Source organism: Pseudomonas sp. 05N432, from assembly GCF_056396945.1.
This window is the reverse complement of sequence record NZ_JBFTMM010000009.1, coordinates 166340-224010: the sequence shown is the minus strand read 5'-3', so window position 1 is coordinate 224010 and position 57671 is coordinate 166340. Positions and strand designations below refer to the sequence as shown.

The window sequence follows — 57671 nt, the reverse complement described above, 5'->3', positions numbered from 1 at the left end:
CCATGACACCGAACAGTCCCAGCGACCTGATTGCCTCCAGTTCCCCCTGCGTTTCTACCTGCTCGGCAATCAACGGTAAATCGATGCTGTTGGTCGCGCGGAAAATGGCTTCGATGAACAGGCGTTTGTCGCTTTGCTGGTCGATGGCGCGAATGTAGCTGCCGTCGATTTTCAGGTAGGCCAAACCGAGTTGGGTGAGGTTGCCGATCTGGCTGAAGCTGCCACCGAAGTGCTGCAGGCCGATCCCGTAGCCGGTGTTGTGCAGGCTCAGGCACAGTTGACGCAACTCTTCGGGGGGCGGCAGTTGGCGTTCGTCGAGTTCAAGGGTCAGCAAGGGGGCAAGACTGGGCAGGCCGTCGAGCATATCGAGGATCAGGCGCCGTTGCGTGGCATCGTGCAGGGTGCTGCCGGACACGCTCAGGGCCAGCGGCCAAGGGTGTTCGGCAAGGTAGTCGAGGGTGTGTTCGAGCATTGCCAGGTCGAACCGTGCCGACCAGCCCAGCCGTTCTATCCAGGGGAGAAAGTGCCCGGCGCAAATGGCTTTGCCCTGCGGATCGAGCAGACGCGCCAGCACCTTGTGGTGCAGCACCTGGCTGGTGTCGGCGCATTGCACCACGGGTTGGAAGTACAGCTGCATTTTGCCGTGAGTCAGGGCGTCATCGATCCAGGTGCGCCAGTCGTGCTGCGTCTGGTTCGGTGGGTTATCGGACTGCTGCAGATGCACCCACGGCCGTTCGGGATGCTGCTGGGCCTGAGTCAGTGCCTGATCGAGGCGCAGCAGAATGTCGGTGGAGGCTTCACCGGGTGTGTAGGCGACGACTCCCAGATGCGCCACCGGCATGCAGTCGCTGGCGCCGGTCAGGCGCAGATTTTCCAGGGTGGCGCTGATCTCTGCGGCCAGGCGCGCGGCGTCCTTGCTGTCCAGGCCAGGGGTCAGCAGGCTGAACTCACCGCCCCGATTGCGTGCGGCCAGCCAGGTATGGCGATCCGGCTGTTCAATCAGGCGTTTGAGTAACTGACCCACGGCGCTAATCAGCGCGTCGGTACGCTGGCCCCCCAGTCGCTGGTTGAGCCCGGTCAGGTCATTGATCCGCAGCATCAGCAGGTGTCCGGCGCTGCTCTGCTCGGTCACCAGCAACTGATCGGTGAGTTGTTCGTTGAGCAAACGGCGGTTGGCCAGCCCCGTAAGACTGTCCTGAAACGACTCGGCGCGCAGTTGTTCGCTTCGTGCGGCTTCTTCGGCAAACAGCCCTTTGAGCTTTTCGACCATTTGGTTCATCGCCAGCACCACGCGTTTGAGTTCCGGGGTTCTGGGCACCTTCGGCAGGCTGAGAAACTCGCGTTTGTTGATGGCTTCGGCCTGTTTGACCATGGCGTCGAGCGGGCGCAGTTGCCGACGCAGCAACCAGCCGCCGAACATTGCGCTGAGCAACCCGCACAGCAGTAACCAGACCAGGCTGCCGAGGGTACTGTCCCACAGTTTGCTCAGGACGAACTGTGGGTTGCTCACCACTTCAACGCGCGCGGCTTGCTCCCAACCACGCATCACCAACGCATCCCCGCCTTGCGGATGCAGGTTCACCAGATCGACGAACCAACCCGGTACGCGTTCGGTGGTGGCGACCGCGTTGCGCTCGACCAGGACGCGTTCGTCCTCGATATTGATGACCCGAATACTGGAAAAGTAGCCACTGTCGAAGACCGAGCTGACCATCAATTCAATCATCGCCAGGTCGTCGATCTGTGTGGTCAACGACAGCCCCAGTGCGGTGGCGGTGTCCTGGGCATGGGAGCGCAATTGGCTGAGTATCTGTGCACGCGAGCTTTCCAGGCCGACAAAGAAACTGCCGCTGAAGGCGACCAGCAAGAACAGGCAGATGGCCAAAAACAACTGTTTGAGTAGCGACATGAGACGCTCCGGAGCGTTGACCTTCCTGGACGACGGGATATGTCTGGCCGCAGACGTGCAGATGCCTGGAGTTTAGGCGCTGTTTTGCAGGAGGCAGGGCAGATTGTCGGGGGGGCGGGGGGATAGATGAGCTTATGTGGCGAGGCGTATTCAGGGTTTGATCAGGGTTTTCTGCCGCAGGATATACACCGTCACCAGCACTGCGCTGGTCAGCATGAAGCCACGTGCCCAGGGCAGTGGGACGAGGATGCAGGACAGGCCGATGCTCAGCCACATCAGGCCAATGGCGTAGACCTTGCCCTTGAGCGGAATGCCGTTGCCGTCCAGATAGTCGCGAATCCAGGGGCCGAGTTGTGGATGCTCGACCAGCCATTGATAAAAGCGCGGTGAACTGCGGGCGAAACAGGCGGCTGCCAACAGCAGGAAAGGGGTGGTGGGCAGTACAGGCAGGAAGATCCCGATCACCCCCAACGCTACGCTCAGCCAGCCGATGGCCAGCAGCACGTAGCGCAGGATCAGGGGGCGTTTGCCTATGGGTTCAGCCACAGGCAACGACTTAGTGGTGACGAGGCTTGAGAATCGCCGGTTTTTCGTCTGGCGCGTTGCACAGCAGGTACAGCGCGGTCAGGGCTTCCGGGATCTGCACGATCATGTCGTCCATCAGGTTGGCGTCGGCCGCGATGTCGGAGAACTCCGGCTGTTCGTCGAACAGGCCGGAACCGACCATGATCGGCAGCAGCATTTCGCTGACTTCGTCTTCGGCGGTCTCGAACCAGGCTTCTTCACGCAGGAATACGCCTTCCATGAAGCCGATGCACCAGCCGCGCAGGTCGGAATCATCCGGCTCTTCGCCCAGGTCCAGGTCGCATGGCAGCTCGAACTCTTCATCGGAGGCCAGTTGGCGAGCGATATGAGCCTTGAGGGCAATCAGGGTCGATTCGATTTCTGCACGCTCGGCGTCGTCGCGATAATGCGGCTCTTCGGCGAACAGCGCGTCGATCCACTCACGATCAGGCACCGTCTCGGAACAGATCGACAGGGCTGTCAGATAGCCGTGGGCGGCCACATAGTCCAGCGCCTCGTCATGCAGCTCGTCGGCGTCGAGGAAGGCTTGCAGGCGGGTTAGTTGCTCAGCGAAGGACATTGAAGGACTACCTTGGGAATATACGATGCCCAATTCTAGGCGTTCTTGAGCGGTCCGGCCAGCCGCACGGCAGATTTGCCCGCATTCCAGACCAGTCTAGTCCCGATCCGTAGCAGCTGCCGAGCCCGCGAGGCAGCTGCTACAAGGGGGATTTGTTGATCTGGGCGGGGAGGCTATTCGTCAGTGACGCCCTTTGCCCGGTATCGCTCGGGTATACTCGCGCGTTTTGCAAAGCCCTGCAGGTGTCGCGACGGTCCAGGACAAATCCGCTTACGGATCTGTCCGTGAACAATGCGGTTTTTTGATCCAGCCTGCACACAGGGATATTCAGCACCATTTGGAGTTTTTCATGCTCGAACAGGCTCAGCGCGTCCTCAAGGACATCTTCGGCTACGACAGTTTTCGTGGCCGCCAGGGTGCCATCATTGAGCGCGTGGCCAGCGGCGGTGACGCTCTGGTGCTGATGCCGACCGGTGGCGGCAAGTCGCTGTGCTTCCAGGTCCCGGCACTGTTGCGTGATGGCCTGGCGGTGGTGGTTTCACCGCTGATTGCCTTGATGGACGATCAGGTCGCGACCCTCGAAGAACTCGGCGTGGCCGCGGCGGCGCTCAATTCGACCTTGAGTGCCGAGCAACAGCGCGATCTGGCGGCGCGGATCAAGCGCGGTGAAGTGAAGATGCTGTATCTGGCGCCTGAGCGCCTGGTTCAGCCACGGATGCTGGCGTTCCTGCAAAGTCTTGAAATCGCTCTGTTTGCCATCGACGAAGCTCACTGCGTATCGCAATGGGGGCACGATTTCCGCCGGGAATACCTGCAATTGGGCCAATTGGCGGAGCTGTTCCCCAACGTCCCGCGCATCGCCCTGACTGCCACGGCCGACAAGCGCACCCGGGAAGAAATCGTCGAGCGCCTGCACCTGCAGAACGCCGAGCGCTTTCTGTCGAGTTTCGATCGGCCGAACATTTTCTACCGCATCGTGCCCAAGGAGCAGCCGCGCAAGCAGTTGCTGGCGTTTTTGGCTGAACGGCGCAGTGATGCCGGCATCGTCTATTGCCTGTCGCGCAAGAAGGTCGACGAAGTAGCGGTGTTCCTCAGCGAGCAAGGTTTCCCGGCGTTGCCGTACCACGCTGGCCTGCCCAACGATACGCGGGCCCACCACCAGAAGCGCTTTCTCAACGAGGAAGGCCTGATCATGGTCGCCACCGTGGCGTTCGGCATGGGCATCGACAAACCCAACGTGCGCTTTGTCGCGCATCTGGACTTGCCGAAATCCCTTGAGGCCTATTACCAGGAAACCGGTCGGGGTGGCCGTGACGGTCTACCGGCAGATGCCTGGATGGCTTACGGCCTGCAAGACGTGGTGATGCTCAAGCAGATGCTGCAAAACTCCGAAGGCGATGAGCGCCACAAGCGTCTGGAGCAGCACAAGCTCGACGCCATGCTCTCGCTCTGCGAAGAAACCCGCTGCCGCCGTCAGACGCTTCTGGCCTACTTCGACGAAGACATGCCGCAGCCCTGTGGGCATTGCGACAACTGTGTCGACGGTGTGCAGACCTGGGACGCCACCGAACCGGCCCGTCAGGCACTGTCGGCAATCTACCGTACTGGCCAGCGCTACGGCGTCGGACATCTGGTGGATGTGTTGCTGGGCAAGGACAACGAAAAGGTCCGTAGCTTCGGCCATCAGCATCTGTCGGTGTACGGTGTCGGCAAGGCGCGGGCTGAAGGCGAATGGCGTTCATTGTTCCGACAGCTGGTAGCGCGCGGTCTGGCGGACATCGATCTGGAAGGTTACGGCGGCCTGCGTTTAAGCGACAGCTGCCGACCGCTGCTCAAAGGTGAAGTGACCCTGGAGCTGCGCCGCGACCTCAAACCGCAAACCACCGCGAAAAGCAGCAGCACCAGCCAGGCCAGCCAGTTGGTGCGAGGCGAAGAACGCGAGCAGTGGGAAGCCTTGCGCGCCCTGCGCCGCAAGCTCGCCGGAGAGCATGGCGTGCCGCCGTACGTCATCTTCCCCGATTCGACCTTGCTCGAAATGCTCCGCAGCCAGCCAAGCTCCCTGCCGGAAATGGCCAAGGTCAGTGGCGTCGGTGCGCGCAAGCTGGAGCGCTATGGCGAGGCCTTCCTCGAAGTGCTGGGCGGCCAGGCCGAGGCCCCGAAAGTGGTTGCCGACCTGCGTCACGAGTTGATCACACTGGCGCGCGCCGGCATGACGCCGATGCAGATTGCCGGTCAGTTGCAGTGTTCGGAAAAGAACGTGTACACGATGCTCGCCGAGGCCATCGGCAAGCAGCAACTGTCGCTGGAGCAGGCACTGGACCTTCCGGAAGACCTGATGGGTGAAGTCCAGGACGCATTCCTGGACGGCGAGGGCGAGCTGCCGCCGGTGTCGGAGATTTCCGCGTTGTTTGCCGGTCGTGTTCCCGAGGGCGTTTTGTACTGTGTAAGAGCGGCATTGCAGTCGGAGTTTGAAATTTAAGTGTCGAAGATCAAGATGTAACGATTCAGTACAGACCGAGCCTTGCCTAGAGTCGAGGGCCATGCTTAGCTGACTAATAATTAGTTTCAGCCTATTTCAGTCTAACCATGAGTTTTTTATGCCGTTAACCGATCAACACCGTTTTGGCATGCAGTTGGCGCAGATGTCTCGCGGCTGGCGCGCCGAACTGGATCGCCGTCTTGCCGGCCTTGGCCTGTCCCAGGCCCGCTGGCTGGTGCTGTTGCACCTGGCGCGTTTCGAAGAAGCCCCCACTCAGCGTGAGTTGGCACAAAGCGTCGGTGTTGAAGGACCGACACTGGCGCGCCTGCTCGATAGCCTGGAAACCCAAGGCCTGGTGCAGCGTCAGGCGGTGGCGGAAGACCGCCGGGCGAAAAAGATCGTGCTGTGCGCGCCCGCCCGTCCCTTGATCGAACAAATTGAAACCATTGCCGCCGAGTTGCGCCATGAGCTGTTTGAGGGTGTCAACGAGGAAGATATGCGGGTGTGTATGCGGGTCCATGGGCACATTCTGGCCAATCTGGAAAAATCTTGAGGCATAACCACACCGCAGACTTTTGAGAACTGGCACAGAGCAGACTATAAGAACTACCAGGCAATAACGTGTTCGTACTGGACGTGCGAATGCGCACAGGTTGATTCTGGTTAGCTAAGGAATGCTCATGCTCAAGAGTTTGCAGTCTGTGTTACGGCGCTCCGTCAGCCTGTTGGCGGTCGCCGGTGCCTTGAGTTACTCCGCATTGGCACCCGCGTTGGGGTTGGGCGACATCACGTTGCACTCAGCCTTGAACCAGCCGTTGAATGCCGAAATCGCCTTGATCGATCCCGGTGCCCTGAGCGACGGTGAACTCTCGGTCAGCCTGGCGACGGCAGACGAGTTCGCCCGCGCCGGTGTCGAGCGAGTGTTTTTTCTCAATGACCTGCGTTTTACCGCCGTTCTGCGTGGCAATCGCAGCGTGATCCGGGTGGTGTCCAGCAAACCGGTCAATGAACCGTTCCTGAATTTTCTGGTGCAGGCGAACCAGCCCAATGGGCATTTGTTGCGCGAATACACGGTGCTGATCGATCCACCGGGTTCACCGGGGATCGTACCGGCGAGTGATGTCGAGCCGGCCCCGACGATCAGCCAGCAACCCACTGCCACCGCACCCGTCAAAACGCCTGCTGCCCCCCCGGTGAGCACGGCGCCTGCGGCTACCGACCCGACTTCCGAGCTGCTGGCAGCCAGCGTCCTGGAAAACCAGCAACTGAAACAAACGGTCGATCAGTTGAACACCCGGCTACAAGCCCAGGATGAGCAGATCGCCAGCCAGCGCAAGCAAGTCAGCGATCTGCAAACCGAGTTGGCCGAAGCCAAAAAAACCTTGCCCGCCCCCGTCATTCCTGTCGCGCCAGTTCCGGTGCCCGCAGCCGCCGTGGATGAGACGAGCAGTGGTTGGGCGTTGTGGCTGATCGGCGGTCTGTTGGTGCTTGGCGTGCTGTTGCTGCTGGGCTTGTTTGCGCTCCGTCAGCGGCGGGTACAGGCTGTATCGGAACCCGCGCCGCGACATGAGCCGGTGGTCAGTCGGGGAGCGCCCGATAGTGCGCAGAAACCATCGATTGAGCTTTCTACGACACAGGTCACCCCTGTGAACCGTGAAGCGGCTCAGGGGGCAGAAGTGCTTGAGGGCGTCGGTATCTACCTGACCTATGACCGCTTCGCCGAGGCAGTCAGTCTGTTGCGCGAAGCCTTGCTCAAAGAGCCGCAGCGCAGCGATTTGAACCTGAAGTTGTTGGAGGTGCTGGGGCTGCAGGGCGACAGCGCAGCGTATTCGGACCACGAAAACAGCTTGCTTGAAGCGGGTTACAGCGCCGAGGTGCTGGAGCAGATTCGCGCACGTTCGCCGAAACTGRCCAGTGCACAATCGTCGGCGACACTTGAGTCGACGGCTGAACCTGCGGCCTCGCTACGGGATGAGTTCCAGCTGAATCTGGATGACCTGTCGATGGACTCGAGCTGGGACCTGGCCAGTCCGTCCGACACAACAGCGGCAATGGCTAACCCCATGGATCAGCTGGAACCGCTGGAACCGCTGGACGATGGCTTTCCAGATCATTTCGCCGATGCATCACCGCCCCTGGAGCTCGAGCCGTTGTCGGGCGAATTCGCGGTACCGGCGCACGACGAGAATCACCCCGGCAAACTGGAAGAAGCGCAGAACTGCATCGACGACGGTGATCTGGACAGCGCCATTGCGCTATTGAACGAGCTACTCAAGGACAGTGATGAATCCTTGAAGCAAACTGCCCGCAACCTGTTGGCCAGTATTCGCTGAGCTCCTGTGGGAGCATGGCTTGCCAGCGATGGCGTCCGTGAGATCGCTATCGCCAGCGAGCTGGGCTCCTACAGGTCTTGCGCAGCCATCAATTTGCGCCATACCTGCGATCAGAACGTCTGCCCAAGGTTCAGGTAAATCGCTCTCTGATCGTCGTCATTGAAGCCATAGCTGAAGTTCAGCGGCCCCAAAGGCGTGTCGAAACCGAGGAATACACTGGCAGCGTTGATGTAGCCGCTGTCGAATTCGTTGTCGTTGTTCCAGGCGCGGCCACGTTCCAGCGACGCTCCGATGTACAGCGGGAAGTCCAGCGGCAGATAAGCCCGCGGCGTCAGGCGACGGTAATACACCGCGCGGGCCAGGCTGATGTTCTGGCCGGAAATCGAGTCCTGCCGGAAGCCCGACAGTTGTCGCGCCCCTCCGAGCACGAAGCTCGAGGTCACCACGTCGGTCTGATCCAGGGTGCGCCCGTAGCGACCGCCAAGGATGAAGGTGTCCGGGCCGCTGCTCAGTGCCTTGTCCAGTTTGAATTCCCATTGACGGTAGCGTTTGTCTGAACCCAGCGTCGGTTCGAATTCGCGGAATGCCAGGCCAATGTCTTCGCCCGTATGAGGGAAGTACACATTGTCCAGCGAGTCGAACGAATACTTGAGCTGGTAAAACCCCTCGCTGAAGCTTTCGCTGGGCAGGCTTTGGTCACCAATCCGCACGTTTGCCTTGCCCCACGCCTCACCGATACCGAAACGGATTTCGCCGCTGTTGCCGATTTGTCGCCCGACATTCAAACCGAAGCCATAACGCTCAAGGCGATATTCGGCCACCGGGTCGTTGTCCAGGATGGCCTCGACGTTCCGCGATTCGAACGCCGCATACGGTGCGACAAAGTAGCGAGAGCCGACGTCCAGTGGCTGGTAGAACTCGGTGTAGAGTTCCTGCCGATCACCAATCTGCGCTCGTGTCAGCCATTCCGCACCGAGGCGGTTGATGGCGTTCATTCGGTAACTGGCGCCAATGTTGAAGGCGCTGTCACCGCGCATATCGTCAGACAGGTTCAACCCAAGGCGCAGGTAGTCGGTACCGCTGCGTTTGCCGCGAGCACTGATCACCAGCGTGTGGTTCTGGCCTTTGTGGACCACGCGGTACTGCACCTGTTCGAAGTAGTCCAGGCCGTACAGGGTGCCCATGTCGGTCTGCAAACGCTCCAGGTCCAGCGGTTCGCCGATGATCTGGCGAATGTAGTAGCGGATCACGTCGTCGCCGATCTTCGAGTCATTTTCGACCTTGATCGCAGTGATGATCGGCGTGCGCTGACCGGGAGCGCGAGCGGCGGTCAGTTCACCGTCCACCGGCTCGGCGGGACGCAGGCGTGCCAGCCGGGCATCGAGGATACGGGTGGCGCGATAACCGGCATCGATCATTTCCTGGGCCTTGCCGAAATCGGTGGCACCGAAACTGGCCAGTGGCGGCTGGATCAGCACATCGTCCTTGCGCAGCTCCGCGAGCTGCTCCTGGGAATTGCGGCGAGTCATGAGGGTGATTGACTGGTTCAGCACGTCGACCACGGTTGTCAGTTGTTTACGGCTGCGTAACGGGGTGCCGATATCGACCACGATGGCGACGTCGACGCCCATCTCGCGGGCCACGTCCAACGGAATGTTGTCGGTCATGCCGCCGTCCACCAGCAGCCGGCCATTGAGTTCGACCGGGGCGAACACGGCGGGGATCGACATGCTGGCGCGGATCACCTGGGGCAGGTGGCCTTTGCTGAAGACCACTTTTTCGCCGCTGGCAATGTCGGTTGCGACGGCGCGGAAAGGGATCGGCAGTTTGTCGAAATCCCGGGTGTCACTGGCGTGAGCGAGCAGGCTTTCGAGCAACAACGCCAGGTTCTGCCCCTGAATGACTCCCAGCGGCAGGCCGAGGCTGCCGTCGTCGCGAAAGCTCAGTTTCTGCTTGACCAGGAAGTCGCGGTCGTCTTGTTTGCGTCGGAACGGCACGTCAGCACGTTGCGGCGCATCGGACAGGGCCTGTTGCCAGTCGATGCCCAACGCGAGCTTTTCCAGTTCGTCGATCTTGTAGCCCGAGGCGTACAACCCGCCAATGACCGCACCCATGCTGGTGCCGGCAATCGCATCAATCTTGATGCCTTGCTCTTCCAGCGCCTTGAGCACACCAATATGCGCCAGCCCACGCGCCGCGCCCCCCGACAGCACCAGTCCGACTTTCGGTCGGGGTGTTTCAGCGGCATACGCGAACAATGGGAGCACACACAGCAACAGGCAGGACAGCAGACGGCGCATCGGGAGTCTCGGGCGAGCGGCAAAGGCGGCTATTATAGCGGCGCCATCGAGCTCAGGAGTCCAGCACGCCATGACCACACACAAACCGGAAGTCGTCATCACTTACTGCACGCAATGCCAGTGGCTGTTGCGCGCCGCCTGGCTGGCCCAGGAGCTGCTCAGTACCTTCGGTGACGACCTGGGTAAAGTTTCTCTGGTGCCGGGAACCGGCGGGGTGTTTTTCATTACCTGCGACGGCGTGCAGATATGGGAGCGCAAGGCCGAGGGTGGCTTCCCGGAAGCCAAGGTGCTCAAGCAGCGGGTTCGCGATCAGATCGACCCGGATCGCGATTTGGGCCACAACGACAGAACTCAGTGAGACGCTGCTTCGGCCGCCACGTTTTTCTTGCTTGAGCTGCCAGACAGGCTGCTGGACACCACGATCGCGATGATGATCAGCGCACCGCCAATCAACATCCGCAGTGTCGGATTCTCATCGAACAGCAGCCAGGCGACGGTGATGCCATAAACCGGCTCCAGTGCAAACACCACCGCGGCGGTACGGGCCTTGATCACCGCCAGGCTGGCAACGAACAGGCTGTGGGCGACGCCGGTGCAGAACACCCCGAGCAGACCGATCCATAGCCAGTCGATGGCGCGCACCTCACTCAAGCCTGGTGCCGCCACCGGCAGCAGACAGAGTGCGACCACTACGTTCTGACACAGCGCTGCCTGCACGGCGGGTATCCGCCCGGAGCTGGCACGGTTGGTCAGCGACAGCAAGGCGAACAGTAGGCCCGAGCCCACGGCCCAGAGCAGGCCGCTGGTGGCTTCACTGGCGAKGTCGAAATCCGGGGTAACCAACACCAGGCCGACGCTCACCAGCGTCACTAGGAGTATTTCATTGGCACGGATTCGCTCGCGGAAGATCAGGCCTTCGAGGATCACTGTGAACGCCGGGAAACTGGCAAAGCCCAGGGTCGCAATCGCCACGCCGGCGACTTTCACTGCAATGAAAAAGCTTACCCAATGCCCGGCCAGCAACAGACCGCTGAGCAACAGGCGACGCCAGTCCACCGCTTCGAGTTTCTGCCAGCCGGTGTTGCTGGCGAAACGGGCAAAGAATGCCAGCGCGATCACTGCGAATGCCGCACGGCCAAAGACAATGATGGCAGGGGAGGCCGCGGCGAGTTTGCCGAACACACCCGTCAGGCCAAACATCAATGCGCCGATATGCAGGGCGCCAAGGGCGGTACGCGGAGTCATTTCAATCCTTAATCCATAGAAACAATGACGACATTGAACCGCGTGACGGCCTGATCTGTCTGTCGTCAGACTCGCGTTTTTTATCGCCAGCCTAGCGCTTGTTCGCTGTACGACGCAGCGTGCCCGGCGAGGCGCCGAACTCGCGCATTACCGCTGCGGCGAATGCGCTCTGTGAGCCATAGCCGACACGGCAGGCCACTTCGCCGATGGGCAGCGCGGATTCACGCAGCAACTTCACCGCGATGTGCAGGCGGCGACTGCGGATGTAATCCATCGGCGTCTGTCCGCATTCAGCGACAAAGCGTGCGTGCAGACGTGCGCTGGACAGCCCGGCGACGCGCGCCAGATCGGCGACTTGCAGCGGATAGGCGGCGTATTGGTCGATGTGCGCATTGAGCGCGGCGTAAGGCAGGCGGCGCCCGGCGATGCTGCTCGGCGCGGCGTTGTTGAGGCTGGCGAGCAACAACACGGCGCCTTGCTGGGCGATCAGCGGGTCTGCGACCGGGCTGCTCGCCAGCCAGCTCACCAGCTGGCTTTGCCCGGCATCCAGCGGCAAGCGTCCGGGGTTGTCGAGCAAGCGCCGACTGGCCTCGGCATGCTCGCCCAATGATTGCGAAACCCATTGATCGCTCGGCACATCGAGCACCAGGCAGCGGCTGCCATTCGGGCTGCCGCAAGCGTGATGAGCGCCTGACGGTACGACTACAAAACTCTGCTGCACCACCTGGCTGCCATGACCGCCGACCTCGAAGTCGAGCGCACCCGATAGACCGAACACCAGTTGCGCGTGGTCATGGCTGTGGACGATCAGGTCGTGGGTGTACTGGCGTAGCGTGAGGATCGGTCTCATCGCAGTCTCCTGGGCAGACTCGCAGTCTACACCGGCCGCGCCTGGGTTCGGGCTGTCATCAGACTGCCGTATTTGTGTCATGGGCTATTAATCGCTGCGGTGCAAGCTTGCGGAAAATCCCGCAGAGGTTGTCCATGACCAGCGCCGAACGTGCCAAACCCAGCCTTAAACAACGCGTGCGTACCTTGTGGATTTCCGATGTGCACCTCGGCACCCGGGATTGCCAGGCCGAGCATTTGTCGCAGTTTCTCAAGGGCTATCAGGCTGACAAGATCTATCTGGTCGGCGACATCATCGATGGCTGGAAGCTGCGCAGCGGCATGTACTGGCCGCAGGCTCACACCAACGTCATTCGCCGTTTGCTGACCATGAGCAAGCGCGGCACCGAGGTGATTTACGTCACCGGCAACCACGATGAGTTTCTGCGGCGTTATTCGAAGCTGATCCTGGGCAATATTCAACTGGTGGACGAGGCGGTCCACGTCACCGCGGATGGCCGGCACCTGTTGGTGATTCACGGCGATCAGTTCGATGTGATCACCCGTTATCACCGCTGGCTGGCGTTTCTTGGCGACTCGGCCTACGAGTTCACCCTGACCCTCAACCGCTGGCTCAATCACTGGCGTGCTCGCTACGGCTACGGTTACTGGTCGTTGTCGGCGTACCTCAAGCACAAAGTCAAAACCGCGGTCAGCTTCATTAGCGACTTCGAAGAGGCCATCGCCCACGAGTGTGTCAAACGCGAGCTGCACGGGGTGGTTTGCGGGCACATCCACCATGCGGAAATCCGCAAGGTCGGCGAGGTGGACTACCTCAATTGCGGAGATTGGGTAGAGTCGTGCACGGCCTTGATCGAGCATTGGGATGGCTCGATCGAGTTGTATCGGTTGGCGGATGCACAGGCGCGAGAGGCACAGCTCAAGGCTGTGAAGGTTGCAGAACCGGCGTAAGTCGCGAAGTGTTTGCTGTCAGGTCTGGACCTGTTGCGACAGTAGCAGCTGCCGAGCCTGCGAGGCTGTGTTGGAGGACGTAGTCCTCGCAATTCCTGTATACGCGGGTTACCTGACTCAACGACTGCTTCGCAGCCGAACGCAGCCTCGCAGGCTCGGCAGCTGCTACGGAAGTAGTCCTGCGGCGTATTTCAGCGTTGTATGGATACCCAAACCGGTTCCGAGGAGATTCAGACCGGTGCGTGTTCTTCCATCGCTGCCATGTAGATCGAATTTTTCGGTCGGGCAAACAGGCGTTCCATCATCGGTTCGAAAAAACTCAGCGGCAGGCTCTCGTAGTCCGGATCAAAGGCCGCAGCGTCATACCTGGCGCAGAACTCGATGGTTTGCCGGTACTGCGGGTGTTCGCGAAATTGCTCGCGCAGGTGCCGGTCCATGCCCAGGTAATGGAAGAAGTAATAGCCCTGGAAAATCCCGTGCTTTTCTACCATCCACAGGTTTTCAGGGCTGACGAAAGGCTTGAGGATCGCCGCCGCAATGTCCGGGTGGTTGTAGGAGCCAAGGGTATCGCCAATGTCGTGGAGCAGCGCACACACCACGTATTCCTCATCCCGGCCATCGCGCCAGGCACGGGTGGCGGTTTGCAGTGAGTGGGTCAGCCGATCGACCGGGAAACCGCCAAAATCACCCTCCAGTAGTTTCAGGTGCGCCACAATCCGTGTCGGTAGTTGTTTGGCGTAGGCACTGAAGTCTGCGGCGATGATCGCCCAGTCTTCCTGCGTACCTTCCTTCATATGGGTGAAACGGGCGTGCGCATTCATCAGCTATCCTCTTATTGTTTTCGAAGGGACGTCGTGCAGTGTAGAGCTTGGATCCAATGCTGCACTGGCCATGTGGGACGGCTTGATGGCCCGGCGAGCCTAGAAAGGCACTTTGCCGAGGATCATGTCGCGATACATGACGAAGTCGCCGAGCAGGCTGTAAAGCGGATGCTGGAATGTCGCCGGCCGGTTCTTTTCAAAGAAAAAGTGTCCGACCCAGGCGAAGCTGTAGCCGGCCAGGGGCAGGGCCAGCAAAAATAGCCAGGCACCTTTGCCGATAGCGAAGGCCAGGATGAAAATCACCAGGCTGGTGCCGACAAAGTGCAGGCGTCGGCAGATACTGTTGCTGTGTTCGCTGAGGTAATACGGGTAAAACTCGGCGAAGCTGCTGAAACGTTTGATGTTTTCCACGACTGCGATCTCTGTGGTTATTGCGCTGCTGAGCGGATGTTCTGCGGGCAGCTTATTTAAGTCTAGAGTCATCAGTGGCAACAGCCAGTGACCTTGGGCGCCACTTTAGTATCCTTCTGAAATTGGCCGTGATACGCGCACATCAAGTAAGAAAACGCCATGAGCGAACGAACGACTTCTGCAAGCTGGGCGATGGGGATTGTCAAGGCACTGGAGATGGACGGCCTGGATTGCCGGGTCTTGTTCACACAGTTGGGGCTCGACTATGCGGCGCTGGATGATCCGGATGCGCGCTTTCCTCAAGATTCGATGACACGGCTCTGGCAGCGCGCGGTAGAGCTGTCCGGCAACCCGGCGATCGGTCTGAACATGGGCAAGTTGGTCCGCCCGGCATCGTTTCATGTGGTCGGTTATGCGTTGATGTCCAGCCAGACCCTGGCGGAAGGCTTTCAGCGCCTGGTGCGTTATCAGCGGATCATTGCTGAAAGCGCCGACCTGAGTTTTCGCCTGTTACCCGAAGGTTATGCACTGATTCTGACGGTGCATGGCGACCATCTGCCACCCACCCGACAAAGTGCCGAAGCATCGCTAGCCTGCGCGCTGAGCCTGTGTGGCTGGCTGACCGGGCGCACCTTGCAGCCACGCAAAGTGCTGATGCAGGGCGATCAACCCAAAGACCTCGAACCCTATAAAAAAGCCTTTCATGCACCGCTGGAGTTCAGCGCGCCTTATGACGCACTGATTTTCGAACAAGCAGACATGGACACGCCGTTGCCGACTGCCAACGAGGCCATGGCGTTGTTGCATGACCGGTTTGCCGGCGAATACCTGGCGCGGTTTTCTGAAAGCCGGGTCACCCACAAGGCACGGCAAGTGCTCTGTCGCCTGCTGCCGCAAGGCGAGCCCAAGCGCGACACGGTGGCGCAAACCCTGCACTTGTCCCAGCGCACCTTGCAGCGACGCCTGCAGGAAGAGGGCACGAGTTTTCAGACGCTGCTCGACGACACGCGCCGTGAGTTGGCCGAGCAGTACCTGGCGCAACCGAACATGACCCTGCTGGAAATTGCCTACCTGTTGGGGTTCGCCGATCCGAGCAATTTCTTCCGGGCTTTTCGGCGCTGGTTCGATACCACACCCGGCGAATACCGGATGCGGTTGATGGACGTGCCCAAAGCACTCAGTGACGCCAAAATGCCGGGATGCACAGTACAAACACGGTGATGATCTCCAGTCGCCCGAGCAACATGCCGAGGGACAGAATCCACTTGGCGGCGTCGGGCAGGCTGGCGAAGTTACCGGACGGTCCGATGGTTTCACCCAGTCCCGGACCCACTCCGGAAACCGTGCTGGCGGCGCCGGTCAAGGCTGTCATCCAGTCCACGCCCAGCAGCGACAGCGCCAGGGCGATGGCGCAAATGGTGATCGCAAAGAAGAACGAAAACGTCAGGATCGAGCGCACGATTTCTTCGTCGAGACGATGACCGTTGTACTTCTGCTTGATCACCGCACGCGGGTGGATCAGTTGATTGAGGTTGGCCTTGAGCAGGATAAAGGCCACCTGGAAACGGAAGATCTTGATCCCGCCAGCGGTCGACCCCGAGCAACCACCGACAAAGCCCAGGTAGAAGAACAGCATCAGTGAGAAGTTTCCCCACAAGCTGTAGTCCCCCAGCGCAAAACCGGTGGTGGTGACCACCGAGGTGACGTTCAGCGCGACATGGCGCAGTGCGTCCAGCCAATGCAGGTCGGTGGTCCACCAATACCAGGTGCCAAGTACCAGCCAGGTCACCAGCAGCATGCCGAGCAATCCCTGCACTTGCTGATCCTTGATCAACGCCCGCCGATTGCCGCGCAAGGTCGCCACGTACAAGGTAAATGGCAGGCTGCCGAGAATCATGATTACTACCGCGACCCAGTGCACGGCCGGTTGCGTCCACTTGGCCAGGGACTGGTCGGAGGTGGAGAAGCCGCCGGTGGATATTGCCGACATCGCATGGTTAACCGCATCGAACGGGCTCATGCCCGCCCACCAGAACGCCAGGCTGCCGAGGATGGTGATGCCGACGTAGGCGGCGACGATCAGCCGGGCCACCATGTGCGAACGCGGCATGACTTTTTCGGAACGGTCCGACGATTCGGTCTGAAACAGCCGCATGCCGCCGATGCGTAGCAGTGGCAGAATCGCGACCGCCATGCCGATAAAGCCGATACCACCCAGCCAGTGCAGTAACGAACGCCACATCAGGATCCCCGGAGACATGCTGTCCAGGCCGCTGAGCACAGTAGAACCGGTGGCGGTGATGCCCGACATGCTTTCGAAAAACGAGTCGGTGTAACTGATGCGCTGAGTCAGCAGGAACGGCAATGCCGCGAATATGCAGACCACTACCCAGCTCGACACGGTGAGCAGGTACATGTCCCGCGGGCGCAGGTGTATATGCTCGGGTCGCCCGGGGATGACCAGCGCCAGACCGGCGACAAAGGTAATCGTGCTGGCCCAGAGGAACGACGGCAGGTCGCTGGTGCGGTCGTAAATCAGCAGGGTTGCCATCGGCACAACCATGCTGATGGCCAGGGTGATCAGGAAGATGCCGATGATGAAACCAATAATCCGTAAGGTCGGCAACGCCATGAGGTCCGCTCGGGCTGATAGGGAAGGGCGCCATTCTACCTGCGAGGCAGGGCATGTAAACCGGCACCCCGGCGGCAGTTGCCGCTAGAATAGCCAGACATTTTTTTCAGGAGGTGGCCGATGCAGGCTCTCGACGCTTTGCTCAACCGTGTATCCGTTCCGCGTTTGCTCGACCCGGCGCCCACTGCTGCACAACGGGAAGTGTTGTTTTCCGCAGCCATGCGCGCGCCGGATCACGGGCATTTGCAGCCGTGGCGTTTCCTGACGGTCGAAGGCGCGGCGCGCGAGCAATTGGGCGAGATACTGGCTGAGGCTGCACGCCTGCAAGACGCCGATGTGCCTCAGGCCCTGGTGGACAAGGCGCGCAACGGCCCGCTGCGTGCGCCGTTGGTGGTCGTTGTAGTGGCGCGCGTTCAAGACCACGTCAAAGTGCCAAAGTCCGAGCAGTTGCTGGCGGCAGGTTGTGCGGCACACGCTATCTTGCTGGCGGCTTACGCTCAGGGGATCGGCGCAGTGTGGCGTACCGGCGAACTGGTCTATTCGGCGCATGTGGCCCAGGGGTTGGGCCTGGCCGAAGGTGAAGAAGTGATTGCATTCCTTTACCTGGGCACGCCGCAGAACGAACCGCGGGTGGCCGGGAAAGTCGATCTCGCCGAGTTTGTCGGCGCCTGGCCTGCCAAGCCCTGAATCATTGGCAGATTGATTTAATGTGGGAGCGAGCCGGCTCCGGGCGGCGATCCGACGATAAGCCGGCACATTCAACATAGATGTGACTGTCAGGCCGCTATCGCGAGCAGGCTCGCTCCCACAGGTTTTTAGGGTTGTACGGTCGCGCCGGGTTCTAATGGCAACTCCAGGCTGGCAATGAATCCGCCTTCCGGGTGATTGGCCAGAATCAGGCTACCGCCGTGGCGCTCCGCCGCACGCCGGGCGATGGCCAGCCCCAGGCCATGTCCGGCGGCTGTCTGCCCGGGCGCCCGAAAAAACGGCTCCCCCAGTTGGTTCAAATGCTCGGCTTCTACACCGGGGCCATGGTCGCGCACGCTGATCACAATCCGGTCTCCCTGACGCAATGCCAGCACTTCAATCGGTTGTCCTGCCGGATTGAAGCGTTGGGCGTTGCGCAACAGGTTGTCCAGTGCCCGCTCGATCATGGTCGGCCAGCCCTTGAGGCTTAATTGCGGTTCGGCTTCGATACGTATGCTTTGCTCCGGAGCGCCAAGCTGAGCGTCTTTTTGCACTGTATTGAGTAGTCCATTGAGGTCAATCTCTTCGGCACTCGCGTTGTCGGCGTCGACCCGTGCCAGCACCAGAATTTCACTGATCAGTGCTTCCAGGCGATCACATTCGCGGGTCAGTCGTGGCCAGAGCTTTTCGCGTTCCTCGGGGCCGGCCCGTTCCGCGAGGGCCAGGGCGATACGCAACCGGGCCAAGGGTGAACGCAGCTCGTGAGACACGTCGCGCAGCAGTTGCCGCTGGCTGCCGATCAGGCTTTGCAGGCGTGAGCCCATGCGGTTGAAGTCATTGGCCAGCACGCCAAACTCGTCACGCCGATTGGCCAGCCGCGCCAGGCTGTTTTGCTGATAGGTCGTCTGACCGAGGTCGTGCACCGCACCGCGCAGACGGCTCAACGGGCGGGTGATGGACAGCGTCACCAGCAGGCTGAACAGCGTCAGCACCACCAGGGCAATCGACAGCGCACTGAGGGGCCAAAGCAGGCTGTTGCGGTGCCAGGCGTTGAGCTCTGGATGCGGAATTCGGTAGATCAGCAAGTAAGTTTCGGCGGTTTTCGGGCTGGTGTACTCGACCGTCAGACGCCGCCAGGGCAGGTGGCGGCCGCTGTCGTCGGGGTTGTCGTTCTGCCGTGCTTCCAGGGCTGCCGCGCGGCGAGGAAAGGTCCCGCGCACCACCGGGTCACCACCTTCGTTCAGTACCTGAACATCGATGTGGTAACGCCGTTTGCGTTGTTCGAGCAAGGCCTGTGCCGCGTCCTCGCCTTTTTCTTCGTAGAGTTGCGTCCATTCCTGCGCCAGGGTATTGAGGCCCGGGTGGCGACTGAGAATCCAGGCGTCCTGGTTCAACATGTGCCCGAGCAGGATCGATAACCCTGCAACCAGAGCGATGGCCAGCCAGAAGCTGGCAAGGATGCGCCAGAACAATGAACGCACGGTAAGTCCTCAAACAAAGAAAGCCCAATGGCGATTGACCATTGGGCTGGGGGGAAACGCTAGAGCATTATTGCGTTTTTTTCGGTTGTTGGGCTTTCCAGGCCTGGAACTGCTCCCATTCGGCTTTGCGTTCGGCCCGCTTTTTTTGGATAGCATCGAACTTCTGCTGTTGGTCCGGCTTGAGAAGGGCACGTATGTCCTGCTCGGTTTTCTGGCGGCCGGCCGCCATTTGGTCTTTCATGGCCTGCTGATCGGCTGGCGAGAGTTTTTGCAGGTACTGCTCGACCAACTCTTTACGCGCATGCATCTGCTCGCCGATCAGTTTGCGAATCTGTTCGCGTTGTTCGTGGCTGAGGTTCAACTCTCTGTACATGCCTTTGCCGCCGTGCATGTGCTCGCTGTATCCGTGGCCATCCATTGGACCCATCGGACCTTGGCCTTCTGGTGCAGCCATGGCAATGGTTGGCAGTGCAGCGGCGAACATCAAAGCGATAAGGGTCTTGCGCATGGTGTGTCTCCTTGTCTCGTTCCCGGTGTGTTCCGGATGAGTACAGATTACGCAGATCAAGGTCAGCGGCGGTCAGCGGAGCGTAAAGCTTGGGTAAAGACGGTTTTGTGCCTTCCTGACAATACAGATCCCTTGTAGCAGCTGGCGAGCTCGCGAGCCTGCGTTCGGCCGCGTAGCGGTCGTGAAATCAGACACCGCAGTGCTTCAGGTAGACCGAGTCGATAGGGTTTACGACTGCTTCGCCCGAGCGCGGACCGAGCCGAACGCAGGCTCGCGGGCTCGCCAGCTGCTACAGGGCCGTGTTGGGTTCAGAGGCTGTAGTAATAACCGCGGCTGCGCAGGGCAACGATGCGCGGGCGGCCGTCGGGGTGTGGGCCGATTTTTTTGCGCAGGTTGCTGACGTGCATGTCGAGGCTGCGGTCGTACAGGGTCAGCTTGCGCCCGAGGGCGATCTGCGCCAGCTCTTGCTTGTCCAGCGGTTCGCCGGGTTGCTTGAGCAGGGCTTCGAGCAGGCGACTTTCAGAGACGGTCAGGGTGAACTCCTGTTCGTCGATGCTGACCACGCCACGGACCGGGCTGAAGCACAGGTCGCCGAGTTCCATCTGGCTGGACACCGCTGCCGGATGACTGCGTCGCAGCACCGCCCGCAGGCGCGCGGTCAGCTCTCGGGGATCACAAGGCTTGGCCAGGTAATCGTCGGCGCCCAGTTCCAGCCCGAGGATCCGGTCCAGCGGCTCGCCACGGGCCGAGAGCATCACCACCGGCAGGTCCGGGTGGTCATTGCGCAATTGCTTGAGCAGCTCCAGACCGCTGCCGTCGGGCAGCATCACGTCCAGCACCACTGCTGCCGGCGCAGATTCGGCCAGGGCGCGGCGCGCACTCAGACCGTCGTGGCAAGCGCGCACAACAAAACCTTCCTGGCTCAGCCAACTGCTCAGGAGCTCACACAGCTCCTGATCATCATCAATTAGTAACAGCTCGCTCATGACTCACTCAATTTAGCCATTGCCGACGTGTTCTACGTCCACCACTGGCGAAGATACCGCAGAGCAGGGCCAATAGCGCTACCCCCGCGCCTGTGACGAACCACTGCTGTTGATCGGTCAGCAGGCGCGGCAGCGGGTTTGCCTGGGCTTCCTTGAGTTGCAGCTTGAGGCGCTGATTCTCTTGGCGTAACCGGCCCAGCAAAGCGCTTTCGCGTTCGTTATCGGCATTTTGCAGTTGTTTGTTCAGCTCTTCTCGTTGTCGCTCGCTCTCTTTCAAGCGCTGTTGCAATTCGGTGATCTGGCTTCCGGCGCTTAACGACAGCGGCGTTGAATAGCCTGAGTCCGAGTGCTCTTCGGCGTGGGCGAAGGCCCCGATTGATAACGTGACCAACAGCAGACACAGCGGACCTTGGCGCATCGAAACTCCTGATTCCAATCGAGTGTTGGGCAGGTTGTCGGCCGTTGAACGAGAATAATGAGCAATTGAACACGCGATGAACCGAAGGTTCATCGCGCAGAGGCTGGGTTATGGCAGGACTTGCTTGAACGGTTTGACCAGAACGTTGGCGTAGACGCCTGCCGCGATATACGGGTCGGCGTCGGCCCAGGCCTTGGCGGCTTCGAGGGAGGCGAACTCGGCGACGATCAGGCTGCCGGTGAAACCTGCTGCGCCCGGATCATTGCTGTCGATGGCAGGGTGCGGGCCTGCCAGGACCACGCGGCCCTCGGCCTTGAGCTGTTGCAGCCGCTCGATGTGGGCAGGGCGCGCAGCCAGGCGGTTTTCCAGGGAGTTGGCGACGTCTGTAGCAATAATTGCGTAAAGCATGTCAGTCCTCGGTTTTTGGCGTAGAAGTGTCGGCGTCGTGCAGGTGGCGGGACAGGTAAATGCCCTGGCCGACCAGGAACAGCAGGGTCATGCCCAGGCTGCCGAAGACTTTGAAATCGACCCAATAGTCCTGGAAGGTGAACGCAACGAACAGGTTGGCCGCGCCGCAAAACAGGAAAAAGCCGATCCAGGCGATGTTCAAGCGGGTCCAGACCAGGTCCGGCAGGGTCAGCGCGTGGCCCATGATGCGTTTGATCAGCAACTGGTCGCCGATGAAGTGGCTGCCGATAAAGGCCAGGGCGAACAGCCAGTTGACCACCGGCGCTTTCCATTTAAGGAAGGTTTCGCTGTGGAAAGCCAGGGTCAGGCTACCGAAGACCAGGCAGGCAATGAGGGTCAGCCACTGGCTCTTCTCCAGCTTGCGCTGTTTGATGAACAGCGTGCCGTAGACCACCAGGGAGCTGGTGATCAGCATCGCAGTGGCGCTGTAAATGCCGCCTACGGTCAGTGGATAACCGGCGATGTCGACGACTCGTGGATCGATTTTGAAGACGATGAAAAACAGCAGAAGCGGGATGAAGTCGATGAATTGTTTCACAGTGGCAGCCAGAAGCAGGATGTGGCGGCATAATAACAAACATATTGAGTCGCGAAAGCGCCAGCTGATTTGAGGTTACACAGTCCTGTGAATGTTGATTTGCACTGCCATAGCACGGCCTCCGATGGCGCCCTGGCGCCTGCGGTACTGGTTGCGCGTGCGTTCGAGAAAGGCGTGCGAGTCCTGGCCTTGACCGATCACGACACCCTTGAAGGCCTCGACGAGGCCCGCAGCGCTGCGGTTGCGCTGGGGATGCAACTGATCAACGGCGTCGAATTGTCCTGTACCTGGGGGGGCGCGACCATTCATGTGCTCGGTTACGGGTTCGACGTCAATGCCCCGGCGCTGGTCGAGGCGATTGCCAAATTGCGTGACGGGCGCTGGCTGAGGTCCGAAGAAATCAGCCGCAAGCTCGAACTCAAGGGCATGCCGGGCGCGCTGGAAGGTGCGCGGGCTATCCAGCAGGAGCTCGGTGACAGTGGCAATGCGCCGGCCCGACCGCACTTTGCCGACTATCTGGTCCGTGCAGGCTTCGTCAAGGACCGTGCCGAAGCCTTCCGCAAGTGGCTGGGCGCCGGCAAGCTGGGGGACGTCAAGCAGCACTGGCCGACCCTGGAAGAAACCGTCGAAACCCTGCGCGCTGCCGGGGCATGGGTCAGTCTGGCGCACCCTTGGCACTATGATTTCACCCGAAGCAAACGCCGTCGCCTGATTGCCGACTATATTCAAGCAGGCGGCCACGCAATCGAGGTGGTCAATGGCCATCAGCCGGCCGAGCAGGTTGGCAGCCTGGCTATTCTTGCGCGTGAGTTCGGTCTGCTGGTCAGTGCCGGCAGTGATTTCCATGGACCCGGAGGCTGGTCCGAGATCGGCGAGTACCGCCCACTCCCGGAGGACCTGCCACCACTTTGGTGTCGGTTCAAACATGACCCAGCCGTTATTGCCGTCTGAACAGGTAGACAATGTGAGTCAATTTTTCCAGATTCATCCGGAAAACCCGCAAGCGCGCCTGATCAAACAGGCTGTCGAGATCATCCGCAATGGCGGGGTAGTGATTTATCCTACTGACTCGTCCTACGCCATTGGTTGCCAGATCGGCGACAAGACTGCTGTGGAGCGCGTGCGTCGGCTGCGTCAGCTGGATGAAAAGCACAATTTCGCGCTGATTTGCAGCGACTTGTCACAGTTGGGGCTGTTCGCCAAGATCGACACCGGCACCTTCCGTTTGCTCAAGGCCCACTTGCCGGGGCCGTACACGTTCATTCTCAACGCCACCCGCGAAGTGCCGCGTCTGCTGCTGCACCCGAAGAAGCGCACCATCGGCCTGCGGGTGCCAAGCCATCCGATTGCCCTGGCGCTGCTCGCAGAGCTGGGCGAGCCGCTGATGAGCGTGACCCTGATCATGCCCGGCGACACCGACCCGTTGAGTGATCCGTATGAAATGCGTCAGTTGCTTGAGCATCAGGTCGACCTGATCATCGACGGCGGTTTTGGCGGTATCAAAGCCTCCACGGTGATCAACCTGGCCGACGGCGAGCCAGAAGTGATTCGCGTCGGTTGCGGTGACCCCGCGCCGTTTACGGTTGAGGCCTAGATGTCCGCAGTAGAGCCCGTCGATAGCCAGGCCGGGGCACAGCAAGAGCTGCCGTTCGCCATGGTCTATGGCCAGGCGGTCATGGAAATGCCGCTGGACCTGTACATTCCGCCGGACGCGCTGGAAGTCTTCCTTGAGGCCTTCGAAGGCCCGCTCGACTTGCTGCTGTACCTGATCCGCAAGCAGAACATCAACATCCTCGACATTCCGGTGGCGGAAATTACCCGGCAGTACATGGGCTATGTCGAGTTGATGCAGTCGGTGCGCCTGGAACTGGCCGCCGAGTACCTGGTGATGGCGGCGATGCTCGCCGAGATCAAGTCGCGGATGCTGCTGCCGCGCTCGGCCGAGATCGAAGAGGAAGAGGACGATCCGCGCGCTGAGCTGATCCGTCGCTTGCAGGAGTACGAACGCTTCAAGGCAGCCGCTGAAGGCATCGATGGCCTCAGCCGGGTCGGCCGCGATGTAGTGGTGCCCAAGCTCGATGCCCCGCAGGCGATGGCGCGCAAGTTACTGCCGGACGTGAGTCTGGAAGAGTTGCTGATGTCCATGGCCGAGGTGCTGCGCCGTGGCGATATGTTCGAAAGCCATCAGGTCAGCCGCGAGGCATTGTCAACGCGCGAGCGCATGAGCGATGTGCTGGAACGGCTCAAGGGCGGCGGCTTTGTGCCGTTTGTCGAGCTGTTCACCGCTGAAGAAGGACGCTTGGGTGTGGTCGTGACATTCATGGCGATCCTCGAACTGGTCAAGGAATCCTTGGTCGAGCTGGTGCAGAATGAGCCGTATGCGGCTATCCATGTGCGGGCGCGAGCCGAATAACGAGCAAAATCAATGAATCTGAGTGAACCCCGCGAGCTGGCGCCACTGCTTGAAGCCTTTCTGTTGGCCTCGGGAAAGCCGCAGTCGATGGAACGCCTGTTCGAGCTCTTCGAAGAGGGCGAGCGCCCGGAGCCGCCGGTCTTCAAGAAGGCCTTGGCGATTCTCGCGAAATCCTGCGACGGTCGGGCTTTTGAGCTGAAGGAAGTCGCCTCTGGCTACCGTCTGCAAATTCGCGAGAAGTTCGCGCCTTGGGTCGGACGTCTGTGGGAAGAGCGCCCGCAGCGCTATTCCCGGGCGATGCTGGAGACCATGGCGTTGATCGCCTATCGCCAGCCGATCACCCGTGGCGAGATCGAGGATGTACGCGGCGTGGCGGTCAACAGCCACATCGTCAAGACCCTGCTGGAGCGTGAGTGGATCAGGATCGTCGGTTATCGCGACGTACCGGGCAAGCCGGCGATGTTCGCCACCACCAAGGCGTTTCTCGATCATTTCAACCTGAAGAACCTCGACGACCTGCCACCGTTGGCCGAACTGCGCGAGCTGGAGCCCGAACCGATGCTCGAGTTCGACGACGCACCGGTGCCGCAGAGCCTGCAAGAACTGGCCGATGCCAGCGCCGAGCCGGAAGAACCGAAAGACGAGACCAGTTTCCATACCTTGTTGCTGGAACTGGACTCGATGGAAGAGGGGATCAAGACCGATTTCGACGACTTGCTGCGTGACGGCGCGGTCAGCGACAGCGAGCCGCAATCGCCCGTTGATACGCCTGTAGAGGTGGCGGTAGAGGCCGAGCACCAGGCCGAGGCCGAAACTGAAGAAGTTGAGGATGAGGCTGAAGACGACGTCCTGGGCGTTGCCGAAGCTCGCGAGAAACTCCTCGCAGCCGTCGCTGCACTGGAGCAGCCCAAGCCAGAACCCGAACTGAGCGAAGAAGAAGCCGAAGCCCAGGCCCTCGCCGAAGCGATCGAGAACGAACGCCGCCAATTCGACGACTGACACAAACCCTGTGGGAGCGAGCCTGCTCGCGATAGCGGTGTATCAGACAACATTGATGTCGACTGACACTCCGCTATCGCGAGCAGGCTCGCTCCCACAGTAGTTCAGTGTTGTGATTGATCTGACTCCGTACCACCGGTCAGCGGAAAAACAATTAACCGACCGTTTATCCGCTAGTCTCTGATGCGCGAGCGGCGTCATGCGCGTATGATTCGCGACCCTTCGGCGATCCTTTCGCCCAAAGACCAGATTTCAAATCTTCAGGCCAGGCCTGAACAGACCACACCGGGAGGTGCCCAGATGAGTATCAACGACCAGAAAGACGACCAGGAAATCGGCCCAGCAGGCGAAAAACTGCAGAAAGTCCTCGCCCGTATCGGCGTCGGCTCGCGCCGCGACGTAGAAGCCTGGATCAGTCATGGCCGGATCAAGGTCAACGGCAAAGATGCCACCCTTGGCCTGCGAGTCGACCTGCACGACGCCATCACCATCGATGGCAAGGTGATCAAGCGTGAAGAAGCGGCCGAATCGGTCCGCCGCGTGATCATGTACAACAAACCCGACGGCGAAATCTGCACCCGTGACGACCCGGAAGGCCGTCCGACCGTGTTCGACAAAATGCCGAAACCCAAAGAAGGCCGCTGGATCAACATCGGTCGTCTGGACATCAACACCACCGGTTTGCTGATGTTCACCACCGACGGTGAGCTGGCCAACCGCCTGATGCACCCTTCCTACGAAATGGACCGCGAGTACGCGGTACGTGTACGGGGTGAAGTCGACGACGAAATGATCGAGCGCCTGAAGGCTGGTGTCGTTCTCGAAGACGGCCCGGCGAAGTTCACCGACATCAAGCAGGCGCCAGGTGGCGAAGGTTTCAACCACTGGTACCACTGCGTGGTGATGGAAGGTCGTAACCGTGAAGTTCGACGTCTGTGGGAATCCCAGGGGCTGGTGGTCAGCCGTCTGAAGCGCGTGCGTTTCGGTCCGGTGTTCCTCAACTCTGACCTGCCGATGGGCCGCTGGCGCGAAATGAGCCAGTACGAAGTCGACGTACTGAGTGCTGAAGTCGGTTTGACCCCGGTGGCCATGCCGCAAATGAACGCCAAGAGCAAAGACAAGCTTGAGCGTATGCAGCGCAAGTCGTCGCGCCCGGTCGGCAAGAGCGAGCGCGTGCGGACCCTGCGTCCAGCGACCGGCGCTCCAGCGGCTGCTGGCCCGCGTCCAGCGCGCGAGCCGCAGATCGAAGGCGAGCGTCCGGCTCGCAAGCCTGCACCACGTCAGGATGGCGAGCGCGGTCCACGCACTCCGCGTCCGGCCAACGGTCGCACTGAACGTGGCGAAGGCCGCGGTGCTCCAGCCGGTGGTCGCAGTGATCGCGGTGCGCCGGCAGGTCGTGGTGAGTCGGGTCGCGGTACGCCAGTGGCAGACCGTCCGTCCGACACCAAGCGCCCGGCCAAGCCTGCGCCGAAAAAGCGCCCGGGCATCGTCCTGGTCGACCGTGATGCGCCATCGGGCAAGCGTCGCGGCGCACCGGCCGGTTCCGGCCAGCGTCCTGGCTTTGGTCGTCGCAAGCCGGAATAATCGGTAAGCGCTCCATAAAAAACGCCTACCCCCGGGTTGGCGTTTTTTTTTGCCTCGGCTTTAGTGATGCAGTGTTTTTGAGTCTGTCATCGCGAGCAGGCTCGCTCCCACAGGTGAACGAGATCGTTCAGATAAATGCGCTCAAATGTGGGAGCGAGCCTGCTCGCGATGAGGTCAGTAGCTGCCCCACCATCTTCAGGACTAGAACACAAACCGCCCATCAAACACGGGCTTGTCATCCAGTGCCAACACACCACTGGCGAAGATCAGGTCCAGGTGATGGCTGCCCTTGGCGCCACCGCCCAACCCCAGGTGGAGGCCGCAATGGCGCTCTTCGAAGCCGGCGTTGCGGGCATACAGGTCCTTGACGCCCTCATTGGTGCCGATCCCCAACTCCTCGATGCGTCGGTTGGACGGGTTGGCATCCAGGTATTTGTTGAAGTCATGTTCCAGCCCCGGCACTTGCGTGGCGATTCGGCTGATGGTCGAGTTCTCGATCCACAACTCCAGCGGTGATTCGAGCACACCATATTTGCGGGCGAAGGGAATGGTGCCGAGGAAGGTGCCGACGAACTTTACCTGGCCATTGATGGCTTCGCTGTGGGTGGCAATCTCGCCGGGCGCCAGGTCGAAGTTGCCGACGCCGTTGATATTGGTCCACTTCTTGATGCTGCTCAGCGGTGTTTCGAAGTAAGAGCCATGGCGATCACTGAAGCTCAGGGTGGTGGCCTGGGACATGCGCTGGATCAGATGGCTGTTGAGCCCGGCGATACGTCGTGGTGTGACGCTGAAGGTGTCGTAGAAGTAATCGCCGTAATCCTTGAACAGCAGCGACTTCTTCCAGTGGTCGGCCATGACGCTTTGCAGGGCGCGAACAAAGTCGGGGCCGTCCGGACGCGGGTTGGGCAAGGTCGACGAGTCATAGAAGAAAATGTACAGATCGCAGTCGGCAATCGCCTGCGCCAGGGTTTGGGTTGGTTCGAGGTCCAGGCGCATGGCACTGAAGTGAAATGGCTCGTTGGACGCTTGCTCGATGATCGCGCCGGTCAATGCTTCGTAAGGTTGCGTATGTCCAAGCAAGACCTTGGCCGGACGTACGCCAACGAGGGCAGGGTGGTGTTCGAGGTAGTAAAGGAAATGCGAAATGGCGCGGAGTCTATCCATGAATCCTCCCTGACAGTCAGCGAATAGTGGCAGGTACGACCGGCCGGCGCGTACCTGCCTGGATTTCTTACAAAGGCCACATCGCCGTGCCGAACGGAACGACCGCGTCGGCTTGCATCATTTCAACAGCTGCGTCGTGAGTCGGCGCTTCAAACCACTCGTCCAGTTGCAGTTCGGTTTCCAGGTCTTTATTCATTGCTTGCATAGTGAATCTCCCTGATAGCTTTAAGGTTGAATGGCGGTGCTGTTTTCAGTGCATGAATAAATCATGGCGACTGAAAAAAGTTGCCGCTTACTTGCGGGACTTCACGGTCTGGCAAGTGGTTGGAAACCTAGTTCAGTAGTTTTTAAAATACAATTTAAAATTTAAATTCGACTTTTATGAAATTTTTATTCCGTTTTTCGGTGTCTGTTTTTTCAATAAAAAACAAAATACTAACTTGGTTTCATCGGTAGGAATGGGGCTGCCGTCAATTTGCAGGCGACCTTCAGAAAGATCTGTTGTGGAAAAAATACGTTACGCCTCGTAAAGGAAGATTTACGAAAAGCCGCGTTCTGCGCCATGGATTCGGGTTGATGTGAGGGTTGTAAGGAAAAGCTTCCGATTGGCGCTCGGTAGTGTGGTTTGCAGGGGTCTGGTCCGCTTGTTTCAAGACGGTTTCAGCGGTGAGATGCGCCCATGCCTGTCGTGCAGGTGCATAACAAGAAGGAGGCGCAATGAACGCCGTGAGTCATTTTCATCTCTCTTCGAGGGGCGATTGTTCCATCGCCCCCGTCAACGACCCGCAAAGGTCTGAGCCTTTTTTTGCAGCCGCCCGAACCACTCGAGGCGGACACAGGCAATCCCGGCAAACGACACGCTGATTCAGCGGTGTCTGGCAGCAGGGGGTTACAGGTGTACAATGCGCCGCGTTTTAACTGTGACCTCCCTGCGTAAATGCGCAAACTCAAGGCTATCCGCTTTGTTAACTCCGCCGCGCCACAAGCGTGTCGGGTTCGATTTCGTCACAGATAAAAACAAACAGGTGACGCATGACCAGTAAAAAAACGCTGAACTCCTGGTGCCTGCGCTGGGGTTTGATCCGCGCTGCTTGATCCTGATCCGAGCGGCAACGTCTTAACGAACATTATCAAACCTTGCGTGAGACCCTTTTAATGAGTGGACAAAACTCGCATTCAGGTACGCTTCAACGCGGCCTGAAAAATCGCCATATTCAACTGATCGCCCTCGGTGGCGCGATCGGTACCGGATTGTTCCTGGGCTCTGCCGGTGTACTGAAATCGGCCGGCCCGTCGATGATCCTCGGCTACGCAATCTGTGGCTTCATCGCTTTCATGATCATGCGCCAACTGGGCGAAATGATCGTTGAAGAACCGGTGGCCGGCTCGTTCAGCCACTTTGCGCACAAGTACTGGGGCGGTTTCGCCGGCTTCCTGTCGGGCTGGAACTGCTGGATCCTGTACATCCTGGTGGGCATGTCGGAGCTGACGGCGGTCGGCAAATACGTGCACTACTGGTGGCCGGATGTCCCGACCTGGGTCTCGGCTGCAGCGTTCTTCGTGATGATCAATGCGATCAACCTGGCTAACGTCAAAGTCTTTGGTGAAGCGGAGTTCTGGTTCGCGATCATCAAGGTCGTGGCGATTGTCGGCATGATTGCCCTGGGCAGTTACCTGCTGGTCAGCGGCCATGGCGGCCCGCAAGCCTCGGTGACCAACCTGTGGGAACACGGCGGGTTCTTCCCGAATGGCGTCAGTGGTCTGGTGATGGCCATGGCGATCATCATGTTCTCCTTCGGCGGTCTGGAAATGCTCGGTTTCACCGCAGCAGAAGCCGACAAGCCGAAAACCGTGATCCCGAAAGCCATTAATCAGGTGATCTACCGGATCCTGATTTTCTACATCGGCGCACTGGTGGTTCTGCTGTCGCTGACTCCGTGGGACAGCTTGCTGGTGAGTCTGAATGCCTCCGGCGATGCCTATAGCGGCAGCCCGTTCGTTCAGGTGTTCTCGATGCTGGGCAGCAACACCGCGGCGCACATCCTCAACTTCGTGGTACTGACTGCTGCGCTGTCGGTGTACAACAGCGGCACTTACTGCAACAGCCGCATGTTGCTGGGCATGGCTGAACAGGGCGATGCCCCGAAAGGCCTGGCGAAGATCGACAAGCGCGGCGTACCGGTGCGTTCGATCCTGGCCTCGGCCGCGGTAACCTTCGTCGCCGTGGTGATGAACTACCTGATCCCGCAGCATGCGCTGGAACTGCTGATGTCGCTGGTGGTTGCAACGCTGGTGATCAACTGGGCGATGATCAGCTTCTCGCACTTCAAGTTCCGCCAGCACATGAACCGCACCAGACAAACGCCGCTGTTCAAGGCGCTGTGGTACCCGTACGGCAACTACATCTGCCTGGCGTTCGTGGCCTTCATCCTGTGCATCATGCTGATGATCCCGGGCATCCAGGTCTCGGTGTACGCGATTCCGGTGTGGGTCCTGTTCATGTGGGGCTGCTACAACATCAAGAACAAGCGCAGTGCTCAGCACGCGTTGAATGCTGCGGCTTCTGCTGTGAAGTAACGCAGAAAACAGAAACGACAAACCCGGCCATGTGCCGGGTTTGTTGTTTATGGGGTTCATACAAAACCCTGTGGGAGCGAGCCTGCTCGCGATAGCGGTTTGTCAGTCACATTGATGCTGCATGTGCCGTCGTCATCGCGAGCAGGCTCGCTCCCACAATGGTCTGTCATCTCCTTCAGGCTATTCGGGTATCCTGATGCACCCCTAACGCGGACACGCTTTTCCATGCTGGTGATTTCCAACAACGTGCATCTGCCGGATGCCGAGATCGAATTGACCGCCATTCGCGCGCAAGGCGCGGGTGGGCAGAACGTCAACAAGGTCTCCAGCGCGGTGCACCTGCGCTTCGATATTCCGGCGTCATCCTTGCCGGAGTTCTACAAGGAACGCTTGCTGGCGCTGCGTGACAGTCGGATCACCAGCGACGGCGTGATCATCATCAAGGCCCAGCAATACCGCACGCAGGAAGCCAACCGCGCCGATGCGCTGGCGCGTCTGACCGAGTTGATCCTCAGCGCCACCAAGGTTGAAAAGAAGCGTCGCCCGACCAAGCCGACCCTGGGCTCGAAGAAGCGTCGGCTGGAGTCAAAAACCAAACGCGGCTCGATCAAGGCCGGGCGCGGTAAAGTCGACTTCTAGCTTGCTTCGCGTTCCTCACGATACTTTTCGTTCAGGTGCAGTGGCGACTGTCGGTACAGATAGACGCTGAGCATCAAACCGCTCAAGGCGGCGAGGGCGGCGAACAGGAAAATCGAGGCAAAGCCGAATCCGGCTGCGATGGCGCCCGCCAACGGCCCGGTGATCCCCAGTGACAAGTCGATGAACAGCGAGTAAGCGCCAACTGCCGCGCCACGGCTGGAGGCGGGCACTAGATTCACCGCTTCCACCCCCAGCGCCGGGAACACCAGCGAGAAGCCGAAGCCGCTCAACGCCGCGCCTGCCAATGCCCAGTGTGCGTCTGGGGCCAGCCACAACAGCAACAGGCCAAGGGTTTCGACCGACAGGCAGGCAATCGCCACGCGAAAGCCGCCGAGGCGATTGATCAGGTTACCGAACAGCAGGCGCGCGCCAATGAAACAGGCACCGAACAGGCTCAGGCAGAGCACGGCGTTGTCCCAATGTCGGGTGGCGTAATACAGGGTGATGAAGGTGGCGATGGTCCCGAAGCCGATCGAGCCCAGCGCCAGCCCACAGCCGTGGGGCAGCACCCGCCCCAGCACATGCATGAACGGCAGGCGTTCGCCGGCAACGATCGGCGCCGCGGTTTTCGGCCAGGCCAACAGCAACCCCAGCGCGGCGAGCAACAGAATGCTCACGCCCATGCTCCACAGACCCAAATGATGAACCAGCAGCACGCCGAGCGGTGCACCGACGGCCAACGCGCCATAACTGGCGATGCCGTTCCAGGAGATGACCTTGGCGGTATTGGCCGCACCGACCCGACCGATGCCCCAACCAATCGATCCTGAACCGACCAGGCTTTCGGCGCTGCCCAGCACCAGTCGGCCGATCAGCAGGCTGATCAGGCTCAAGGTCGGCAGGTTTTGCGTCCAGGCCGACAGCAGCATGAACACGCCGCTCAAGCCGCACCCGGCCAGGCCGATCATTACCGCGCGTTTGCTGCCCTGGTTGTCGATGATCCTTCCTGCGTACGGGCGGCTGAGCAGGGTGGCGAGGTATTGCACACTGATCACCAGGCCCGCGATCACCGCGCCAAAGCCCAGGTCGCTGTGCACATAACCCGGCAAAACGGCCAAGGGGATGCCGATATTCAGATAGCCGATGAAGGTAAACAGGACGATGGAAACGACTTGCAGCGTGACCGCCATGGGGCGCTGAGGTTCTGGCATGGGAATGGGTCCACGGGACAGCAGGATAGATAGGCTGCTTATGATACCGGTGGTTGGATGCGCAGAGGGGGAGAAATTGGCGCCGGGTGTCGGTCGTTGTGTTGTCTGGCTGGAATCAGGATTTGGCGGGTGCGACCAGTTGCGTGGTCACCAGTGCGGCGAGGGCGTTTTCCTGGCTGCCGAAGCGGGTCAGGAGCAGGGCTTGTTTCTCGGGTGTCAGGCGATTCCAGACATCGATCATCTTTTCGGCAGTGCCGATCAGTACGCTGGCCTGGCTTTCGGTGAAGGTGTCGCTCATGTGCGGATCCTTGGTTCAGGCTGTGTGGAAAGCGCATGAATTAGCGCTTTCCACACGGTCTGGGTAGTGCTTTTTTCAGTCTTCGCTGTCGGCCTTGCGGCTGCCAGTGGCTTCTTTCGGCTCGGGCTTATGGGCACCGGCTTGTTGCGGGGTTGTCTGCGCAGTTTCGTGCAGGCTTGGGAAGGGGAGATTAGGAATCTCGTGCATGTTGGTTGCTCCTCGCAAGGTCTGTTTTTAAATCGCTGTGTAGATCCGCGCTTTTAAAAAAGCCTGGGCAGGATACAGCAGGGGAGATGACAGGGAGACTATTATCTCCCTTTGTTGCGACGGATGGCCGCAGTGTATTGCACGAGGTCGCAGACGCCGCGACCTGTAGCAGCTGCCGGAGGCGGCGTTCGGCGGCGTAGCCGTCGCAAAACCATTCATTGCGGTGTTTCRGGCAATCCGCGTTGGCAGGGTTTACGACGGCTGCGCCGCCGAACGCAGGCTACGCCAGCTGCTACGGGGGCGTATCAGTCCGTTAGTCTGCGCAGACGTCGGCGATGGCTTGCGCCAGCAAATCCAGGCGTGTGGCATCAATCCCGGCGACGTTGGCGCGACCGGAGCTGACCATGTACACACTGTGATGCTCCCGCAGGTTTTTCACCTGAGCCGGCGTCAAACCGGTGTAGGAAAACATCCCGCGTTGCACGCCGATATGCGCGAAGCGTTCGCCCAAGCCGTGTGGCTCCAGCGCTTCCACCAGGCCCGAGCGCAACTGCGCGATGCGCAAACGCATGGCTTCCACTTCATCGGCCCACAGCTGTTTCAGCTCCGGGTCGCCGAGGATGGTTGCCACCACGGCGGCGCCGTGATCCGGTGGTGTCGACCACAGGTTGCGGGCGATGTTGGCCAATTGGCTGCGGATATCCACCAGCTTTTCGGCATCCTTCGCGCAGACGATCAACGCGCCGGTGCGGTCGCGGTACAGGCCGAAGTTTTTCGAGCAGGAACTGGTGATCAGCAGCTCGGGCAGCTCAGCAGCAAACAATCGCACCGCCCAGGCGTCCTGCTCCAGACCATCGCCAAAACCCTGATAAGCGAAGTCGATCAGTGGCAGCAGTTCGCGGCTGCGAACTACGTCCAGCACACGACGCCAGTCATCGTGGGACAGGTCGAAACCGGTCGGGTTGTGACAGCAGGCGTGCAGCAGCACCACATCGCCCTTGGGAATCAGGTTCAGGGTTGCCAGCATCGCTTCGACATCGAGGCGATTGTCGCTGCCCACGTACGGATAGTGGCTGACCTTGAGGCCGGCGGTGGCGTAGATGGTTTCGTGAATCGGCCACGTCGGGTTGCTCAGCCAGATGCCACGCCCCGGCAGGCAGTGCGCAATGAAGTCGGCGCTCAAGCGCAAGGCGCCGGTGCCGCCCGGGGTTTGGGTTGCGCCGGCTCGCTGCTCGGCGATCAGCGCGGAATCGGCGCCCAGCACCAGCTCATTGATCACTTTGCCGAAAGCCGGGTCACCGTGACCGCCGATGTAAGTCTTGGTGGTCTGACGATCCACCAGGCGCAGTTCGGCAAGTTTCACCGACTGCGGAATCGGGGTCAGGCCCTGGGCATCCTTGTAGACGCCCACGCCAAGGTCGAACTTGCACGGGTTGCTGTCCTGCGCATAGGCCTCCATCAGGCCGAGAATCGGGTCGCCGGGTACTCGGCCGATGGCGTCGAAATGCATTATTTGCGGCCCTCGGCGTTTTTGGCCACTTCGTCAGTGCGCGCGGCCATGATGAAGTCGTTGCGGTGCAGGCCTTTGATCGAGTGGCTCCACCAGGTCACGGTGACTTTGCCCCATTCGGTGAGCAGGCCTGGGTGGTGGCCTTCGGCCTCGGAGATTTCACCCACGGCATTGGTAAAGGCCAGGGCGAATTTGAAATTCTTGAACAGGAAGACTTTTTCCAGCTGCATCACGCCATCGCGAACTTCGATGTTCCAGTCAGGGATCTGCTTGATCAGTACCGGCAGTTCTTCGTCGCTGACTTGTGGGGCATCGGCACGGCAGGCTTCGCAATGGGCTTGGTTCAGAGCGTTCATGGTGTATTCCTGAATTCGGTTCTTGTTAGACGTTACTATTTTTTGAGGGGCGCCGCGACTGCGGCGCTCTCAGGCCGCCTTGGGTTTAGGCGGAAACTTGGGTGCGTGCAGACCCAGCTGCATGCCTTGATGGACCATGCCCATGATGTCCTCGTGGGCCAGATCGAACAGGCGCTTGAGGTTCGGCAGGACAAAGTACAGCGGTTGCAGGATGTCGATGCGATACGGCGTGCGCATCGCTTCCAGCGGATCAAAGGCTTGATGCTCCGGTTCGCCGGACAGGCTGTACACGGTTTCTTTCGGCGAGGAGAGGATGCCGCCGCCGTAGATGCGTTTGCCTTGTGGGGTGTCGACCAAGCCAAACTCGATGGTCATCCAGTACAGGCGCGCCAGATAAACGCGTTCTTCCTTGGAAGCCTGTAGGCCGAGTTTGCCATAGGTGTGGGTGAATTCGGCGAACCAGGGGTTGGTCAGCAGCGGGCAGTGCCCAAAGATCTCGTGGAAAATGTCCGGCTCTTGCAGGTAATCCAGTTCTTCGCGAGTACGAATAAAGGTCGCGACCGGAAACTGCTTGCTGGCCAGCAATTCAAAGAAGGTCTGGAACGGAATCAGCGCGGGCACCCGGGCGACTTGCCAGCCGGTGGTCTCGCCGAGGACTTTGTTGATTTCGTCGAGTTGCGGAATGCGGTCATGGGGCAGGCCGAGTTTTTCGATGCCGTCCATGTATTCCTGGCACGCACGACCCTCGAGCACTTTCAGCTGGCGAGTGATCAGCGTATTCCACACTGCATGTTCTTCAGCGGTGTAGTGAATAAAACCTTGCGCATCGGGCTCGCGGGCCACGTATTGCGTCTGCTTCATGCTGCTCTCCTGCAAAGGGATACGTTCTTGTTATGTCTTGTTGCCTATGGACCTAGAGATAACTCGAAATGTGCGACCTTGCAGCAGGGTTTGAACGTTGCGCGTAGGAGAATTCCCTGATTTTCGTAAAGTATTCGTTACGGATGAGTGGCTGTGGCGTAGGTATTGAGATTTTCAGGTTTGAAAAGGCCTTGGGCTGTCACATAATCTTGACGACAAACTTCGCGCCTTGGCAGAAAAATCCTCGCCACGCGCCTCATTTACCATCGTTCAGGCCTTTATATGCGTATCAAAGTCCACTGCCAGAACCGCATCGGTATCCTGCGCGACATTCTCAACCTGTTGGTGGAGTACGGGATCAACGTAGCTCGAGGTGAGGTCGGCGGCGAACATGGCAACGCGATCTACCTGCATTGCCCGAACCTGATCAATCTTCAGTTCCAGGCACTGCGTCCGAAGTTCGAGGCCATCGCCGGTGTGTTCGGCGTCAAACGCGTAGGGCTGATGCCCAGCGAGCGTCGGCATATGGAGCTGAATGCCTTGCTCGGCGCACTGGAGTTTCCGGTGCTGTCGATCGACATGGGCGGCTCGATCGTCGCGGCCAACCGCGCCGCCGCGCAATTGCTCGGGGTGCGGGTGGACGAGGTGCCGGGCATTCCTTTGTCGCGGTATGCCGAGGACTTCGATCTGCCGGAGCTGGTACGCGCCAACAAGTCGCGGATCAATGGTTTGCGCGTCAAGGTCAAGGGCGACGTGTTCCTGGCCGATATCGCGCCGTTGCAATCGGAGCATGACGACAGCGAGGCCATGGCCGGTGCGGTGCTGACGCTGCACCGGGCGGACCGGGTCGGCGAACGCATCTATAACGTGCGCAAGCAGGAGTTGCGCGGTTTCGACAGCATCTTCCAGAGTTCTAAAGTCATGGCCGCGGTGGTGCGTGAAGCGCGGCGCATGGCGCCACTGGATGCGCCGCTGCTGATTGAGGGTGAGACCGGCACCGGTAAAGAACTGTTAGCCCGCGCCTGTCACCTGGCCAGCCCACGCGGGCAGTCGCCATTGATGGCGCTTAATTGCGCCGGGCTGCCGGAGTCGATGGCCGAGACCGAGCTGTTCGGTTATGGCCCGGGGGCGTTCGAAGGGGCGCGGGCCGAAGGCAAGCTCGGGCTGCTGGAGTTGACGGCGGGCGGTACGTTGTTTCTCGATGGTGTGGGGGAAATGAGTCCGCGCTTGCAGGTGAAATTGCTGCGGTTCTTGCAGGACGGTTGCTTCCGTCGGGTCGGCAGTGATGAAGAGGTTTACCTGGATGTGCGGGTGATCTGCGCCACCCAGGTCGATTTGTCTGAACTGTGTGCCCGCGGTGAATTCCGTCAGGATCTTTACCATCGCTTGAATGTGCTTTCACTGCATATTCCGCCGCTGCGTGAATGCCTCGACGGTCTGACGCCGCTGGTCGAGCACTTCCTCGATCAGGCCAGTCGGCAGATTGGTTGTCCACTACCGAAGCTGGCACCGGCGGCGATGGAGCGGCTCAGCCATTACCACTGGCCGGGCAACGTCCGGCAGTTGGAGAACGTGCTGTTTCAGGCGGTTTCGCTGTGTGACGGCGGCACGGTCAAGGCAGAGCATATTCGCCTGCCGGATTACGGCGTGCGCCAGCCTCTGGGGGATTTCTCGCTGGAAGGCGGGCTGGACGAGATTGTCGGGCGTTTCGAAAAGGCGGTGCTGGAGCGGCTGTATGCCGAGTACCCGAGCAGTCGCCTTTTGGGCAAGCGCCTCGGGGTTTCTCATACCACTATCGCCAACAAACTACGTGAGTATGAAGTCGGCAAGACCGAATCATAGCCAAAAACTGTATTGGCTCTGGTGGTCTCTTCGCGAGCAAGCCCGCTCCTACAGGGGAATACATTCCAAATGTGGGAGCGGGCTTGCTCGCGAAGGCGGCAGTGCAGGCAACCTTAGTATCAGCCTTTGCCACCTACCGGCATAACACCGCCGGTTTTTCGACTTCGATACATTTCAAATTTCCCCTCGTTAACCCTCAAGTCCTTTGTTTGCCGGGCCGCAAGCCGCCAGAAAAAAGTTGGTCTGCAAATTGCTTGAGGCTCTGCAGTACAGCGGTGGGCGGCAAACGTCCGACATGCAGAGGAAAGACTGTGGACAAGTACCTTTATGTGGCAATGACCGGCGCCAGCCAGAACGCACTGGCGCAAAAGGCTCATGCCAACAACCTGGCGAACATCTCCACCAACGGTTTTCAGAAAGACCTGGAGCAGGCGCGGTCGATGCCGGTGTTTGGCGACAGCTTTCCGGCGCGAGCGTTTGCCCTGTCCGAACGTCCGGCCACCGACTTCTCGCCTGGCGCGATGATTGAAACCGGTCGCGACCTCGATGTAGCGGTTCAGGGCAGCGGCTGGATTGCCGTACAGAATCCGAACGGTGGTGAAAGCTATGTGCGCACCGGCAGCCTGAATGTCGACGCCCTGGGCGTGTTGCGCGCCGGCAACGGCATGCCAGTCATGGGCAACGGTGGCCCGATTGCCGTGCCGCCCGAGCAGAAAATCGAAGTCGGCCAGGACGGCACCATCAGCATTCGGTCAATGGGTGAAGGTCCGCGCGTCATCGCAGAAATCGACCGCATCAAGCTGGTCAACCCGGACATCAAGAACATGACCAAAGGTCTGGACGGTTCGATCCATACCGCCGACGGCAAGCCGGCGCCGGTCGATGCCAATGTGCAACTGGTGTCGGGCTTCCTTGAATCGAGCAACGTCAACGCCGTTGAAGAGATGACCTCGGTGTTGGCCTTGTCCAAGCAATTCGAGCTGCACATCAAGATGATGAACACCGCCAAAGACGACGACCAGGCCATGGCTCGGGTCTTGCAGATCAGCTAATTATCAGAACGTCGCGCCGTAAAACAGGCGCACGAGGAGAATTGAATGCTTCCGGCTCTATGGGTTGCCAAAACAGGTCTGTCCGCCCAGGACACCAACCTGACGACTATTTCCAACAACCTGGCAAACGTATCGACCACGGGTTTCAAGCGTGACCGTGCCGAGTTCCAGGACTTGTTGTACCAGATCAAGCGTCAGCCAGGCGCCCAGTCGACTCAGGACAGCGCACTGCCGTCGGGTCTGCAATTGGGTACCGGTGTGCGCATTGTCGGCACTCAGAAAAACTTCACCGCCGGTAGCCTGCAAACCACCGACCAGCCGCTGGACATGGCGGTCGACGGTCGCGGTTTCTTCCAGATCCTGCAGCCGGATGGCACGACCGCCTACACCCGTGACGGTACGTTCCACCTGGACTCCAATGGCCAGATCGTCAACGCCAGCGGCTTCGCCCTGGAGCCGGCCATCGTCATTCCGAACAACGCACAGACCTTCACGGTCGGTCGTGACGGCACCGTGTCGATCACCGTTCCAGGCGCTGCTGCCGCGCAAGTGATCGGCAACCTGCAAACCGCCGACTTCATCAACCCGGCCGGTCTGCAGGCGATGGGCAACAACCTGTTCCAGGAAACCGCCGCCAGTGGTGCGCCGCAAATCGGTACGCCGGGCCTGAACGGTTTTGGCACCACGCTGCAGAACACCCTGGAAACCTCCAACGTCAGCACCGTTGAAGAGATGGTCAACATGATCACCACTCAACGCGCCTACGAGATGAACTCCAAGGTGATTTCTACCGCCGACCAGATGCTCTCGTTCGTAACGCAGAATCTGTAATCAAGTCTATGAGGCGGCATGAAGCCGCCTGCAACACCGTGAGGTAGGGTCATGAATCGCTTTGTATCTGTTCTCGCATTGAGTGGGATCGCCGTGCTCGCGGGCTGCGTCGGTCCGACGCCGAAGCCCAATGACCCGTACTACGCGCCCGTGTTGCCTCGTACACCGCTGCCTGCAGCGGCAAACAACGGCTCGATCTATCAGGCCGGTTTCGAGCAGAACCTGTACAGCGACCGCAAGGCGTTCCGGGTCGGTGACATCATCACCATCACCCTGAACGAAAAGACCCAGGCCAGTAAAAACGCCAACTCCCAGGTGGACAAGACCAGCAAGGCCGGAATCGGTCTGACCTCGTTGTTCGGTGGCACTCCGGCCGCCAACAGTCCCCTGAGTCTGGGTGCCAATTACAACGGTGACCGCGCCACCAAGGGCGACAGCAAGGCAGGGCAGGGCAACAGCCTGACCGGTTCGATCACCGTCACCGTTGCCGACGTGCTGCCCAACGGCATCATTGCCGTGCGTGGCGAGAAGTGGATGACCCTCAACACCGGTGATGAACTGGTGCGCATTGCCGGTCTGGTCCGGGCAGACGATATCGCTACCGATAACACGGTACCGTCGACGCGTATCGCTGATGCACGGATCACCTATTCGGGCACCGGTTCGTTTGCCGACGCGAGTCAGCCAGGCTGGTTCGACCGTTTCTTCTTAAGCCCGCTGTTCCCTTTCTAGGTGATGAAACGACTCATGTTTAATTTCAAGCACCTGATGGCGGCCGTGTTATTGCTGTCCACCTCCCTCGGCGTTCAGGCCGAGCGGTTGAAGGACATCGCCAGTATTTCGGGCGTGCGTTCCAACCAATTGATCGGCTACGGCCTGGTCGTCGGGCTTAACGGCACGGGTGACCAGACCACGCAAACCCCGTTCACCCTGCAGACCTTCAACAACATGCTCTCGCAGTTCGGCATCAAGGTGCCGGCTGGCTCCGGCAACGTGCAGTTGAAGAACGTTGCTGCGGTGTCGGTCAGCGCCGATTTGCCGGCGTTTGCCAAGCCGGGTCAGCAGGTCGACATCACCGTATCCTCGATCGGCAACTCCAAGAGCCTGCGCGGCGGCACCTTGCTGCTGACGCCGCTCAAGGGTATCGACGGTAACGTCTATGCGATCGCCCAGGGCAACCTGGTGGTCGGTGGTTTTGATGCTGAAGGTCGCGACGGTTCGAAGATCACCGTCAACGTTCCGTCGGCGGGTCGCATTCCGGGTGGTGCTTCGGTCGAGCGTTCGGTGCCGAGCGGTTTCAATCAGGGCAACAGCCTGACCCTGAACCTCAACCGCTCCGACTTCACCACTGCCAAGCGCGTGGTCGACAAGATCAACAACATGCTCGGCCCTGGTGTTGCGCAGGCGATTGATGGCGGTTCAATCCGCGTTACCGCGCCGCTCGACCCGAGCCAGCGCGTCGACTACTTGTCGATCCTGGAAAACCTCGAAGTCGATCCGGGCCAGGCGGTGGCCAAGGTCATCATCAATTCGCGGACCGGCACTATCGTGATCGGCCAGAACGTCAAGGTTTCACCGGCCGCCGTGACTCACGGCAGCCTGACCGTGACCATCACCGAAGACCCGATCGTCAGCCAGCCAGGGCCTTTGTCCAACGGTCAGACCGCAGTCGTGCCGCGGTCCCGGGTCAATGCCCAGCAAGAAGCCAAGCCGATGTTCAAGTTTGGCCCTGGCACCACGCTGGACGAGATTGTCCGTGCGGTGAATCAGGTCGGCGCGGCGCCGGGTGACTTGATGGCGATCCTTGAAGCATTGAAGCAGGCTGGCGCACTGCAAGCCGACCTGATCGTGATCTGATATGGCGAACATGGATCTTCACAAGAGCGGGTTGGTCAGCAGCGGCGATTCGGGTTCGTACTCGGACCTGAACCGGCTTAACCAGCTCAAGGTCGGTGACAAGAACAGCGATGCGAACATGCGCAAGGTGGCGCAGGAGTTCGAGTCGCTGTTCCTCAGCGAGATGCTCAAGTCCATGCGCTCGGCCACCGAGACCCTGGGCAAGGACAATCCGCTCAACACGCCTGCAGCCAAGCAGTACCAGGAAATGTACGACCAGCAGCTGGCGGTTTCCATGTCTCGCCAGGGGCATGGTATCGGTCTGGCCGACGTGTTGATGCGCCAGATGTCGAAGAACAAACCGCTGGCGCCGGGTGAGGCGGCGGCGATGTCTGCGGCCAAGCAGGAAGCGGCGAAAGCGGCGGTATCAACGCCGGTGGCTGCCGGTACGGTGGGCACCGAAGGGCCGTTGTCGCGGCTCAATGGTCAGCGGCCGTTGTGGGCGTCGCGTGCGATCAGCCCACCGCAGCAGTCGCTCGATGGACACCGCAATGATGTGGCGATGCTCAATCAGCGTCGTCTGGCGCTGCCGCCGAAACTCGCGGACCGCTTGCTCGCCGGCCTGGTGCCGTCGGCATCGACGGCCGCAACGGCGCTCAACAACATTCAGGCGCCTCAAGGCACGAAGACCGGTTCCGGTCCCCTGTTCAATGGCGATTGGCTGGCCTCGCAAACGGACTCGGGATCGAACGGGCGGATGCAGATTTATGGTCGTGCCATGGCTCAAATTCCGTTGGCACCGGCGAAGAAAGCCTTCAGCTCTGCCGACGAATTCGTCAATACGATGATGCCGATGGCCAAGGAAGCCGCCGACCGCATTGGCGTCGATCCGCGTTATCTGGTGGCCCAGGCGGCCCTGGAAACCGGTTGGGGTAAATCGGTCATGCGCGCCCAGGATGGCAGCAGCAGTCACAACCTGTTCGGCATCAAGGCTGGCAGCAGTTGGAAGGGCGATTCGGCGCGGGCGATCACCAGCGAATTCAGGAATGGCGAGATGGTCAAGGAGACGGCCGAGTTCCGTTCCTACGCCTCTTACAAGGACAGCTTCCATGACCTTGTGACATTGCTGCAAACCAATAATCGCTATCAAGATGTTGTGAAGTCGGCCGATAACCCAGAACAGTTTGTACGCGAGTTGCAAAAGGCCGGGTATGCAACCGACCCGGGCTACGCCAGCAAGATTTCGCAGATTGCCAAGCAGATGAAGAGTTACCAGAACTACGCTGCGGCGGGCTCTTCCACGACGCCTTTATAGGCATAAGGTATAAGGTCTGAATCATGAGTTTGCTCAATATCGGGATGTCGGGGTTGAATGCGGCCTCATCGTCTTTGGCGGTGACCGGCAATAACATTGCCAACGTTGATACGGCCGGCTACTCGCGTCAGCAAACCGTACAGAGCAGCAAGTCCTCTATTCAGTACGGCAATAACGTATTCATCGGCACGGGCACGACCCTGGCGGACGTGCGTCGGGTGTATAGCGCCTACCTCGACACCCAGTTGCAGACCACCACTTCGCTTAATGGTCAGGCTTCGTCCTATCTGGGGCAGGTCACTCCGGTCGACACGATGCTGTCCGACAGCAATACCGGTCTCAGTGGTTCACTGCAGAAGTTCTTCACTTCCCTGCAAGCTGTCGCGACCAAGCCTACCGATGATGCGTCCCGCCAATCGGCGATGACCAATGCCAAGACCCTGAGTGATCGCTTCAACTCGATTTCCAAGCAGTTGACCGACCAGAACACCGGCATCAACTCCAACCTCGCGGACATGGCCTCCCAGGTCAATAAGCTGGCGACCACGATCGCCCAGTACAACCAGCAAATTTCTCAAACGTCGGGTAGCAACACCAGCAACAGCAGTGGGCCGAGTGACCTGCTCGACAAGCGTAACGAGGCGGTCCGTCAGCTTTCCGAACTGGTCGGTGCACAGGTTGTCGAGCGCGGCACCAACTACGATGTCTACATCGGCAGCGGTCAGCCGTTGGTGATGGGCAGCACCACTAACACCCTGGAAACCGTACCGGGCAAGACGGATCCGACTCAGTCGACGCTCCAGTTGAATCGCGGTTCGAGCGTCATTGATATTACGTCGGTACTAACGACCGGGCAGATCGGTGGCTTGCTGAGTTATCGCAGCGACGTACTCAACCCGGCAATCAATCAGTTGGGACGCATCGCGCTGGTCACCGCCGATCAGATGAACCAGCAGCAGGCGCAGGGCATCGATCAGAACGGCGATTTCGGTTCGGCAATCTTCAACAACATCAACAGTGCCACGCTGATCTCGCAGCGCAGCATTGCCCAGGCGGGTAACAGCGCCGGTTCCGGCAACCTCAATGTCACTATCAACGACACGGGCAAGCTGACGACCAGCGATTATCAGGTGACCTTCACCAGCGCCACGAACTACAGCGTCACGCGCTCCGATGGCACCAACATGGGCGCCTTCAGCACCACCACCACACCACCTCCGGTGATCGACGGCTTCAGCATGACGCTCAATGGTGGCGGTGCCATGAGCGCCGGCGATACCTTCAAGGTAACGCCGACCCGTAGCGGCGCCAGTGATATCCAGACGGTGATCACCGATCCGAAGAAGCTCGCCGCGGCTGCGCCTCTGAGCGGTGTCGCCAGTGCGAACAACAAAGGCACCTATACCCAGCCGACGTTGACCAGCACCCTGGATATCTACAATCCAGCGGCCAATGCCGACCTGCAAACCGGGCTCCAGTATTCGACGCCGGTCAAAGTGGTGTTCGATCCTGCCGGTGCCGGGACTCAGGGTTATAAGCTTTACGATGCCAAGGGCGTGAGCATGGGCGCGGGCACCATCGTTCCCGGTCAAAGCAATACCCTGAACCTGCAAGTGAACATGGTCGATAGCACGGGTGCTGCGATCATGGACAACTCGGTCGTGCCTGCGGTACAGAAGACCTTCTCGGTTCAAACAACGGTCAATGGTTCGCCTGCTGCCGGTGAGAGCTTCAGTATTTCGTTGACCGGTGCCAACTCTTCGGACAACCGCAACAGCACCGCTCTGGTCGGTTTGCAGACCAAGCAAACGGTGGATACCGGCTCGGTGAGCAAGGGGCTCAGCCTCTCGGACGCCTACGGCAAACTGGTGTCCAACGTTGGCGCCCAGGCGGCTCAGGCCAAGTCTGACGGCGATGCCGCCACGGTGATTCTGACCGGTGCCAAGAATGCCCGCGATGCCCTGTCGGGTGTCAACCTCGATGAAGAGTCCGGCAACCTGGTGAAATACCAGCAGTACTACACAGCCTCATCGCAGATCATCAAGGCTGCGCAGGAAACTTTCAGCACGCTGATCAACAGTCTTTAAGGAGTCGTAATTCATGCGCATTTCTACCGCCCAGTATTACGAAACGACCGCTGCCAACTATCAGCGTAATTACAACAATGCAATCAAGACCAGTGCCGAAGCGAGCAGCCTGACCAAGGTCAACACCGCCGCCGATGATCCGATTGGTGCTGCGCGCTTGCTTCAGCTCGGCCAACAGAGCGCGATGCTGGATCAGTACGCCGGCAACATCAGCAACCTCAAGAGTTCATACAGCCAGGCCGAAACAGCGTTGAGCGCCATTGGCACTGCCTTGCAGCGGGCCAAGGAGTTGGCGGTGGGCGCCAACAACGGCACGCAGACCGATGCGGACCGTAAGGCTGCGGCCCAGGAGTTGGGGCAGATTCAGAATCAGGTGCTGGGCCTCATGAACAGTCAGGATGCCGACGGTAACTACCTGTTCGCCGGCTCCAAAACCAGTACGCCTCCGTACACGGCAAATTCCGATGGCACCTACAGCTACAACGGTGACCAGTCCGACGTGAGCCTGGCCATCGGCGACTCCATGTCGGTTGCCAGCAACATCACTGGTTGGGATGCCTTCCAGAAGGCGACCAACACCAGTCGCTCTCTGGCCACCATGACCGCACCTGCGGTGGATGACGGTCGGGTGACGCTGTCCAACGGACAGATCAGCAACAGCGCAACGTTCGATTCCAAGTTCACCGCCGGTCAACCTTACACCGTGAATTTTGTCAGCAGTACCCAACTGCAGATCACTGATGCGCTGGGTAACGATGTCACTGCCGAGGCCAGCCAGAACGGTGTGATCAGCAATAAAGACGCGTCTAACCAGGCGGTCAGTTTCCGCGGTGTGGACCTGAACCTGAACATCAATCTGAAGCCTGGCGATACCGTTCCGGATGCGGTGATTGCCGGCCATAGCTTCCAGTTGTCGGTCAAGCCGGACACCATCAATACGTCGCGCAGCCCAGGCAACCCATCGACGGCGGTTATCTCGGGGGCTACCCAGAGCAACCCGACTGCCTATAACAGCACCTTCCCGACTGGTGGTGCGATTCTCAAGTTCACCAGTGCCACGGCTTACGATCTTTATGCATCGCCGATCACGGCGACCAGCAAGCCGGTATCGTCGGGCACCATGGCCGGTTCTACGGCGACAGCAGCAGGGGTTACGTTTACGTTCGGCGGTACTCCGGCAGCCGGCGATCAGTTTGTTGTCCAGGCTAACAACCACCAGACCCAGAACGTTCTGGACACCCTGGGGCAGTTGCAAGCGGCGTTGAGTACTCCGGCGGATAACAATCCGGTTGCCTTGCAAAAAATGCAGGCAGCCGTCGCGTCGGGCATGGCCAACCTGGACGCTGCTTCGGCGCAGTTGGGGTCGGCAATCACAGCTGTGGGCGTGCGTGGTCAGGCCCTGGATGATCAGACGACCACCAACCAGAGTCTCGTCCTGGCCAACACCACCAGCCAGTCGGCTATCCGCGACTCTGATCCGGCCGAAGTCATGACCCGTCTGACGTTGCAGCAAACCATGTTGCAGGCCGCGCAACTGKCGTTCAGCAAAATCAGTCAGCTGGGTCTGTTCAACAAGATCTAAAGGGGCCTGGCGCGAAAGCGCCCGGCCGTAAACCGCCGAATACCAATCGCCTTTTTTCAGCGGTTTCAGGGGCTCACCCGACCGGGTGAGCATCCTCCGCTTGAGAGCCCCACCGTGAATCCAGTCCCGTTAGTCAGCCTCGTCATTCCCGCCTTCAATCCACGCTTCTTCGCTCGGGCGCTGCGCAGCGCTGTGATCCAGCAATACGCCAACCTCGAAATCATTGTGTGCGACGACAGTCGCGGCGATGAGATCAAGCAGGTTGTCGAGTCGCTGGCGGGCGACGCGGCAGAACGTGTGCGGTATGTACGAAACCCGCAGACGCTGGGGTTTGTCGGCAATCTGCTGGCGTGCCTGGGCGAGGCAAGGGGCGAGTACATCAAGTTTCTCTGCGATGACGATCAGCTGTCGCCTGCGTGTATCGAGCGCCAGGCGCAGGTCTTGAGCGAGCAGGCGGACATCAATCTGGTGCTGGCCCAGCGTGTGTTCTGGGATGCGGATGATCACCCGCTGCCCTCGCGCCTGGAGAACAGCACGCTGTCGCCGGTGTGCGGGATATTCAAGGGCGATGACCTGCTGGCGATTTTCGAGAGCTACCCGGTCAACTTCCTCGGTGGCTTCAGCAGTGCGCTGTTCCGCCGCAAGGATGTGCAGGAACTGATGCCGGCCTTGACTCAACCTGGCCATTGCTTTGTCGCGTCGCTTGATCTGGCCTTGTACATCTGCCTGATGCGGCGGGGCAACATGGCGCAACTCAACTACGTGTTGAGTGTCGAGCGGTTGTATCCGGAGCGTTTGATTCGTCAGCAGCCGATGAAAGAGGCGGCGGAGCTGGAGAAGCACTGGCTGGTGCAAATGCTCAAGGTTCGCGGTGGCGAGGGCGCTCCTGCCGGAGGCTGGGTTCGTTACCTGCCACTGAGCCGGGCCGAAGAGGCGCCGCGAGTCTGGGATGAGTTACCCCTGAGTCGGACGCTGGGGAATCGCCAGGCCAGCCAGGAGTATCGGGTGGGAATCGCCAGCGAGAGCTTTTCCCAGCTGTACGCGCAATGGCTGGCCTGTCGCACACTCAGTGATACCCAGCGACGTCTGTTGCCGGAAACCGTGGCCGGTTGGTCGCGACAGCCAAAAATCGTCCCGATCATCATCGATGATCAGGCCGGTCGTGCTGCCCTGGATCTGACCCTTGAAAGCCTGGCCGGTCAGCTATATGCGCCGGAGTTGATTCTGGTGTTGTCCAGCGCGTGTACCGAAGCGCAGCTCGATGAGCGGGTGTTCAATCTGCCGTTGCAGGAGGATCGGTGTGCGCAGCTCAACGCATTGCTGGCGCAACTCGACGGGGTTGACTGGTTCTATCTGCTGCGTGCCGGCGATCGTCTGGTGGAGCCGGCGCTGTTGCTGCTGGCCGAGCGTGTCAGTGCGTCACCGAGCGCATTGTGTGTGTATGGCGACGAAGGCGGATTGCGCGACGGTGAGTCGGCAGACCCGGTCTTCAAGCCGGATTTCAACCTGGACCTGATGCGCAGTTATCCCTATGTCGGGCGATCCCTGGCCTTTCAGCGCGAACGTTTCCTGGCGCTGGGTGGCTTCGATTCACGTTACGGCGAACTGGCGCCTCACGATGTGCTGTGGCGCATGGTCGAGGGCGATGGCGTCGAGGTGGTCGAACATATTGCCGAGGTGATGCTGGAGTCGATGCTCGGTCTCGCGCAGTGGCTGGCACTGCCCGACGTCATTGAGCTCAACCCGCAAGTGTTGGAGGCGCATCTTCAGCGATTGGGCGTTGCCCATGAGATTCGCCAGGGCAGTTTTACCTTGCTCAATCGTGTCGATTACCTGCACGCCGAGCGGCCGCTGGTGTCGATCATCATTGTCTGCAAGGACCAGTTGGCAGTGCTGCAGCGGTGTGTCGAAAGCCTGTTGGAGAAAACTGCCTATAGCGAGTACGAGTTGCTGCTGGTCGACAACGGCAGTGAGTCTGCGCAGACGCTTGAGTGGCTGAGCGCCATGGCCCGGTTGGGCAGTGACCGGTTGCGGGTGCTGACGTATCCGCAGCAGGGGAATGTCGCGGCGACGCGCAACTTTGCGGCGCAGCAGGCTCGCGGTGAATACCTGCTGATGCTCGACCCGTATGTGGTGGTCACCCGTGCGGACTGGCTGGGTGAGTTGCTCAATCATGCGCAGCGTCCAGAAGTCGGTGTCGTCGGGGCCAAGCTGTTCAATCCTGACGGTTGCGTGCTGCATGCCGGCCTGATTCTCGGGCTGCAAGGGCCGGCCGCTTCACCGTTTTTCGCCGACTCGCTTAACGCGGCGGGCTACATGCACCGCTTGCAGGTGGTTCAGGACCTGAGCGCTGTCGGTGCCGATTGCCTGATGGTGCGCAAGGCAATATTCGAGAGTGTCGGCGGGCTGCAGGCGCAGGATTTTGCCTTGACCCTCAACGAGGTGGACCTGTGTTTGCGGGTCCGTCAGAACGGCTATCTGGTGGTGTGGACGCCGTACGCCCAGTTGGCCCTCGGGACACAGCCTGCTGTCGTACCGGACAAAGCCGAGTTGGCGCAACGCACGCAAGAGCAGGAAACCTTCTACCGGCGCTGGTTGCCCATTGTTGCTCGCGACCCGGCGTACAACCCGAATCTGATGCTCAATACCCTGGGCGGTTCCAGTTACAGCCTGGAGCCAGGCTTGCGCACCGGCTGGAGCCCGTTTTCCGTTCGCCAGTTACCGAACATCATGGCGCTGCCGGTCAACTCCTCGGCGGTCGGTCACTATCGGGCGATCCAGCCGCTGGTCGAACTGGAGAAGGCGGGTCGGGCGACCGGGCGGATCTACTACGACCTGCCGTCGATCATCGAGATCGAGCGTGAGGCGCCGGACGTCATCATCCTGCAAGGGCGCTACAGTGAAGGGCCGGTCAACGAGATCGCCGCCTTCAAGCCCTACACCAACGCCCGACTGATTTACGAACTTGATGACTATGTCATCAAGGCGCCGAAGAAGAACGCGCATATTCGTAATATGCCGGACCACGTCGAGATGGAGCGTCTGGTCCGTCGCGGCATTGGCCTGTGCGATCGGGTGGTGGTGTCGACCCAGCCACTGGCCGATGCGTTGTCGTCGATGCATCACGACATTCGGGTCGTGCCGAACATGCTCGCCACTCATCTTTGGGATGGCCTGCGCAGCCAGCGCCGCACCTCGAAAAAGCCACGGGTAGGCTGGGGGGGCGGTACCAGCCACTCGGGCGACCTGGCGATCATCGCCGACGTCGTTCGCGAGCTGGCCAACGAGGTGGATTGGGTGTTCTTCGGCATGTGCCCTGAAGAGTTGCTGCCTTACATGCATGAGTTCCATGGCGTGATCGACCTCAGTGTCTACCCGGCGAAGCTGGCCAGCCTGAACCTCGACCTGGCGCTGGCGCCGCTGGAGTTTCATATCTTCAACGACTGCAAGAGCAATCTGCGCCTGTTGGAGTACGGTGCTTGCGGCTACCCGGTGGTGTGTACCGATACCGAGGCCTATCGGGGTTATCTGCCGTGCACTCGGGTTGTCAGCAACAGCACCGATGAGTGGTTGCAAGCCATCCGCATGCACCTGGCGGACCCGGATGCCAGCTACCGCATGGGCGATGAACTGCGCGAAGCGGTGCTGCGCGACTACATGCTGCGCGGGGATAACGTGCGGTACTGGGAAAACGGCTGGTTGGCCGACTGATACCGCCAGCCTTCGGAGCTGCCGAAGGCTGCGATCTATTGACCTTGGCGGCCTGATAGCCGACCCATCTCTCGCAGATGTACACAGTCCAACTGTGGGAGCGAGCCTGCTCGCGAAGGCGGCCTGAAAGCCGACCAGTCTCTTGCAGGTGTACATATCCATTCCTGCGGTAACGGCCACTTACGGTTTCGCCCTGACGGCGAGTCCCTTTTTCAAACGCCAAAAAGGAACCAAAAGGCTTCGCCCCAAGCGTACGGCACCTCACCTAGGCTCGGCGTACCCTTGCTCCGGCACTCATCAGGGGGCATCGCCTACGGTCTGCTTCGCGACGACCTCCTCTCGATGTGTTCGACTGCGTCGAACGGCGCTGCGCGCCTTCCCCCTGATGAACGCCTCCACTCGGCCTGCCGAAGGGGCGGGTGGATCAAGATCAAGAGCTGCAGGCGAGCTAACGCTCGGCCTGTTGAGTGGTGAAGGCGAGCCACTTCATTGCGGGTGGGTGATGTCCGTAGCTGATGCAGGCGGCGATCTTTTCAAGGCGCAATCAAAAGATCGCCGCCTGCGACAGTTCCCGTGTCAGCGCTAGCTGGCGCGTTTCCTGCAAGTCCCCCTCAAAATCGCCATAAATCGAGCATGTGCGGTGCAGCCAGAGAGTGATGGGTGCAGCCTCATACGATTTATCCAGATGGTCGCAAAGCCTTGTAGGGCTTGGGCTGGCCCTGTGACGAACAAGAGGGGACAAGATGAAGGCAGTTATTCTGGCGGGTGGCCTGGGCACGCGGATCAGCGAAGAGTCGCACCTCAAGCCCAAGCCGATGATCGAGATCGGCGGCAAGCCAATTCTCTGGCACATCATGAAGCAGTATTCCGCGCACGGAATTCACGACTTCGTGATTTGCCTCGGCTACAAGGGCTACGCGATCAAGGACTTCTTCGCCAACTACTTCCTGCACACCTCTGACGTCACCTTCGACATGTCGAACAACCGCATGGATGTTCACCAGAACTACAGCGAGCCTTGGCGTGTCACCTTGATCGACACCGGCGAAGAAACCATGACCGGTGGCCGTTTGCGTCGTGCCAGCCGCTATCTGGAAGATCAGGAAGCGTTCTGCTTTACCTATGGCGACGGTGTTTCGGACCTCAATATTGGTGCGCTGGTGGATTTTCACCTGAGCAGCGGCAAGCTGGCGACGGTCACGGCGGTGCAGCCACCCGGACGTTACGGCGCGTTGGAGCGCGACGGTGATCTGGTGCGCGGCTTCACCGAGAAGCCTCGCGGTGATGGCGGCTGGATCAACGGCGGCTTCTTTGTCTTGTCGCCCAAAGTGCTGTCGCTGATCAAAGCCGACGAGACAGTTTGGGAATCCGAACCGCTGATGACGTTGGCGGCCGAGGGACAACTGAACGCGTTCCAGCACGACGGTTTCTGGCACCCGATGGACACCCTGCGTGACAAGAATCATCTGGAGCACCTGTGGCAGAGCGGGGAGGCCCCATGGAAGCAGTGGGACTGAGTTCGCAATTCTGGCGCGGCAAGCGGGTACTGGTCACCGGTCACACCGGTTTCAAAGGCAGTTGGTTGACGCTGTGGCTGCAAAGCCTGGGGGCTGAGGTCACAGGCTTTGCCCTGGACCCGTCCACCGAACCGAGTCTGTTCGAACTGGCGCACGTTGCTGAAGGCATCAACGATCAGCGTGGTGATTTGCGCGATCTGGCGGCCTTGCTGGAACTGATCGCCGAGGCTCAGCCAGAAATCGTCCTGCATCTGGCGGCGCAGCCGCTGGTGCGCGAAGGCTACCGCGATCCGCTCGGGACATACTCGAGCAACGTCATGGGCACGCTCAATCTGCTGGAAGCGATTCGTCAAATCGGCGGGGTGCGCGCGTGCGTGCTGGTGACCACCGACAAGGTCTACGCCAATCAGGAATGGCTGTGGCCCTATCGTGAAAACGAAGCCCTTGGTGGCCATGATCCTTACAGCAGCAGCAAGGCCTGTTGCGAATTGTTGGCGCAGTCTTACGCAGCCTCGTTTTTCCCGGCCGAACGGCATGCCGAACACGGTCTGGCACTGGCCACGGCGCGTGCCGGAAATGTGCTCGGTGGCGGCGATTTCGCCCCGGAACGTCTGATTCCCGATGTGCTCAAGGCGTGGTCGGCGAATGAGCCGGTGACCCTGCGTTATCCACAAGCCGTTCGCCCTTGGCAGCATGCACTGGAACCGCTGGCCGGTTACCTGCAACTGGCGGCGGGCTTGTATGAGCACGGTCCGCAATTCGCCGGTGCGTGGAACTTCGGACCGAGTGAAGGCGACATGTGCAGCGTCGGTGAAGTGGTCGAGCTGCTCTCCAGACGCTGGCCGCACGCGCGCGGTTTGCGCGTCGAACCGAGCGAGTTGCATGAGGCCGGCCTGTTGCGCCTGGACAGCAGTCGCGCCCGTCAGTTGTTGGCCTGGCAGCCGCGCTGGTCGCTGCAAGACTGTCTGACGCATACCCTGGATTGGCACCTGGCCTGGGAAAACGGCGACGACATGCGTTCCATCACGCTGCACCAGCTGAACCTGTATCGGGGGCTGCTGTGAGCGAATTTCGCATCAGTGCGTTGCCCCTCCAGGGCTTGTTCAGTGTTCAGCACAAACGCCATGAAGATCAGCGCGGGCACTTCGCCCGGCTGTTCTGCGAGGGCAGCCTGAGCACCTTTGGCGAGCCGTTCCATATTCGTCAGATCAACCAGTCCTGCACCCGCGAGCGCGGCAGCGTGCGCGGTTTGCATTATCAGAATGCCCAGGCCCCGGAAGCCAAACTGATCACCTGCCTGCGCGGTGAAGTCTGGGATGTTGCGGTCGACCTGCGACCGGATTCGGCGACCTTCTTGCAGTGGCACGCCGAGCACCTGCGCGCCGGTGATGGTCGCAGCCTGTTGATTCCCGCCGGCTTCGCCCATGGCTTTCAGACCTTGAGCGACGATGCCGAGCTGCTCTATTTGCACAGCGCCGATTACGCCCCGGATCACGAGGGCGGCCTGTCGGTGCTCGATCCGCGTCTGGCGATTGCCTGGCCCGAGCCTGTCAAAAATCTGTCGACCCGGGATGCTGCTCATCCCTGGCTGGATGACCAATTCCCTGGAGTGCGTCTATGAACTGCCGAGGTTGCGGCACCCCGTTGGCGTTGCCGTTGATCGATCTGGGCACCTCGCCGCCGTCCAACGCGTACCTGCGGGCCGAGCAGTTGGAACAGGCCGAGCAGTGGGTCCCGTTGAAAGTCGCGGTCTGCCAGGAATGCTGGCTGGTGCAGACCGAGGACTACACCCGCGCCGACAGTCTGTTCGATGCCGACTATGCCTACTTCAGTTCCTTTTCCAGCACCTGGCTGGCCCATGCCGAGCGGTATGTGGCCGAGATGGTCGAGCGTTTCGGGCTGACCGCCGACAGCCGTGTCGTGGAAATTGCCGCCAACGATGGCTACTTGCTGCAGTACGTTGCACAACGCGGTATCCGTTGCCTCGGCGTCGAGCCGACCCGCAGCACAGCACAGGCCGCGCGGGAAAAAGGCCTGGACATACGCGAGCTGTTCTTCGGTCGCGACAGCGCCTCGCAGTTGCTGAGCGAAGGCTGGGGCGCGGACCTGATGGCCGCCAACAATGTGCTGGCGCATGTGCCGGACATCAATGATTTCCTCAGCGGTTTCGCGACGCTGCTCAAGCCCACGGGCGTGGCGACGTTCGAGTTTCCGCAGTTGCTGACGCTGATGGCCGGGCAACAGTTCGACACCCTTTACCACGAGCACTATTCCTATCTGTCGCTGACTGCCGTGCAGCGTTTGTGCGAGCGCAATGGCCTGGAAGTTTTCGATGTCAGCGAGTTGCCGACCCATGGCGGCTCACTGCGGGTGTTCGTGCAGCGTGCCGAGGGTGTGCGCCGTGAAGTAACGCCTGCCGTGCAACAACAGTTGCAGGTCGAGCAGGCGGCCGGAGTCAAAACCGCTGCTTACTACACGACCCTGGCCCCGGCCGCGGAACAGATCAAACACGCACTGCTGCGTTTCCTCTTGCAGGCCAAGGCCGAGGGCAAACGCGTAGTCGGTTATGGCGCCGCCGCCAAAGGCAATACCTTGCTCAACTATGCCGGGGTCAAGCCAGACCTGCTGGCCTGGGTCGCGGATGCCAGTCCGCACAAGCAAGGCAAGTTCTTGCCGGGCAGTCGCATTCCGGTGGTGTCTCCCAAGCGGATTGAAATCGAGAAACCGGACTATGTCCTGGTGCTGCCATGGAACCTGCTGGACGAGATCACCCAGCAATACGCCGTTGTCCGCAGTTGGGGCGGGCGTTTTGTCGTTGCCATTCCGGAGTTGAGCTTCAGATGAGCCGAATTCACTACACCAAGCCCAGTGTGGGCGAGCTGGAAGCCAAGTACGTGCTGGATGCTGTGCAGCATGGCTGGGGCGAGCGTTGCTACGAATACATTACGCGTTTCGAGAAATCCTTCGCGCAGCACATGGGCGTGCCCTATGCCATCGCGACCTCCAGCTGTACTGGCGCCTTGCACATGGGCATGGCTGCACTGGGAATTGGCCCAGGCGATGAAGTGATTCTGGCCAACACTAACTGGATCGCCTCGGCGGCCCCTATCGATTACCTGGGCGCGACGCCGGTTTTTGTCGACGTGTTGCCGGACAGCTGGTGCCTGGACCCGGAGCAGGTTCGGCAAGCCATTACGCCGCGGACCAAAGCCATCGTGGCGGTGCATTTGTACGGCAACCTGTGCGATCTGGACGCGCTGCTTGCGATCGGTCGCGAGCACGGGATTGCGGTCATCGAAGACGCTGCCGAAGCCATCGGCTCGCAATGGCGTGGTAAAGCTGCGGGGTCGTTGGGGGCCTTCGGCGCCTTCTCCTTTCATGGCACCAAGACCATGACCACCGGGGAAGGCGGGATTTTCGTGACCTCGGACAAGGCGCTGTACGAGCGGGTGCTGACACTCTCCAACCACGGTCGGGTCAGTGGCAGCACGCGTCAATTCTGGCCGGATTTCATCGGCTTCAAATACAAGATGAGCAATCTGCAGGCTGCCATCGGTTGTGCCCAGATCGAACGGGTCGATGAGCTGATTGCCCGCAAGCGCGCGATCTTCGACCGGTATGCCCAGGGACTGCTGGATATCCCGTTGTTGTCCATGAACCCGCAACCGGAGCATTCCAGGAACGGTTACTGGATGCCCACCGTGGTATTCCAGGAAAGCACCGGAATTACCCGTGAACTGTTGATCGAAGCCTTTCAAGCGGCGGATATCGATGCGCGGGTATTTTTCTGGCCATTGTCGGCGCTGCCGATGTTTGCCGATAAGCCGGTGCACACGCCGATGGCTTTCTCGCTATCGGAACGGGCGATCAATCTGCCGAGCTACCACGACATGACCGACGCCGATCAACAGCGGGTGATCGAGGTGATTCGCACGGTCTGCCAGCAAAGGAATGTGCTGTGAAGGTCTACCTGTTGGGCGCGGCAAACCCTGAAGCCGTGCGAATGATTGGCTCCGTCAAACGTGCCAACCCTGCCATGGAGTTTGCCTTTCTCGACAACGATGCAGCCAAGCACGGCACGCTGTTTCATGGCGTGCCGGTGATCGGTGGCGTAGCGCGTGTGGCCGACTTGAAAGGCCCCGACACGCACTTCGTGAACCTGATCACCCGCGACACCAAAACCCGTTACGAGACCACCCGGCAAATCATCGAGGCCGGCGGAACACTGGGCAACTTCCTGCACCCCGGCATCGATCTGAGCATGACGCGCATGGGCACCGGCAACTACCTCCAGGAAGGCGTGATCATTCAGGCCGAAGTGTCCCTGGGCGATAACAGCAGCATCAGCTACGGCAGCCTGGTCGGGCACGAAGGCCGGATCGGGCACAGCGTATTCATGGCGCCCGGCGTAGCCATCGCCGGCTGCGTCGAAGTGGGTGACGGCGCTTTCATCGGCACCAACGCCACCATTCTGCCGCGTTTGCGCATTGGTCGCTGGGCAACGGTCGGCGCCGGCGCCGTGGTCACCCGGAACGTTCCCGACTATGCAGTCGTCGTCGGCAATCCCGCACGAATTATCAAGACTCAGGCTGTCCCTTATCAGGACGGTCGGGTTTTCAACTAACAACACCCCGTATCGGAGCGTTTGCATGAATCCTCATGAGCAGTTTCGCGAAGAAGTAAGCCAGAACATCGAAGGTTTGCAGCAGGACAAAAAACTTCAGTCCGAGTCGCTGGACTGGGTCGGTGTCACGGCCAAGCACAAATACACCTACAACTTCAGCTGGATGGGCCGGCCGATCATTCAGTTTCCCCAGGACATGGTTGCCATGCAGGAAATCATCTGGGACCTGCGCCCGGATGTGATCGTCGAAACKGGCATCGCCCACGGCGGCTCCCTGGTGTTTTACGCCTCGATGCTGGAACTGATCGGCCACGGCGAAGTGCTAGGTGTGGACATCGACATTCGTCAACACAACCGCGAAGCCATTGAAGCCCACCCGATGGCGCGCCGGATCAGCATGATCCAGGGGTCGAGCATCGATCCGGCCATCGTTGAAGAAGTGCGTGCACGGGTGGCTGGCAAGAAAGTGCTGGTGGTTCTGGACTCCAACCACACCCACGAACATGTGCTCGAAGAGTTGCGCCTGTATGCGCCGCTGGTGTCGGTCGGCAGCTACTGCGTGGTGATGGACACCGTGGTCGAGGACATGCCGGAAGATGCCTTCCCGGATCGTCCGTGGGGCAAGGGCGACAACCCGAAAACTGCGGTCTGGGCCTACCTGGAAGAAAACCGCGACTTTGAAATCGATGCGCGGATTCACAGCAAGCTGCTGATCACCGTGGCGCCGGACGGCTATCTGCGTCGGGTTCGTTAAGCAACGACATCATTGTTGAGTTCATCGGGCGATACGCCGGTTGTGGGGAGAAATTATGCAAGGCAAGTGCGGTTCTGAAAGCGGGTTACCATTGAACGAGTTGTTGACGGTGGTACTCATCACCCACAACCGACCGGCCTTTGCGCGCCGGGCGGTGAAGTTCTACAGCACCTTGCCTTGCAGGATTCTGGTGCTGGACTCTTCGACCCAGGCCACCGATGGCATCGACGGCGTGTACCCCTCGGTCGACTATCAGCACCTGCCGCAATACGGTTACTGGGGCATTCGGGCCAAGCTCGACTACGGCGTACAGCAAGTCACCACGCCGTACATGGTGTTTGCCGCCGACGATGACTTCATCGTGCATGACGCCCTCGACGCTTCGGTATCGTTCCTGGAAGAAAATCCGGATTACGGCATGTGCCATGGCTATTGCCTGATGTACCTGACCCTGGCCAACAGCGTGAGCTACTACCGCCGGGACAAGAAGGTCTGTGAAGACTACTCGTCCGAGCGTGCGCAGGACCGGGTCATCGATTTC

54 protein-coding genes (2 of these 54 running past the window's edge) are annotated in these 57671 nt (G+C 60.1%); 31 read left to right on the top strand and 23 right to left on the bottom strand.

Translation table 11 applies throughout. The features are described from left to right. The 3 genes from lapD to AC1DHT_RS12345 form a co-directional block, all read right to left on the bottom strand. Positions 1-1909, bottom strand: partial view of a cyclic di-GMP receptor LapD gene (gene lapD, locus AC1DHT_RS12355; RefSeq protein ID WP_427539210.1) — the 5' portion only. The gene continues 32 nt to the left of window position 1, outside the view; only the first 1909 of its 1941 coding nucleotides appear in the window; its start codon is at positions 1907-1909; the stop codon falls past the left edge of the window. 150 nt (positions 1910-2059) lie between these two features. After that, the gene (locus tag AC1DHT_RS12350; protein ID WP_427529826.1) at positions 2060-2455 is read right to left on the bottom strand and encodes a YbaN family protein; all 396 of its coding nucleotides are present in this window, start codon (positions 2453-2455) and stop codon (positions 2060-2062) included. Positions 2456-2465: 10 nt separating this feature from the next. Continuing rightward, complete coding sequence (locus tag AC1DHT_RS12345; protein WP_103315564.1) at positions 2466-3053, bottom strand: UPF0149 family protein; 588 nt, start codon at positions 3051-3053, stop codon at positions 2466-2468. 349 nt (positions 3054-3402) lie between these two features. Here AC1DHT_RS12345 and recQ point away from each other — a divergent pair, with 349 nt between their 5' ends. The 3 genes from recQ to AC1DHT_RS12330 all read left to right on the top strand — a co-directional run bounded on the left by recQ (position 3403) and on the right by AC1DHT_RS12330 (position 7865). Continuing rightward, complete coding sequence (gene recQ, locus AC1DHT_RS12340; RefSeq protein ID WP_019692441.1) at positions 3403-5532, top strand: DNA helicase RecQ; 2130 nt, start codon at positions 3403-3405, stop codon at positions 5530-5532. A 118-nt stretch (positions 5533-5650) separates the two neighbouring features. Then, entirely contained in the window at positions 5651-6085 is a 435-nt protein-coding gene (locus tag AC1DHT_RS12335) for a MarR family transcriptional regulator (RefSeq protein ID WP_054596242.1), read from the top strand. Positions 6086-6212: 127 nt separating this feature from the next. Then, entirely contained in the window at positions 6213-7865 is a 1653-nt protein-coding gene (locus AC1DHT_RS12330; RefSeq protein ID WP_477761367.1) for a motility hub landmark protein FimV, read from the top strand. A gap of 110 nt (positions 7866-7975) precedes the next feature. Here the strand turns inward: AC1DHT_RS12330 and AC1DHT_RS12325 are convergent, their stop codons facing one another. Beyond that, positions 7976-10165 carry a patatin-like phospholipase family protein gene (locus tag AC1DHT_RS12325; RefSeq protein ID WP_427539197.1) on the bottom strand — a complete coding sequence of 730 codons (2190 nt, stop codon included), beginning with the start codon at positions 10163-10165 and terminating at the stop codon, positions 7976-7978. A 70-nt stretch (positions 10166-10235) separates the two neighbouring features. Here AC1DHT_RS12325 and AC1DHT_RS12320 point away from each other — a divergent pair, with 70 nt between their 5' ends. Then, complete coding sequence (locus AC1DHT_RS12320; RefSeq protein ID WP_427539194.1) at positions 10236-10523, top strand: Rdx family protein; 288 nt, start codon at positions 10236-10238, stop codon at positions 10521-10523. Here the strand turns inward: AC1DHT_RS12320 and AC1DHT_RS12315 are convergent. Beyond that, the gene (locus AC1DHT_RS12315; RefSeq protein ID WP_477761366.1) at positions 10517-11410 is read right to left on the bottom strand and encodes a DMT family transporter; all 894 of its coding nucleotides are present in this window, start codon (positions 11408-11410) and stop codon (positions 10517-10519) included. The two genes, AC1DHT_RS12320 and AC1DHT_RS12315, sit on opposite strands and share 7 nt — an antisense overlap. Positions 11411-11501: 91 nt before the next feature. Then, positions 11502-12260, bottom strand: coding sequence for a helix-turn-helix transcriptional regulator (locus AC1DHT_RS12310; RefSeq protein ID WP_427539188.1), 759 nt, complete (start codon positions 12258-12260; stop codon positions 11502-11504). A 134-nt stretch (positions 12261-12394) separates the two neighbouring features. Here AC1DHT_RS12310 and AC1DHT_RS12305 point away from each other — a divergent pair, with 134 nt between their 5' ends. Then, positions 12395-13210 carry a UDP-2,3-diacylglucosamine diphosphatase gene (locus tag AC1DHT_RS12305; RefSeq protein ID WP_427539185.1) on the top strand — a complete coding sequence of 272 codons (816 nt, stop codon included), beginning with the start codon at positions 12395-12397 and terminating at the stop codon, positions 13208-13210. 230 nt (positions 13211-13440) lie between these two features. On the opposite strand, the gene AC1DHT_RS12300 is transcribed toward AC1DHT_RS12305, so the two are convergent. Continuing rightward, positions 13441-14031 (bottom strand): HD domain-containing protein, encoded by a 591-nt coding sequence (locus tag AC1DHT_RS12300; protein ID WP_427539182.1) that lies wholly within the window; start codon positions 14029-14031, stop codon positions 13441-13443. A gap of 99 nt (positions 14032-14130) precedes the next feature. Continuing rightward, entirely contained in the window at positions 14131-14442 is a 312-nt protein-coding gene (locus tag AC1DHT_RS12295) for an Mpo1-like protein (protein WP_427539179.1), read from the bottom strand. Between the two features lie 159 nt (positions 14443-14601). On the opposite strand from AC1DHT_RS12295, the gene AC1DHT_RS12290 reads away from it, so the two are divergent. Beyond that, positions 14602-15663 (top strand): AraC family transcriptional regulator, encoded by a 1062-nt coding sequence (locus AC1DHT_RS12290; protein ID WP_427539176.1) that lies wholly within the window; start codon positions 14602-14604, stop codon positions 15661-15663. Here the strand turns inward: AC1DHT_RS12290 and AC1DHT_RS12285 are convergent. Then, entirely contained in the window at positions 15620-17074 is a 1455-nt protein-coding gene (locus tag AC1DHT_RS12285) for a TrkH family potassium uptake protein (protein ID WP_427539173.1), read from the bottom strand. The genes AC1DHT_RS12290 and AC1DHT_RS12285 overlap by 44 nt on opposite strands. A gap of 120 nt (positions 17075-17194) precedes the next feature. On the opposite strand from AC1DHT_RS12285, the gene AC1DHT_RS12280 reads away from it, so the two are divergent. Continuing rightward, positions 17195-17761: an NAD(P)H nitroreductase gene (locus AC1DHT_RS12280; RefSeq protein WP_427539170.1), complete on the top strand. Its 567-nt coding sequence runs from the start codon at positions 17195-17197 to the stop codon at positions 17759-17761. A gap of 128 nt (positions 17762-17889) precedes the next feature. Here AC1DHT_RS12280 and AC1DHT_RS12275 read toward each other — a convergent pair whose 3' ends face one another. The 6 genes from AC1DHT_RS12275 to AC1DHT_RS12250 form a co-directional block, all read right to left on the bottom strand. Beyond that, positions 17890-19242 carry a sensor histidine kinase gene (locus AC1DHT_RS12275; protein WP_427539167.1) on the bottom strand — a complete coding sequence of 451 codons (1353 nt, stop codon included), beginning with the start codon at positions 19240-19242 and terminating at the stop codon, positions 17890-17892. Between the two features lie 67 nt (positions 19243-19309). Beyond that, the gene (locus AC1DHT_RS12270) at positions 19310-19750 is read right to left on the bottom strand and encodes a Spy/CpxP family protein refolding chaperone (RefSeq protein ID WP_123583953.1); all 441 of its coding nucleotides are present in this window, start codon (positions 19748-19750) and stop codon (positions 19310-19312) included. Positions 19751-20058: 308 nt separating this feature from the next. After that, complete coding sequence (locus tag AC1DHT_RS12265; RefSeq protein ID WP_019692426.1) at positions 20059-20736, bottom strand: response regulator transcription factor; 678 nt, start codon at positions 20734-20736, stop codon at positions 20059-20061. Positions 20737-20743: 7 nt separating this feature from the next. Beyond that, the gene (locus AC1DHT_RS12260; protein ID WP_054596256.1) at positions 20744-21154 is read right to left on the bottom strand and encodes an SH3 domain-containing protein; all 411 of its coding nucleotides are present in this window, start codon (positions 21152-21154) and stop codon (positions 20744-20746) included. A gap of 108 nt (positions 21155-21262) precedes the next feature. Next, complete coding sequence (locus AC1DHT_RS12255; RefSeq protein WP_054596257.1) at positions 21263-21562, bottom strand: YciI family protein; 300 nt, start codon at positions 21560-21562, stop codon at positions 21263-21265. 1 nt (position 21563) lies between these two features. Beyond that, complete coding sequence (locus tag AC1DHT_RS12250; protein WP_427539163.1) at positions 21564-22160, bottom strand: septation protein A; 597 nt, start codon at positions 22158-22160, stop codon at positions 21564-21566. 87 nt (positions 22161-22247) lie between these two features. Here AC1DHT_RS12250 and AC1DHT_RS12245 point away from each other — a divergent pair, with 87 nt between their 5' ends. The 5 genes from AC1DHT_RS12245 to rluB all read left to right on the top strand — a co-directional run bounded on the left by AC1DHT_RS12245 (position 22248) and on the right by rluB (position 27156). After that, on the top strand, positions 22248-23111 hold the full coding sequence (locus AC1DHT_RS12245) for a PHP domain-containing protein (protein WP_054596259.1): 864 nt from the start codon (positions 22248-22250) through the stop codon (positions 23109-23111). A 13-nt stretch (positions 23112-23124) separates the two neighbouring features. Further along, complete coding sequence (locus AC1DHT_RS12240) at positions 23125-23754, top strand: L-threonylcarbamoyladenylate synthase (RefSeq protein ID WP_427529859.1); 630 nt, start codon at positions 23125-23127, stop codon at positions 23752-23754. 120 nt (positions 23755-23874) lie between these two features. Continuing rightward, a complete protein-coding gene (locus AC1DHT_RS12235; protein ID WP_427539219.1) occupies positions 23875-24573 on the top strand; it encodes a segregation and condensation protein A in 699 nt (232 codons plus the stop codon). A gap of 12 nt (positions 24574-24585) precedes the next feature. Beyond that, positions 24586-25572: an SMC-Scp complex subunit ScpB gene (gene scpB / locus AC1DHT_RS12230; RefSeq protein ID WP_427539160.1), complete on the top strand. Its 987-nt coding sequence runs from the start codon at positions 24586-24588 to the stop codon at positions 25570-25572. A 300-nt stretch (positions 25573-25872) separates the two neighbouring features. Further along, positions 25873-27156: a 23S rRNA pseudouridine(2605) synthase RluB gene (rluB, locus tag AC1DHT_RS12225; RefSeq protein WP_123583961.1), complete on the top strand. Its 1284-nt coding sequence runs from the start codon at positions 25873-25875 to the stop codon at positions 27154-27156. A gap of 201 nt (positions 27157-27357) precedes the next feature. Here the strand turns inward: rluB and AC1DHT_RS12220 are convergent, their stop codons facing one another. Both AC1DHT_RS12220 and AC1DHT_RS12215 read right to left on the bottom strand, forming a co-directional pair. Continuing rightward, positions 27358-28320: a M29 family metallopeptidase gene (locus AC1DHT_RS12220; protein WP_427539155.1), complete on the bottom strand. Its 963-nt coding sequence runs from the start codon at positions 28318-28320 to the stop codon at positions 27358-27360. A gap of 67 nt (positions 28321-28387) precedes the next feature. Then, positions 28388-28525 carry a hypothetical protein gene (locus tag AC1DHT_RS12215; protein ID WP_054596264.1) on the bottom strand — a complete coding sequence of 46 codons (138 nt, stop codon included), beginning with the start codon at positions 28523-28525 and terminating at the stop codon, positions 28388-28390. 950 nt (positions 28526-29475) lie between these two features. Here AC1DHT_RS12215 and AC1DHT_RS12210 point away from each other — a divergent pair. Both AC1DHT_RS12210 and arfB read left to right on the top strand, forming a co-directional pair. Then, entirely contained in the window at positions 29476-30897 is a 1422-nt protein-coding gene (locus tag AC1DHT_RS12210; RefSeq protein ID WP_427539152.1) for an amino acid permease, read from the top strand. Between the two features lie 225 nt (positions 30898-31122). Next, positions 31123-31536 carry an alternative ribosome rescue aminoacyl-tRNA hydrolase ArfB gene (gene arfB / locus AC1DHT_RS12205; RefSeq protein ID WP_019692415.1) on the top strand — a complete coding sequence of 138 codons (414 nt, stop codon included), beginning with the start codon at positions 31123-31125 and terminating at the stop codon, positions 31534-31536. Here arfB and AC1DHT_RS12200 read toward each other — a convergent pair. The 6 genes from AC1DHT_RS12200 to phhA form a co-directional block, all read right to left on the bottom strand. Further along, a complete protein-coding gene (locus AC1DHT_RS12200) occupies positions 31533-32747 on the bottom strand; it encodes an MFS transporter (protein ID WP_427539149.1) in 1215 nt (404 codons plus the stop codon). The genes arfB and AC1DHT_RS12200 overlap by 4 nt on opposite strands. Before the next feature lie 115 nt (positions 32748-32862). Further along, positions 32863-33045, bottom strand: a complete 183-nt coding sequence (locus AC1DHT_RS12195) for a hypothetical protein (RefSeq protein ID WP_019692413.1) — start codon at positions 33043-33045, stop codon at positions 32863-32865. 75 nt (positions 33046-33120) lie between these two features. Then, positions 33121-33252, bottom strand: a complete 132-nt coding sequence (locus tag AC1DHT_RS12190; RefSeq protein WP_256583854.1) for a hypothetical protein — start codon at positions 33250-33252, stop codon at positions 33121-33123. Positions 33253-33565: 313 nt separating this feature from the next. Beyond that, complete coding sequence (locus AC1DHT_RS12185; protein ID WP_427539146.1) at positions 33566-34762, bottom strand: amino acid aminotransferase; 1197 nt, start codon at positions 34760-34762, stop codon at positions 33566-33568. Next, a complete protein-coding gene (locus tag AC1DHT_RS12180) occupies positions 34762-35118 on the bottom strand; it encodes a 4a-hydroxytetrahydrobiopterin dehydratase (RefSeq protein WP_427539143.1) in 357 nt (118 codons plus the stop codon). The genes AC1DHT_RS12185 and AC1DHT_RS12180 overlap by 1 nt, the downstream gene beginning before the upstream one ends. Positions 35119-35187: 69 nt before the next feature. Next, positions 35188-35979: a phenylalanine 4-monooxygenase gene (gene phhA, locus AC1DHT_RS12175; RefSeq protein ID WP_054596268.1), complete on the bottom strand. Its 792-nt coding sequence runs from the start codon at positions 35977-35979 to the stop codon at positions 35188-35190. A 282-nt stretch (positions 35980-36261) separates the two neighbouring features. Here phhA and AC1DHT_RS12170 point away from each other — a divergent pair, with 282 nt between their 5' ends. From AC1DHT_RS12170 to AC1DHT_RS12090, 17 genes are all read left to right on the top strand, one after another. Continuing rightward, the gene (locus tag AC1DHT_RS12170; RefSeq protein ID WP_427539140.1) at positions 36262-37821 is read left to right on the top strand and encodes a sigma-54-dependent transcriptional regulator; all 1560 of its coding nucleotides are present in this window, start codon (positions 36262-36264) and stop codon (positions 37819-37821) included. 311 nt (positions 37822-38132) lie between these two features. Continuing rightward, a complete protein-coding gene (locus AC1DHT_RS12165) occupies positions 38133-38873 on the top strand; it encodes a flagellar basal body rod protein FlgF (protein ID WP_427539137.1) in 741 nt (246 codons plus the stop codon). A gap of 45 nt (positions 38874-38918) precedes the next feature. Further along, a complete protein-coding gene (flgG, locus tag AC1DHT_RS12160; protein WP_054596270.1) occupies positions 38919-39704 on the top strand; it encodes a flagellar basal-body rod protein FlgG in 786 nt (261 codons plus the stop codon). Positions 39705-39755: 51 nt separating this feature from the next. After that, positions 39756-40436 (top strand): flagellar basal body L-ring protein FlgH, encoded by a 681-nt coding sequence (gene flgH / locus AC1DHT_RS12155; RefSeq protein WP_427529886.1) that lies wholly within the window; start codon positions 39756-39758, stop codon positions 40434-40436. Positions 40437-40451: 15 nt separating this feature from the next. Then, positions 40452-41561, top strand: coding sequence for a flagellar basal body P-ring protein FlgI (locus AC1DHT_RS12150; protein WP_054596272.1), 1110 nt, complete (start codon positions 40452-40454; stop codon positions 41559-41561). 10 nt (positions 41562-41571) lie between these two features. Next, positions 41572-42855, top strand: a complete 1284-nt coding sequence (gene flgJ, locus AC1DHT_RS12145) for a flagellar assembly peptidoglycan hydrolase FlgJ (protein WP_442114728.1) — start codon at positions 41572-41574, stop codon at positions 42853-42855. A gap of 23 nt (positions 42856-42878) precedes the next feature. Beyond that, complete coding sequence (flgK, locus tag AC1DHT_RS12140; protein WP_427539131.1) at positions 42879-44942, top strand: flagellar hook-associated protein FlgK; 2064 nt, start codon at positions 42879-42881, stop codon at positions 44940-44942. A 13-nt stretch (positions 44943-44955) separates the two neighbouring features. After that, entirely contained in the window at positions 44956-46524 is a 1569-nt protein-coding gene (locus AC1DHT_RS12135; RefSeq protein ID WP_477761365.1) for a flagellar hook-associated protein 3, read from the top strand. A 114-nt stretch (positions 46525-46638) separates the two neighbouring features. Then, positions 46639-50235 carry a glycosyltransferase gene (locus tag AC1DHT_RS12130; protein WP_427539125.1) on the top strand — a complete coding sequence of 1199 codons (3597 nt, stop codon included), beginning with the start codon at positions 46639-46641 and terminating at the stop codon, positions 50233-50235. A 743-nt stretch (positions 50236-50978) separates the two neighbouring features. Then, a complete protein-coding gene (rfbF, locus tag AC1DHT_RS12125; RefSeq protein WP_103315589.1) occupies positions 50979-51752 on the top strand; it encodes a glucose-1-phosphate cytidylyltransferase in 774 nt (257 codons plus the stop codon). Next, positions 51734-52816: a CDP-glucose 4,6-dehydratase gene (rfbG, locus tag AC1DHT_RS12120; RefSeq protein ID WP_427539122.1), complete on the top strand. Its 1083-nt coding sequence runs from the start codon at positions 51734-51736 to the stop codon at positions 52814-52816. The genes rfbF and rfbG overlap by 19 nt, the downstream gene beginning before the upstream one ends. Then, on the top strand, positions 52813-53373 hold the full coding sequence (locus AC1DHT_RS12115) for a dTDP-4-dehydrorhamnose 3,5-epimerase family protein (protein ID WP_427539119.1): 561 nt from the start codon (positions 52813-52815) through the stop codon (positions 53371-53373). The genes rfbG and AC1DHT_RS12115 overlap by 4 nt, the downstream gene beginning before the upstream one ends. Next, entirely contained in the window at positions 53370-54596 is a 1227-nt protein-coding gene (locus tag AC1DHT_RS12110) for a methyltransferase domain-containing protein (RefSeq protein WP_427539116.1), read from the top strand. The genes AC1DHT_RS12115 and AC1DHT_RS12110 overlap by 4 nt, the downstream gene beginning before the upstream one ends. Beyond that, on the top strand, positions 54593-55714 hold the full coding sequence (locus AC1DHT_RS12105) for a DegT/DnrJ/EryC1/StrS family aminotransferase (RefSeq protein ID WP_427539113.1): 1122 nt from the start codon (positions 54593-54595) through the stop codon (positions 55712-55714). Before AC1DHT_RS12110 ends, AC1DHT_RS12105 begins: the two co-directional genes overlap by 4 nt. Next, the gene (locus AC1DHT_RS12100) at positions 55711-56376 is read left to right on the top strand and encodes an acetyltransferase (RefSeq protein WP_427539111.1); all 666 of its coding nucleotides are present in this window, start codon (positions 55711-55713) and stop codon (positions 56374-56376) included. The genes AC1DHT_RS12105 and AC1DHT_RS12100 overlap by 4 nt, the downstream gene beginning before the upstream one ends. A gap of 25 nt (positions 56377-56401) precedes the next feature. Continuing rightward, on the top strand, positions 56402-57130 hold the full coding sequence (locus AC1DHT_RS12095) for a cephalosporin hydroxylase family protein (protein ID WP_103315594.1): 729 nt from the start codon (positions 56402-56404) through the stop codon (positions 57128-57130). Between the two features lie 55 nt (positions 57131-57185). After that, a protein-coding gene (locus tag AC1DHT_RS12090) for a TIGR00180 family glycosyltransferase (RefSeq protein ID WP_427539108.1) crosses the window boundary here: on the top strand, positions 57186-57671 show its start. Its footprint extends 2445 nt past the window's final position; the window shows 486 of its 2931 coding nt (coding positions 1-486); its start codon is at positions 57186-57188; its stop codon lies beyond the right edge, outside the window.

Bases quoted from the DNA above. Each gene is read 5' to 3' on its own strand.
- AC1DHT_RS12345 (WP_103315564.1), bottom strand. From the start codon at position 3,053: ATGTCCTTCGCTGAGCAACTAACCCGCCTGCAAGCCTTCCTCGACGCC.
- recQ (WP_019692441.1), top strand. From the start codon at position 3,403: ATGCTCGAACAGGCTCAGCGCGTCCTCAAGGACATCTTCGGCTACGAC.
- AC1DHT_RS12335 (WP_054596242.1), top strand. From the start codon at position 5,651: ATGCCGTTAACCGATCAACACCGTTTTGGCATGCAGTTGGCGCAGATG.
- AC1DHT_RS12325 (WP_427539197.1), bottom strand. From the start codon at position 10,165: ATGCGCCGTCTGCTGTCCTGCCTGTTGCTGTGTGTGCTCCCATTGTTC.
- AC1DHT_RS12320 (WP_427539194.1), top strand. From the start codon at position 10,236: ATGACCACACACAAACCGGAAGTCGTCATCACTTACTGCACGCAATGC.
- AC1DHT_RS12310 (WP_427539188.1), bottom strand. From the start codon at position 12,260: ATGAGACCGATCCTCACGCTACGCCAGTACACCCACGACCTGATCGTC.
- AC1DHT_RS12305 (WP_427539185.1), top strand. From the start codon at position 12,395: ATGACCAGCGCCGAACGTGCCAAACCCAGCCTTAAACAACGCGTGCGT.
- AC1DHT_RS12300 (WP_427539182.1), bottom strand. From the start codon at position 14,031: ATGAATGCGCACGCCCGTTTCACCCATATGAAGGAAGGTACGCAGGAA.
- AC1DHT_RS12290 (WP_427539176.1), top strand. From the start codon at position 14,602: ATGAGCGAACGAACGACTTCTGCAAGCTGGGCGATGGGGATTGTCAAG.
- AC1DHT_RS12285 (WP_427539173.1), bottom strand. From the start codon at position 17,074: ATGGCGTTGCCGACCTTACGGATTATTGGTTTCATCATCGGCATCTTC.
- AC1DHT_RS12280 (WP_427539170.1), top strand. From the start codon at position 17,195: ATGCAGGCTCTCGACGCTTTGCTCAACCGTGTATCCGTTCCGCGTTTG.
- AC1DHT_RS12270 (WP_123583953.1), bottom strand. From the start codon at position 19,750: ATGCGCAAGACCCTTATCGCTTTGATGTTCGCCGCTGCACTGCCAACC.
- AC1DHT_RS12265 (WP_019692426.1), bottom strand. From the start codon at position 20,736: ATGAGCGAGCTGTTACTAATTGATGATGATCAGGAGCTGTGTGAGCTC.
- AC1DHT_RS12260 (WP_054596256.1), bottom strand. From the start codon at position 21,154: ATGCGCCAAGGTCCGCTGTGTCTGCTGTTGGTCACGTTATCAATCGGG.
- AC1DHT_RS12255 (WP_054596257.1), bottom strand. From the start codon at position 21,562: ATGCTTTACGCAATTATTGCTACAGACGTCGCCAACTCCCTGGAAAAC.
- scpB (WP_427539160.1), top strand. From the start codon at position 24,586: ATGAATCTGAGTGAACCCCGCGAGCTGGCGCCACTGCTTGAAGCCTTT.
- rluB (WP_123583961.1), top strand. From the start codon at position 25,873: ATGAGTATCAACGACCAGAAAGACGACCAGGAAATCGGCCCAGCAGGC.
- AC1DHT_RS12220 (WP_427539155.1), bottom strand. From the start codon at position 28,320: ATGGATAGACTCCGCGCCATTTCGCATTTCCTTTACTACCTCGAACAC.
- AC1DHT_RS12215 (WP_054596264.1), bottom strand. From the start codon at position 28,525: ATGCAAGCAATGAATAAAGACCTGGAAACCGAACTGCAACTGGACGAG.
- AC1DHT_RS12210 (WP_427539152.1), top strand. From the start codon at position 29,476: ATGAGTGGACAAAACTCGCATTCAGGTACGCTTCAACGCGGCCTGAAA.
- arfB (WP_019692415.1), top strand. From the start codon at position 31,123: ATGCTGGTGATTTCCAACAACGTGCATCTGCCGGATGCCGAGATCGAA.
- AC1DHT_RS12200 (WP_427539149.1), bottom strand. From the start codon at position 32,747: ATGCCAGAACCTCAGCGCCCCATGGCGGTCACGCTGCAAGTCGTTTCC.
- AC1DHT_RS12195 (WP_019692413.1), bottom strand. From the start codon at position 33,045: ATGAGCGACACCTTCACCGAAAGCCAGGCCAGCGTACTGATCGGCACT.
- AC1DHT_RS12190 (WP_256583854.1), bottom strand. From the start codon at position 33,252: ATGCACGAGATTCCTAATCTCCCCTTCCCAAGCCTGCACGAAACTGCG.
- AC1DHT_RS12185 (WP_427539146.1), bottom strand. From the start codon at position 34,762: ATGCATTTCGACGCCATCGGCCGAGTACCCGGCGACCCGATTCTCGGC.
- AC1DHT_RS12180 (WP_427539143.1), bottom strand. From the start codon at position 35,118: ATGAACGCTCTGAACCAAGCCCATTGCGAAGCCTGCCGTGCCGATGCC.
- phhA (WP_054596268.1), bottom strand. From the start codon at position 35,979: ATGAAGCAGACGCAATACGTGGCCCGCGAGCCCGATGCGCAAGGTTTT.
- AC1DHT_RS12170 (WP_427539140.1), top strand. From the start codon at position 36,262: ATGCGTATCAAAGTCCACTGCCAGAACCGCATCGGTATCCTGCGCGAC.
- flgG (WP_054596270.1), top strand. From the start codon at position 38,919: ATGCTTCCGGCTCTATGGGTTGCCAAAACAGGTCTGTCCGCCCAGGAC.
- flgH (WP_427529886.1), top strand. From the start codon at position 39,756: ATGAATCGCTTTGTATCTGTTCTCGCATTGAGTGGGATCGCCGTGCTC.
- AC1DHT_RS12150 (WP_054596272.1), top strand. From the start codon at position 40,452: ATGTTTAATTTCAAGCACCTGATGGCGGCCGTGTTATTGCTGTCCACC.
- flgJ (WP_442114728.1), top strand. From the start codon at position 41,572: ATGGATCTTCACAAGAGCGGGTTGGTCAGCAGCGGCGATTCGGGTTCG.
- flgK (WP_427539131.1), top strand. From the start codon at position 42,879: ATGAGTTTGCTCAATATCGGGATGTCGGGGTTGAATGCGGCCTCATCG.
- rfbF (WP_103315589.1), top strand. From the start codon at position 50,979: ATGAAGGCAGTTATTCTGGCGGGTGGCCTGGGCACGCGGATCAGCGAA.
- rfbG (WP_427539122.1), top strand. From the start codon at position 51,734: ATGGAAGCAGTGGGACTGAGTTCGCAATTCTGGCGCGGCAAGCGGGTA.
- AC1DHT_RS12110 (WP_427539116.1), top strand. From the start codon at position 53,370: ATGAACTGCCGAGGTTGCGGCACCCCGTTGGCGTTGCCGTTGATCGAT.
- AC1DHT_RS12105 (WP_427539113.1), top strand. From the start codon at position 54,593: ATGAGCCGAATTCACTACACCAAGCCCAGTGTGGGCGAGCTGGAAGCC.